This is a genomic window from Nonomuraea salmonea (genome assembly GCF_042428605.1).
Taxonomy (GTDB): Bacteria; Actinomycetota; Actinomycetes; order Streptosporangiales; family Streptosporangiaceae; genus Nonomuraea; species Nonomuraea salmonea.
Genome location: NZ_JBHMCF010000040.1, coordinates 1 through 56,487, shown reverse-complemented (window position 1 = coordinate 56,487; position 56,487 = coordinate 1). Strand labels below are relative to the sequence as shown.

General features: G+C 67.3%; 50 protein-coding genes and 2 pseudogenes (1 of these 52 only partly in view). 29 read left to right on the top strand and 23 right to left on the bottom strand.

Annotated elements, in window-relative coordinates; translation table 11 throughout:
- From ACFFR3_RS35200 to ACFFR3_RS35195, 3 genes and pseudogenes are all read left to right on the top strand, one after another.
- Window positions 1–87 carry the 3' portion of a Shedu anti-phage system protein SduA domain-containing protein gene (locus ACFFR3_RS35200; protein WP_379484557.1) on the top strand. Its footprint begins 852 nt before the window's first position, so 87 of the gene's 939 nt are visible here — the last part of the coding sequence; its start codon lies off the left edge, out of view; the stop codon is at window positions 85–87.
- 96 nt (window positions 88–183) lie between these two features.
- Window positions 184–490, top strand: a pseudogene (locus ACFFR3_RS50275) (IS701 family transposase); the annotation flags it as partial.
- Window positions 491–495: 5 nt separating this feature from the next.
- The gene (locus ACFFR3_RS35195; RefSeq protein WP_345394033.1) at window positions 496–714 is read left to right on the top strand and encodes a hypothetical protein; all 219 of its coding nucleotides are present in this window, start codon (window positions 496–498) and stop codon (window positions 712–714) included.
- A 249-nt stretch (window positions 715–963) separates the two neighbouring features.
- On the opposite strand, the gene ACFFR3_RS35190 is transcribed toward ACFFR3_RS35195, so the two are convergent.
- Entirely contained in the window at window positions 964–4,020 is a 3,057-nt protein-coding gene (locus ACFFR3_RS35190) for a hypothetical protein (RefSeq protein ID WP_345394036.1), read from the bottom strand.
- A 215-nt stretch (window positions 4,021–4,235) separates the two neighbouring features.
- Here ACFFR3_RS35190 and ACFFR3_RS35185 point away from each other — a divergent pair, with 215 nt between their 5' ends.
- The gene (locus tag ACFFR3_RS35185) at window positions 4,236–4,391 is read left to right on the top strand and encodes a hypothetical protein (RefSeq protein WP_379484556.1); all 156 of its coding nucleotides are present in this window, start codon (window positions 4,236–4,238) and stop codon (window positions 4,389–4,391) included.
- Between the two features lie 1,008 nt (window positions 4,392–5,399).
- Here the strand turns inward: ACFFR3_RS35185 and ACFFR3_RS35180 are convergent.
- Window positions 5,400–7,808 (bottom strand): hypothetical protein, encoded by a 2,409-nt coding sequence (locus tag ACFFR3_RS35180; protein ID WP_379484555.1) that lies wholly within the window; start codon window positions 7,806–7,808, stop codon window positions 5,400–5,402.
- Between the two features lie 173 nt (window positions 7,809–7,981).
- Between ACFFR3_RS35180 and ACFFR3_RS35175 the strand changes: the two genes are divergently transcribed.
- The gene (locus ACFFR3_RS35175; protein ID WP_345394045.1) at window positions 7,982–8,167 is read left to right on the top strand and encodes a hypothetical protein; all 186 of its coding nucleotides are present in this window, start codon (window positions 7,982–7,984) and stop codon (window positions 8,165–8,167) included.
- A gap of 495 nt (window positions 8,168–8,662) precedes the next feature.
- Here ACFFR3_RS35175 and ACFFR3_RS35170 read toward each other — a convergent pair whose 3' ends face one another.
- The 3 genes from ACFFR3_RS35170 to ACFFR3_RS35160 all read right to left on the bottom strand — a co-directional run bounded on the left by ACFFR3_RS35170 (window position 8,663) and on the right by ACFFR3_RS35160 (window position 10,804).
- Window positions 8,663–9,136: a hypothetical protein gene (locus tag ACFFR3_RS35170; protein ID WP_379484554.1), complete on the bottom strand. Its 474-nt coding sequence runs from the start codon at window positions 9,134–9,136 to the stop codon at window positions 8,663–8,665.
- A 110-nt stretch (window positions 9,137–9,246) separates the two neighbouring features.
- Entirely contained in the window at window positions 9,247–9,852 is a 606-nt protein-coding gene (locus ACFFR3_RS35165) for a nucleoside/nucleotide kinase family protein (RefSeq protein ID WP_379484553.1), read from the bottom strand.
- Window positions 9,853–9,913: 61 nt separating this feature from the next.
- Entirely contained in the window at window positions 9,914–10,804 is an 891-nt protein-coding gene (locus ACFFR3_RS35160; RefSeq protein WP_379484552.1) for a nucleoside triphosphate pyrophosphohydrolase family protein, read from the bottom strand.
- Window positions 10,805–10,945: 141 nt separating this feature from the next.
- On the opposite strand from ACFFR3_RS35160, the gene ACFFR3_RS35155 reads away from it, so the two are divergent.
- From ACFFR3_RS35155 to ACFFR3_RS35140, 4 genes are all read left to right on the top strand, one after another.
- Complete coding sequence (locus ACFFR3_RS35155; RefSeq protein WP_345394057.1) at window positions 10,946–11,188, top strand: hypothetical protein; 243 nt, start codon at window positions 10,946–10,948, stop codon at window positions 11,186–11,188.
- Window positions 11,185–11,610, top strand: coding sequence for a helix-turn-helix domain-containing protein (locus tag ACFFR3_RS35150; protein ID WP_345394060.1), 426 nt, complete (start codon window positions 11,185–11,187; stop codon window positions 11,608–11,610). Before ACFFR3_RS35155 ends, ACFFR3_RS35150 begins: the two co-directional genes overlap by 4 nt.
- A complete protein-coding gene (locus tag ACFFR3_RS35145) occupies window positions 11,607–12,515 on the top strand; it encodes an ImmA/IrrE family metallo-endopeptidase (RefSeq protein ID WP_379484551.1) in 909 nt (302 codons plus the stop codon). The genes ACFFR3_RS35150 and ACFFR3_RS35145 overlap by 4 nt, the downstream gene beginning before the upstream one ends.
- 61 nt (window positions 12,516–12,576) lie before the next feature.
- Window positions 12,577–13,374, top strand: a complete 798-nt coding sequence (locus ACFFR3_RS35140; protein WP_345394072.1) for a thymidylate synthase family protein — start codon at window positions 12,577–12,579, stop codon at window positions 13,372–13,374.
- Between the two features lie 15 nt (window positions 13,375–13,389).
- On the opposite strand, the gene ACFFR3_RS35135 is transcribed toward ACFFR3_RS35140, so the two are convergent.
- Window positions 13,390–14,427 carry a nucleotide kinase domain-containing protein gene (locus ACFFR3_RS35135; protein ID WP_379484550.1) on the bottom strand — a complete coding sequence of 346 codons (1,038 nt, stop codon included), beginning with the start codon at window positions 14,425–14,427 and terminating at the stop codon, window positions 13,390–13,392.
- Window positions 14,428–14,475: 48 nt separating this feature from the next.
- Between ACFFR3_RS35135 and ACFFR3_RS35130 the strand changes: the two genes are divergently transcribed.
- The 4 genes from ACFFR3_RS35130 to ACFFR3_RS35115 all read left to right on the top strand — a co-directional run bounded on the left by ACFFR3_RS35130 (window position 14,476) and on the right by ACFFR3_RS35115 (window position 20,548).
- Entirely contained in the window at window positions 14,476–14,790 is a 315-nt protein-coding gene (locus ACFFR3_RS35130) for a hypothetical protein (RefSeq protein ID WP_345394076.1), read from the top strand.
- A 101-nt stretch (window positions 14,791–14,891) separates the two neighbouring features.
- Window positions 14,892–15,986, top strand: coding sequence for an IS630 family transposase (locus ACFFR3_RS35125; RefSeq protein ID WP_379484549.1), 1,095 nt, complete (start codon window positions 14,892–14,894; stop codon window positions 15,984–15,986).
- Window positions 15,987–16,478: 492 nt separating this feature from the next.
- Window positions 16,479–18,590, top strand: coding sequence for a hypothetical protein (locus ACFFR3_RS35120; protein WP_379484548.1), 2,112 nt, complete (start codon window positions 16,479–16,481; stop codon window positions 18,588–18,590).
- Window positions 18,591–19,801: 1,211 nt separating this feature from the next.
- Window positions 19,802–20,548 carry a sigma factor-like helix-turn-helix DNA-binding protein gene (locus ACFFR3_RS35115; RefSeq protein ID WP_379484547.1) on the top strand — a complete coding sequence of 249 codons (747 nt, stop codon included), beginning with the start codon at window positions 19,802–19,804 and terminating at the stop codon, window positions 20,546–20,548.
- Between the two features lie 325 nt (window positions 20,549–20,873).
- On the opposite strand, the gene ACFFR3_RS35110 is transcribed toward ACFFR3_RS35115, so the two are convergent.
- From ACFFR3_RS35110 to ACFFR3_RS35100, 3 genes are all read right to left on the bottom strand, one after another.
- Complete coding sequence (locus ACFFR3_RS35110; protein WP_379484546.1) at window positions 20,874–21,575, bottom strand: hypothetical protein; 702 nt, start codon at window positions 21,573–21,575, stop codon at window positions 20,874–20,876.
- A 40-nt stretch (window positions 21,576–21,615) separates the two neighbouring features.
- Window positions 21,616–21,816 carry a hypothetical protein gene (locus ACFFR3_RS35105; RefSeq protein ID WP_379484545.1) on the bottom strand — a complete coding sequence of 67 codons (201 nt, stop codon included), beginning with the start codon at window positions 21,814–21,816 and terminating at the stop codon, window positions 21,616–21,618.
- A gap of 614 nt (window positions 21,817–22,430) precedes the next feature.
- Window positions 22,431–22,787, bottom strand: coding sequence for a hypothetical protein (locus ACFFR3_RS35100; RefSeq protein WP_345394092.1), 357 nt, complete (start codon window positions 22,785–22,787; stop codon window positions 22,431–22,433).
- A 264-nt stretch (window positions 22,788–23,051) separates the two neighbouring features.
- Here ACFFR3_RS35100 and ACFFR3_RS35095 point away from each other — a divergent pair, with 264 nt between their 5' ends.
- Complete coding sequence (locus ACFFR3_RS35095) at window positions 23,052–23,306, top strand: hypothetical protein (protein ID WP_345394095.1); 255 nt, start codon at window positions 23,052–23,054, stop codon at window positions 23,304–23,306.
- 60 nt (window positions 23,307–23,366) lie between these two features.
- On the opposite strand, the gene ACFFR3_RS35090 is transcribed toward ACFFR3_RS35095, so the two are convergent.
- Both ACFFR3_RS35090 and ACFFR3_RS35085 read right to left on the bottom strand, forming a co-directional pair.
- Window positions 23,367–23,900 (bottom strand): DUF6262 family protein, encoded by a 534-nt coding sequence (locus ACFFR3_RS35090; protein WP_345394098.1) that lies wholly within the window; start codon window positions 23,898–23,900, stop codon window positions 23,367–23,369.
- 352 nt (window positions 23,901–24,252) lie between these two features.
- Window positions 24,253–25,656, bottom strand: coding sequence for a hypothetical protein (locus ACFFR3_RS35085; protein WP_379484544.1), 1,404 nt, complete (start codon window positions 25,654–25,656; stop codon window positions 24,253–24,255).
- Window positions 25,657–25,814: 158 nt separating this feature from the next.
- On the opposite strand from ACFFR3_RS35085, the gene ACFFR3_RS35080 reads away from it, so the two are divergent.
- Entirely contained in the window at window positions 25,815–26,069 is a 255-nt protein-coding gene (locus ACFFR3_RS35080; protein ID WP_345394104.1) for a helix-turn-helix transcriptional regulator, read from the top strand.
- A 205-nt stretch (window positions 26,070–26,274) separates the two neighbouring features.
- Here the strand turns inward: ACFFR3_RS35080 and ACFFR3_RS35075 are convergent, their stop codons facing one another.
- Entirely contained in the window at window positions 26,275–26,877 is a 603-nt protein-coding gene (locus ACFFR3_RS35075) for a transposase family protein (RefSeq protein WP_379484543.1), read from the bottom strand.
- A gap of 619 nt (window positions 26,878–27,496) precedes the next feature.
- On the opposite strand from ACFFR3_RS35075, the gene ACFFR3_RS35070 reads away from it, so the two are divergent.
- The 3 genes from ACFFR3_RS35070 to ACFFR3_RS35060 all read left to right on the top strand — a co-directional run bounded on the left by ACFFR3_RS35070 (window position 27,497) and on the right by ACFFR3_RS35060 (window position 29,338).
- On the top strand, window positions 27,497–28,381 hold the full coding sequence (locus ACFFR3_RS35070; protein ID WP_379484542.1) for a hypothetical protein: 885 nt from the start codon (window positions 27,497–27,499) through the stop codon (window positions 28,379–28,381).
- A gap of 301 nt (window positions 28,382–28,682) precedes the next feature.
- Window positions 28,683–28,877, top strand: a complete 195-nt coding sequence (locus ACFFR3_RS35065) for a hypothetical protein (RefSeq protein WP_379484541.1) — start codon at window positions 28,683–28,685, stop codon at window positions 28,875–28,877.
- Between the two features lie 62 nt (window positions 28,878–28,939).
- Window positions 28,940–29,338, top strand: a complete 399-nt coding sequence (locus tag ACFFR3_RS35060) for an STAS domain-containing protein (protein WP_345394113.1) — start codon at window positions 28,940–28,942, stop codon at window positions 29,336–29,338.
- A 733-nt stretch (window positions 29,339–30,071) separates the two neighbouring features.
- Here ACFFR3_RS35060 and ACFFR3_RS35055 read toward each other — a convergent pair.
- Window positions 30,072–30,434 carry a hypothetical protein gene (locus tag ACFFR3_RS35055; protein ID WP_345394116.1) on the bottom strand — a complete coding sequence of 121 codons (363 nt, stop codon included), beginning with the start codon at window positions 30,432–30,434 and terminating at the stop codon, window positions 30,072–30,074.
- Between the two features lie 259 nt (window positions 30,435–30,693).
- Here ACFFR3_RS35055 and ACFFR3_RS35050 point away from each other — a divergent pair, with 259 nt between their 5' ends.
- Window positions 30,694–31,326 carry an HNH endonuclease family protein gene (locus ACFFR3_RS35050; RefSeq protein ID WP_345394119.1) on the top strand — a complete coding sequence of 211 codons (633 nt, stop codon included), beginning with the start codon at window positions 30,694–30,696 and terminating at the stop codon, window positions 31,324–31,326.
- Window positions 31,327–31,469: 143 nt separating this feature from the next.
- On the opposite strand, the gene ACFFR3_RS35045 is transcribed toward ACFFR3_RS35050, so the two are convergent.
- Complete coding sequence (locus ACFFR3_RS35045; RefSeq protein WP_379484540.1) at window positions 31,470–33,272, bottom strand: hypothetical protein; 1,803 nt, start codon at window positions 33,270–33,272, stop codon at window positions 31,470–31,472.
- Window positions 33,273–33,965: 693 nt separating this feature from the next.
- Here ACFFR3_RS35045 and ACFFR3_RS35040 point away from each other — a divergent pair.
- The gene (locus ACFFR3_RS35040; RefSeq protein WP_379484539.1) at window positions 33,966–34,235 is read left to right on the top strand and encodes a transposase; all 270 of its coding nucleotides are present in this window, start codon (window positions 33,966–33,968) and stop codon (window positions 34,233–34,235) included.
- Between the two features lies 1 nt (window position 34,236).
- Here ACFFR3_RS35040 and ACFFR3_RS35035 read toward each other — a convergent pair whose 3' ends face one another.
- Genes ACFFR3_RS35035 through ACFFR3_RS35020 form a run of 4 tightly spaced genes read right to left on the bottom strand, consistent with a single transcriptional unit; the run spans window position 34,237 to window position 40,038 of the window.
- Window positions 34,237–34,674 carry a hypothetical protein gene (locus ACFFR3_RS35035; RefSeq protein ID WP_345394128.1) on the bottom strand — a complete coding sequence of 146 codons (438 nt, stop codon included), beginning with the start codon at window positions 34,672–34,674 and terminating at the stop codon, window positions 34,237–34,239.
- Window positions 34,671–36,893, bottom strand: coding sequence for a hypothetical protein (locus tag ACFFR3_RS35030; protein ID WP_379484538.1), 2,223 nt, complete (start codon window positions 36,891–36,893; stop codon window positions 34,671–34,673). The genes ACFFR3_RS35035 and ACFFR3_RS35030 overlap by 4 nt, the downstream gene beginning before the upstream one ends.
- Complete coding sequence (locus tag ACFFR3_RS35025; protein WP_345394137.1) at window positions 36,878–38,641, bottom strand: hypothetical protein; 1,764 nt, start codon at window positions 38,639–38,641, stop codon at window positions 36,878–36,880. The genes ACFFR3_RS35030 and ACFFR3_RS35025 overlap by 16 nt, the downstream gene beginning before the upstream one ends.
- Window positions 38,641–40,038: a tyrosine-type recombinase/integrase gene (locus ACFFR3_RS35020; RefSeq protein WP_379484537.1), complete on the bottom strand. Its 1,398-nt coding sequence runs from the start codon at window positions 40,036–40,038 to the stop codon at window positions 38,641–38,643. Before ACFFR3_RS35020 ends, ACFFR3_RS35025 begins: the two co-directional genes overlap by 1 nt.
- A gap of 196 nt (window positions 40,039–40,234) precedes the next feature.
- Here ACFFR3_RS35020 and ACFFR3_RS35015 point away from each other — a divergent pair.
- From ACFFR3_RS35015 to ACFFR3_RS35005, 3 genes and pseudogenes are all read left to right on the top strand, one after another.
- A pseudogene (locus ACFFR3_RS35015) lies at window positions 40,235–40,360 on the top strand (DUF4244 domain-containing protein); the annotation flags it as partial.
- 77 nt (window positions 40,361–40,437) lie between these two features.
- Complete coding sequence (locus ACFFR3_RS35010) at window positions 40,438–40,737, top strand: TadE family type IV pilus minor pilin (RefSeq protein ID WP_379484536.1); 300 nt, start codon at window positions 40,438–40,440, stop codon at window positions 40,735–40,737.
- Complete coding sequence (locus tag ACFFR3_RS35005) at window positions 40,734–41,159, top strand: Rv3654c family TadE-like protein (RefSeq protein ID WP_345394149.1); 426 nt, start codon at window positions 40,734–40,736, stop codon at window positions 41,157–41,159. The genes ACFFR3_RS35010 and ACFFR3_RS35005 overlap by 4 nt, the downstream gene beginning before the upstream one ends.
- A 124-nt stretch (window positions 41,160–41,283) precedes the next feature.
- Here the strand turns inward: ACFFR3_RS35005 and ACFFR3_RS35000 are convergent, their stop codons facing one another.
- On the bottom strand, window positions 41,284–42,024 hold the full coding sequence (locus ACFFR3_RS35000; RefSeq protein WP_345394152.1) for a helix-turn-helix domain-containing protein: 741 nt from the start codon (window positions 42,022–42,024) through the stop codon (window positions 41,284–41,286).
- A gap of 61 nt (window positions 42,025–42,085) precedes the next feature.
- Between ACFFR3_RS35000 and ACFFR3_RS34995 the strand changes: the two genes are divergently transcribed.
- Together ACFFR3_RS34995 and ACFFR3_RS34990 are read left to right on the top strand one after the other, a co-directional pair.
- Window positions 42,086–43,204, top strand: coding sequence for an LLM class flavin-dependent oxidoreductase (locus ACFFR3_RS34995; RefSeq protein ID WP_379484535.1), 1,119 nt, complete (start codon window positions 42,086–42,088; stop codon window positions 43,202–43,204).
- A gap of 401 nt (window positions 43,205–43,605) precedes the next feature.
- Window positions 43,606–45,396, top strand: a complete 1,791-nt coding sequence (locus tag ACFFR3_RS34990) for a hypothetical protein (protein WP_379484534.1) — start codon at window positions 43,606–43,608, stop codon at window positions 45,394–45,396.
- Between the two features lie 258 nt (window positions 45,397–45,654).
- Here ACFFR3_RS34990 and ACFFR3_RS34985 read toward each other — a convergent pair whose 3' ends face one another.
- Window positions 45,655–48,258 carry a DEAD/DEAH box helicase gene (locus tag ACFFR3_RS34985; protein ID WP_512699784.1) on the bottom strand — a complete coding sequence of 868 codons (2,604 nt, stop codon included), beginning with the start codon at window positions 48,256–48,258 and terminating at the stop codon, window positions 45,655–45,657.
- A 259-nt stretch (window positions 48,259–48,517) separates the two neighbouring features.
- On the opposite strand from ACFFR3_RS34985, the gene ACFFR3_RS34980 reads away from it, so the two are divergent.
- The 4 genes from ACFFR3_RS34980 to ACFFR3_RS34965 all read left to right on the top strand — a co-directional run bounded on the left by ACFFR3_RS34980 (window position 48,518) and on the right by ACFFR3_RS34965 (window position 53,438).
- Window positions 48,518–48,868, top strand: a complete 351-nt coding sequence (locus tag ACFFR3_RS34980; RefSeq protein WP_043629845.1) for an STAS domain-containing protein — start codon at window positions 48,518–48,520, stop codon at window positions 48,866–48,868.
- A gap of 1 nt (window position 48,869) precedes the next feature.
- Window positions 48,870–49,310, top strand: a complete 441-nt coding sequence (locus ACFFR3_RS34975) for an ATP-binding protein (RefSeq protein WP_364368084.1) — start codon at window positions 48,870–48,872, stop codon at window positions 49,308–49,310.
- Between the two features lie 1,081 nt (window positions 49,311–50,391).
- The gene (locus tag ACFFR3_RS34970; RefSeq protein WP_345394165.1) at window positions 50,392–52,707 is read left to right on the top strand and encodes a sodium-translocating pyrophosphatase; all 2,316 of its coding nucleotides are present in this window, start codon (window positions 50,392–50,394) and stop codon (window positions 52,705–52,707) included.
- Between the two features lie 260 nt (window positions 52,708–52,967).
- On the top strand, window positions 52,968–53,438 hold the full coding sequence (locus ACFFR3_RS34965) for a SixA phosphatase family protein (RefSeq protein WP_379484532.1): 471 nt from the start codon (window positions 52,968–52,970) through the stop codon (window positions 53,436–53,438).
- On the opposite strand, the gene serB is transcribed toward ACFFR3_RS34965, so the two are convergent.
- From serB to ACFFR3_RS34950, 3 genes are all read right to left on the bottom strand, one after another.
- Window positions 53,439–54,659: a phosphoserine phosphatase SerB gene (gene serB / locus ACFFR3_RS34960; protein WP_345394171.1), complete on the bottom strand. Its 1,221-nt coding sequence runs from the start codon at window positions 54,657–54,659 to the stop codon at window positions 53,439–53,441.
- Between the two features lie 79 nt (window positions 54,660–54,738).
- Complete coding sequence (locus ACFFR3_RS34955) at window positions 54,739–55,269, bottom strand: hypothetical protein (RefSeq protein ID WP_364368078.1); 531 nt, start codon at window positions 55,267–55,269, stop codon at window positions 54,739–54,741.
- 97 nt (window positions 55,270–55,366) lie between these two features.
- A complete protein-coding gene (locus ACFFR3_RS34950; protein WP_345394180.1) occupies window positions 55,367–56,377 on the bottom strand; it encodes an S-adenosylmethionine:tRNA ribosyltransferase-isomerase in 1,011 nt (336 codons plus the stop codon).
- Window positions 56,378–56,487 lie beyond the last annotated feature (110 nt).

Genomic DNA, 56,487 nt, shown 5'->3' with positions numbered 1-56,487 from the left:
AATCAGTTGCGTCTGCTCACCGAGAATCCTGCGGCCTATGTGCAGGCTAGAGGCGGACTGCGATTTCGCAGGCCACAGTGGTTATGATTCGACACCTGCGCTACTAGCGGTAGTCCGTTGGGTCAAGCGCGGGGCCGGGTAGGGCGGGAATGCGGGGGCTTCCGGATGAAGGGAGCCGGGCCGATGACCAAGGCCAAGCCGTGTCCGCCTGCACCGGGGCCGTTGGAGGAGTACGCGGCGTGCTTCGATGAGGTCTTCACCCATGTGGGCAGCGGCGCGGGTTTCGGGAGTATGTGACGGGGTTGTGGCCCCGCGCGAGCGCAACAAAACAGCCACGGCGCTGTCCGGGGCCGAGCCGGTGACCGGATCCAAGAGTTCCGCGGCGCAGCGGCTGCAATACTTCCTGTCCGAATTGTGCTGGGATCCCGATCGGGTCAATGCCCGACGCCTGGAGTTGCTGCTGGCCGAGCCGGCGAGCTTGGCGACCGCACCGGCTTGCGCCCACCCACCAGCAAGATCGAGGACTACGACCCCGACGATCCCCAGCTCGGTCAGGCCAGCCGCACCCGCTGCACCTGGGGCGGCAGCGATCGCAACAACCCCTGCCGCAGCCATCCCAAGTACACCGTCACCGATAAGTCCGGCACCCTCTGGGCCTTCTGTGACGATCACTTGCCCCGCTACCTCACTTCCCGGCAGAACGGTCTGGGCTGAGTTGACCAGGTGTGGGGAGATCGGTGGCGGGTCTGGGCGTCGCGCTCATTCCAATGCGGCGCGCTTCCAGTGCGGTGAGTGGTAGCCAAGCAGCCCGGTCGGCGATCACGGAAAGTGGCTACCGCACCCCTCGGAATCGAGAACTCGCGACGGTTGAATAGGCGACTCCACCGGTAAGTATCGAGGCCGGTCTTGAAGGGCAGGTCGGCTGCACGGTGTGCCGGTGCTCGGGCGCGTCCGCGGCTGCGGTTACAGGTCCTGGTCGACGTCGCTCTCCGGCGGCAGACCGAACCGCCTGATGCGTTCCGCCTGTTCATCTTGGCCCTGCTGGTGGAGCAGAGCGATCAGTCGTTCGGCGGAGTACGGGACGCCCACGGCGACCAGGTCGCGCAACTCCTCGGTTTGTCCTTGCTGCGCCAGCAGCGCGGCCAGGTGCTCGGCGGCAACGTTGCAGCCGGTCTCGACCCGCGTGCGGAGATCGTCTGTCCGTCCTTGCTGGGCCAGCAGTTCGGCCAGCCTTCGCGCGGCGGCGTGGTGGTCTGCTTCGGCGAGCGTGCGCAGGTCCTCGATTCGGCCGCGTTCGTACAGCAGTTCGATCAAGGACTCGATGGCGTGGTGGTTGCCCGCTTCGGCCAGGATGCGCAGTTCATCAATGTCGCCCCGCTTGGCCAGCAGCTCGGCCAGCCGCTTGTGGGCCGTGTCGTGGCCGGCCCCGGCCAGGGCACTCAGGGCGTCGATCTGGTCCTGCTGTGCCAGCAGGTCGGCCAGGTACCAGGCGGCGACGTCGTGGCCGGCCTCGGCCAGGGCGCACAGCTCCGCTGCCTGGCCGTGTTTGGCCAGCAGGTCGGCCAGGTGCCAGGCGGCATTGTCGTGGCCGGCCTCGGCCAGGGCACGCAGCTCCTCCACCTGGCCATGTTTGGCCAGCAGGCCAGCCAGCAGCCGGGCGGTGGTGCGAAGGCCGGTGTCTCCGCAAGCGCGCAAGACGGCGATCGCCTGCGCTGTGCGGCCGCGTTTTGCGAGCACTTCGGCCAGGTGCTCGGCGGCGAAGGCGTCGCCCGCCTCGGCCAGAGCACGCAGATCGTCGATGCGGCCTCCCCGGGCCAGCCGTTCAGCCAGCTCGCGGTTGGCTATAGCGCCGCCTGCCTCGGCCAGGGCACGCAGGTCCTGCAGTGGGCTGTGCTCCAGCAGGAGGTCGAACAGCTGCCTGATGGCAGTGTGATAGCCGGTGTCGGCGAGTGGGCGCAGGGCAGTGATCGCCTCGTCGGTCTCACCCCGCTCCAGTAGCAAATCGGCTAGCGTTGTGATGACGATCGGGTGACGGGCCGGCGTAGGGATGGCGCGTAAGGCGGCGATGGCCTGGTCGGCCTCACCGCGCTGGAGCAGCACCTCGGCCAGCCGGCGGGCGGCGTAGCCGGTGCCTGCATGGGCCAGGTCGCGCAGTTCATCGATCTGGCCCTGCTCGACCAGCAGCCTCGTCAGCTGGTCGGCAGCGGTGTCGCCGCCGGCCTCGGCCAACTCGCGCAGTTCGCCGATGCGGCCCTGTTCACCCAGGAGCCAGGCCAGGCAATCGCCGGCGAAGCGGTCTCCGTGGGCGACGGCAGCGCGCAGGACGACGAGGGCTTCCTCGATGCGGCCGTGCTCGGCCAGCAGGTCGGCGACTTGCCAGGAGGCGGGGACGGGGCCGTGGCGCAGGCACACGGCGTAGGCTTCGTCGGCTCGGCCCTGGTGGATCAGTACGTCCACCAGGTGCTTGGCGGCGACGCTATCGCCGGCATCGCAGAGGGCGCGCAGCTCTCCTATCAGGCCGTGGTCGACCAGGAGGTGGACCAGCTGTTCGGATGTTGCTCCCTCGGCCGCGTGGGCTTTGCGCAGCAGCTTCTTGGCCCAGCCGTACAGCCTCCTGAATGTGGCCGTGTCGGCGGCTCGCACCTGGTCGTCAGGGTTGGCCACGAGGTCAATGAGCGCCTGCCAGGTGGCGGCCGGCACCTTCGTCAAGTGGCGTTGGCGCCCGATCTGCTGCAGCAGGTAGTCGGTCACCAGGTAGCCCTGGACTTCCATCGAGTCTGGTGCGGCGATCGCGTTCAGCACCGCGGTGTCAGGGAGCAGCGGCTGCCGCAGGTACGCCATGGCGTTCTCGAACCAATCCGTGGGCGCCGCGCCACGCCGGCGCTTGTCGCAGTAGCCAGGTGCCGCCTGGCGCAGGAAGGCGGCGTTCACCGGCGAGCGCACTCCGAGGCGGGCGGCATCGACTGCGGCGTGGAGAATCGCTGTGGCGTACGGGCCGGCGTTCTCGGCGTGCAGGGCCAGCTCCGGAGCGCCGGCGACTGCGGGGAAGAGCTCATAGGTGGTGATCTCCAGCCCGGCTCGAAGGCGTTTGTCGTGGACGGCGGCGGCTCGTGCCCGCGCCAGTTCGGCGTTGCTCAGCTTGGCGCGGATGACCAATGGCGTGGCCTGCTTCTTGACCACGTCCCATTCCGCGGCGTGGGAGCGGGAGTCGGCGGGTCCGGGTTGTCCCGCATATGCGTGGTAGAACTCCTGGCGCATGGTGGCGATCAGGAGTACGCCGGAACCGGTCAGCGTTCGTACCAGATCCGAGGTGAGTCCCGCCGTTCCACTGAGGTAGGTCTGCAGCTCATCTAGCCACACCACCAGCTCCGCGCACGGGTGGGCAGCGGCCTGACGAATCTGCTCGACGCCGGCCGGATGCAGCAGCCGCCAGTGCGGCAGCAGGAGCCGGATGGCCTCATAGGCGCTGCGGGTCTTACCCGTCGATGACTCGCCCGTAAGCAGCAGCAACCGTCCTCGCCCATCCGTGGCGGCTCGTTGGATCAGCGCGCGCAGGCCTGCTGGGTCGGTGTCGGTGTCGCGCTCCACGTAGACCGGCTGATCACCGGTCGCGCCGGGCACATCGATGGCGGCATGCACCCCAAGAGCGCGCGGGTCGGCATCACCGACTCGCACCAGATCGATGAGCCGGTCAAGGTCCGGCTTCCCGCTCTGGCCCACGGCGCGTTCTCGTGCGGTCAGCCATGCCTGGTGCCGGTCCCGGGGCACCGCGCAGGCGCGCAGGAACACCGCCAGTGTTCTCTGGCTAGGCCGGCCCTGCCGGTACATGTCGCTGATGGTTTGCTTGACCAGCCGCTCAGGTGGTTTCAGACGCCGTGCCGCAGCCTCGATCTCGCTAGGCCGGCGTCCGCCGGCCAGAGCCTTGAGCGCCGGCCCCAGTTGCTCCGGAGTGTGTACCGCGTCCGGGTCTGGCGGCGCGGACGCCGGATCGGAGTCGGCCGCCGGCCGGTTGCCGTTCACTGGCGCACCCCTGCGCATGGCAGCTCAGCTGCGCATAACCCGGCGGCCGTGCCACCCGATGCGATGAGCGCCGCCTGCACGAGCGCGCTCGCGCCGGTCCGGTGTGTCCGTCCGGTCCGAGACGGCTGCCGGACAACACCTGCGCCCCGCCAATGGGAAAAGCCGGCACCGACATCGGTCCGGCTCTTCCACCGAGCGATGGAGCACGAAAGATCATGCATCACCTGCACGAGTTCCTCCCCTTGGCCGTGGCTGCCATCAACCTCATCACCGCACTCATCAACCAGCGTCCTGCCCGACGGCGCGCTGAACAGCCGGGACGCCTGGCCTCTGCCAACCAGGACATTCCGAACAACACGAAGCGGCGATAGTACTCCTGCAGCGGGCACGCCGCGCCCGCTCCGAACCGCGTCCCGGCGCGGCGGACAGCCCGCGAGAGCGTCTCCCCGGGCGGCGCGGCGGCGCTGCTGGGCGGCGCGGTCCACGGTCGGCCGACCGGGCGCGAGCCTGCGACGGCCACGAGGTCTGCGGTCGTGGCCGCCAGGTCTTAAGCCGTGACAGCACGTTCTGGCCAGGGCATGCGCCCGTCAGCAGGTACGGACGACGCGCCAGTCGGTTTCTAGCCGAACGTGTGTTTGCGGGTGGGCCATCCGGGGGCGACCTGCCGGTCGGTGCCCGCCTCCAGTCGGACGTTCGCCCGGGCGAGGAAACCTCCGCTCGCATCACCGCCGATCTCGGCTCCTGCCGCCCCTCGCGACGCCGGCCGAGTACCGGGACGTGCACCATGCCTTCATGGCCGCGAACATGCCTCACGTGAGTGATAAGATCATCGTGCTCTGACCTGCGGGAAGAGGTCAACAACCCCAGATAACGATCGCGCTCCGCGGGAAGCGCGGGGGTGGCAGTCGAGAGCGGACCCCGTCGTCCCGCGTCCCGTATCGGTCCGCGTCGCTCGGGGCCTGACATGCGCTCCTGCAGCGCGCCGACCGCGCCCAGGCTGTCGTCCATTTTGCCGCGTCTCGGTGAACTCATCGACCACCAGGCCGGTGAAGGCGCCGCCAGCATCCGGCGCCGTCCCGGCGAAGATGAGGTCTACCAAGGCCGCCGGGCAGCGCGCCTGTCGGCGGGACGTCGCCGGCCCACGTGCTGGTGGCGTCGGAGCGAAGCTGAGGGGCGACGAGGGCCATCGCGTTGTGCCCGGTGTCGTGCCCGGTGGCGGCTGCGAGCATGCGAAGTCGGCCAGCCGTGCAGTCGGTTCCCGCACGCGGCCCACACCCTCGAGCCAGTCGGCCAGCACCATGCCCGACAAGATCATCAAGCTCTGACCTGCGGGAAGAAGTCAATAACGCCAGATAACAATGGATGCCGCATCGCCTCCATCAAGCGTCCCGGTCATCCGGCAGTGGCAACCCGTAACGGCGGACCCGGTCGGCCTCTTCCACGAGGCCCGCCCGCTTCAGCCCCTCGATCAGCAGGGGGGCGGCCGGAGGGTCACCCCAGTCCACACGGGCGCGCAGTTCTTTGACTTGCCCCTGGTCAGCGAGCAAGCCGACCAGTTCACGGGCGCAATGAGAATCGCCAGCGTCGGCGCCCGCCCGCAATTCGTCCGCCCGCCCCTGCTCACGTAGGAGTTTAGCCAGGTACATGAAGGCGGGCGGATCGCCGCGCAAGCGGAGTTCCGTCTCGTAGCCGCACTTGGCCAGCAACTCGGCGAGCACCATCGCTGGGCCGTACCCATCCGCGTCAGCGAGAGGACGCAGAACCGCAAGAGCGTCGTCCTCCTGGCCCTGTGCGGTCAGCCGCCGAGCCAGGGCAAGGCCAGCGGATCTGCTGCCGGCATCGGCGCGAGCGCGTAGCTCGGCCTCGTGGCCATGGTCAGCGAGAAGATAATCCAGCTCCGTGGCAGCACCAGTGTCGCCGGCGTCGGCCCGGTCGCGCAGGAAAGCGATGGCCTCTTCGGCGCGGTCGGCTTGGACCATCACCGAGATCAGGTGACGCCTGGCTGCGCTATCGCCAGCATCAGCCCGGGGACGTAGAAGGGCGAGGGCCTCGTTCTCCCGTCCGAGATGGGCGAGCCGATCGATGTCGAGCCGGGCCAGCCAGGCGGCGGCAGCGGCGTCACCCGCGTCGATCCGAGCGCGGAGATCATGGTCTCGGCCTTGTCCGGTTAGCCATTCGGCCAGCCACCGCGCGACGGCATGGTTGGCATCGGCTAGGGCGTACAGGTCGGCTTCTCGCCCGTGCCTAGCCAGCAACTGAGCCAGGAGCACCGCGACAGCGTCTTCGGCAGCTGCATAAGGGCGCAGGAAAGCTGCGGCATCGTCGGCACGGTCGTGCGCTTCCAGCAGGGAGGCCAGCCTCGCGGCGACAAACGTGTCGACCACCACGCCGGGGTGCTCGGTCGGCAGGGCGCGAAGCACGTAGTCATGCAGCAACCGGTCCGATGCCGCCGCGCATGTGCGCATCTTGTCATCGGCATTGGTGACGTGCTCCGCCAGGGCGCCCCAGGTGCTGGCGGGGATTACGATGCGGCGGCGCTGCTCGCCCAGGTGCTGCCGGAGATACTCGGCCAGCACGTAGCCCGCCGGACGACCCATGACGCGTGGCGGCGCGGCCGGCGCCAAGACGGCGGCCGCGCCGTCGAGCTTCTCCGTCAGATAAGCCAAGGCCGCCTCGAACCAGTTGTCCGGGGCCTGTGCGCGCTGGCGTGCGTCGCAATAGCCCGGTGCGGCCTGGCGAAGCAGGTGGGGGCTGAGCGGGCTGCGCACGCCCAGCCGGGTGGCGTCGACCGCGGCGTGCAGGATTGCGGCGGCGTAGGCGTCGGCTCCGCGTGCGCGGGCCAGCAGCTGCGGGGCAGCGGCGATCACCTGAAAGAGGTTGTCGCAGCTGGCGCGCAGTGCGAGTGCGATACGCCGGTCGCCGGCCGCGGCTACGGCGCGAGCGCGTTCCTGCTCGGCGGTCGACAATGCGCCATCCAGATGCACCACCTCGGCCAGGCGCATCACGTCCCGGGCGCCCGTCCCCGCGGCGGGCTGCGGCGAGCCGGGCAGCCGCAGGTAGGTGTGGTAGTCAGGGGGCCACATCGTGCCGATCACGATGGCTGCCCGGTCCAGCAGGGTACGGACGGTAGCGGCGGTCAGCGGGTCGGAGTCGTCCAGATAGCAGTGCAGCTCATCCAGCCACACCACCAGGTGCTCAGGTCCGGTCTCGGCGGCCCGCCGGATTTGAGCGGTATCGGCGGGGTGTAGCAGCCACCGGTCCGGCACCACCGCCAGCAGCCCCTCATAGGCGCAGCGGGTCTTGCCCACGCAGGAGCCGCCCACCAGCACGACCAGCCCGCCCCGCTGCGCGGCCCGGCCGATCACGGCCCGCACTCCGCGCGGGCCCTCGTCGGCGTCGCGGTCGACGTAGGACGGCAGGTCGCCGACGGCGCCGGGAGCATCGATCGGGGCGTGCACGCCCAGCCGGCGCGGATCGATCTGCGTTAGCCGGATCAGCCCGCCTGGACCGGCCGCGGGCTGCCCGGCGGCGGTGCGGTCAGTACGGGCCGCCCGGCCGCGCGCCTCTAGCCAGGGGGTGGGGTCTTGATCGCAGGCCTTCACCAGTTCCGTCAGGGTGCCGGGCTGGGGTAGCACGCCGCGGCGCAGGATGCCGTGCACGGTGGCCGTGCTCAGCCCCGCCTGCTCGGCTAGGCGCTGCACACTCCAGCCGCCCCGGTCGAACAGCGCGTTCAGCTGGCTTGTCAGCTCCTGGCGGGTGCCGATCAGTGTGGGATCGATTGCGTTCATCCCTTCGGGACCCTTCGCCGCCGTTCGGTTTCCTTCACCTTCCATGATGACGGTGCCCGGCGCGACCTGGTCTGGGAACTACGGGGCCGATCCTTTCGGAGTTCTGGCTTGGAACCGAACGGCGGCGGCCGGAATGCTTCAGGTCATCACCCACGTCCCGTTGGAGGGTCCTAATGACCGTTCCCGCACGCCGCACAGCGCCCGCCGACTCCGGCAGCTCCGCCCGCTGGAGTCCCTCCTCCCGCCGCCGTCTTCGGCACCTGGCCCGCCTTGCCCTGTTCGCCGCCGTGCGCGGGCTGGGGTACGCGATGGGCACCACCACGGTCTCGGCGATTGTCTGGTGGATTACCCACCGCTGATTCGCCCAGAGCGATATGAAGCCCAGCACACGCAGGCCTGCCCTTGCGGCCCCTGGCATGTCACTGGTCGTCCGCTAAGGTCAACGGGTCTGCGTTTTGGCCTTTCAGCCGGTTAGCCGCTGGCATGCCGCCGCTCCGCCGACCGAAATCTTCCCCGCCGCGAGACCCGCGATCTGCAGCGGGAAGTCGTCGCGGCTGGTTAGTCAGGCTCCTCTGACAGGTGCCCCACATGGCGCGCGCAGCATTCCCGAACGCCTCGTCGTCGTACTCAGCCGGCGCCATATCGGGAGTTGGCCGACGTGCCTTAGAATCGAAGGGCTCACTGACAGATAACAAGTCCGCCAGAAAGTCGTATGCTCCACGAACTAGGGCGCGATCCGTGGAGAAGGTACCAAACTCTAAATGGCCGCTGGAGGAGGCATTGGTCCAGTTAGCGCTGCCGAGCCACACTGACTCAGGCACGAAGACATCGCCCATGAAGAATTCATCGCTGTCTCAAAGGAATCCCAACACGATCATCTTCGCGTGAAGCAGCGGGCCCTGCCTTCGGTGTCCTCCATAGCCAGCAAGTCGTACCGGGCCAACCATCACGCTCATCTTGTCAGATGGGCCGACAATAGCGCGGCGACCGTCGGTTAAGGGCATGAGATCCGCCAGTGCACTGAGCGCGTTGGTCGGCAGTCCATCTCCCTCCGCCTGTAGCTTCTGCACCGTCTCGCTGAAGGGCTCGTCAGGGGCGGGCTTATCCACGATGATGCAGCACTGCATGTCGGCCAGCAGTTGCCCGATGGTAGCGTTGTCGAACCATGGAACACAGCCCAGAGCTGCCGGGATCCGGCGGCCACTGTTAGCGTGGTAATGCCTCTGTGGCTCCTCCACGAGGCCATCCAGGACCCCCCGCCCAAACCAAGCTCGATCGATGGCGCGCGGTCCCCAGGCGACGCCCTTCTTGATATCCCATGGGTTCATGGGGCTCCTCGGTCGTGATTCGTGGTCCGGGACCTGATAGCTCCGATGTAGGTTTCTATCATTGCTCGCCGAGCTTGTGGTCATGTGGAGCACGTCAGATGGCAGCCAGCTCAATCGCGGTTCACGAGCCTCCTCGAGATCAATTGTTCGATGAGGAACGCGCTCGTGGCCTGTTCATCATTTACAGGTACTTCGATCGTCATGGAATCATGCCGGCGAGCAAGTTCCGCGTAGCCGCGAAGAACCTGATCATGATTTTTCTCATCATCTTCAAAAGGAGAGGCGAACAAAAATATCAAGTCCGCCGGCAGATCTACCCAAACAGATTTGATCAGCCCGAAGAACGCCTGCTCGTCCACGCCGAGGTCGCGGAGGTTGGCACCGTACCAGCCATAGGCCACGGTAGACCACCACCATCTGTCAAGTACGATGCCGCGTTCCCGGCGGGCCTCAGAAAGCGCAGTAATGTTCTCCGCGTGACAGGCGAGGTGAAGGAATTGACGCGCTAGGGCTGATGTGATCTCGGTGGTTTCCGTCAGGGCGTAGATTTGTTCCGTGACACCTGTCAGGCCGGAGGGCATGTGGGTGAACAAGGGGGCGGGGGTAGCCCAGTCAAGGTTGGCAAGTTTCTGCTGTTGCGTAGTTTTTCCGGCGCGGTCCAGCCCCTCTAACACCACCAGCGAGCCGGGCCGCAGGTGCAGTTTCCGGTCTGCCACTGTGCACCTTCCACTAGGTCTTGCCCGACAGGACCGAACGATGCGGCTCCAGGGGAGCCGATCACACGGTGCCCTGACCGGATGTCTCGAAGATGAGCGTCTGCTGGTCAAGATCCAGGTGAAGAATGCCTCCCCCGTTCTCGCGGAGCTGCCGCCAGGCCGCGTACCCGGTCAGAATCGCCTGTTCCCAGTCTGCGGCACGCAGGACACTCACCTCAAGGTGGGACGTCATGGCGGCGATGGTCTTGAGCAGTTCGTGGTCGATGTGGTGCACGTTCTCGAGATAGCCATGCCGGGCGGCGTAGGAGAACACGAGCGCGGAGATGCCCTCTTCGATGGCGATGGCGCGGCCGCCGTCCTCGGCCTCGTCGATCACGGGGTTGCTCTTGCGCTTGCAGCCGAGCAGGAAGCGCGTGACGGGGGACCAGCCCAAGACAGCGGCGTGGGCCAGGTGGAAGACGTCGTGGAAGCGGTAGTCGTCGTCGATGTAGGAGGCGTTGGTAAGGGGGTCTCCACAGGAGATGCCGTTGCGGGCCAGCAAGGCGACGATGCGGCCCTGATCTTCGCGCCGCAGTGCGAAGGTCAGGGTGGCCTGGCGCGGCAGTTGCTCGCGCTCGGGGAAGGTGTCGTCGAAGAGGGTGCGGTCGGTCTTCGGGGTGGGGAGCCACCGGTCCTTGATTTTGACGAGGCTGGCGGCGGCGACGTCTTCTAGGTCGAGGTCGAAGCGGTGCGCGAGAGCGGCGACATACCACAGGACGTCCCCGAGTTCTTCGCGCAGATACTGCTTGCCGGAGATCAGCCCGGGCCCGTCGCGCAGGTGCTTCTTGTAGGCGGTGGCCAGAGATCCGACCTCGCCGACCAGGCCGAGAAGGGGAACGAGCACAGGGTCGGTGTCGGGAGTTGCGGGCTGGAGCGTTTTGATCGCTGCTTGTTGATAGCGGGCGAAATCCATGAATCCTCCTGTCGGATGGTCCGGCATAGCGGTCGGCTTAGCCGACGGCCTGTCGTATGCTAGAACAGTGCTGCCGGAAAATCCGACGAACGGGAGAGTCTCCTGAACACGATCGAGCCGTCCCTGGAGGACATCGTTGCCGTGGTCGTGGAGTTCCTGGCGCTTCTTCAGGACCGCGATCCCGGCGAACTGCGCATGGAACTGGAATCAGCCGGTCAGGAGTTGCCCGTCGACTCGATCCTGGTCGTGGAGATCTTGACCCGGGTCGAGGCACGCTACGGCATCGCCATCCGTGCCGACGCAGAGGCTGCCCGCTCCACCCGGTCGGTGTACACATTCGCCGGCACTGTTCTCAAGGCCATCAAGGAGACACACCCATCATGACCCCTGCTTCTCCCGATTCCCGCGGCCGCGACCCCGAGGGGGAACTGCTCGCGGAACGTTTGCGTCACACCCGCGACTATCTGGGCATGTCCCAGCAGTACGTGAGCGACATGACCGGGATCCCGCGCTCTGCCATCAGCGACATCGAGCGTGCTGCCCGGCGCGTGGATAGCCTGGAGCTGAAGAAGCTCGCCCGCCTCTACACCCGCCCGGTGTCCTACTTCCTGGCCAAGGAGGAGGACGCTGATCTCGGCGAGCACGCCCTGGCCGGGCTCCCGCGCGCCCTGGTCGGTCTGACCGACGGTGACTGGGAGGAGGTCCTCAGCTTCGCTGAGTATCTAAAGTACCGGCGCGCCCAGGAGCAGGAAGCAGAGCATGAGCACGACGACGAGGACGCGGTGCCCTCAGGGCGGGCGGAGTGAACTGGGACGTCGCCCACCGGGTCGCCTCGATGGCTGCTGTCCAGGCACACCGCGATCTGGGCGTTGACCGCCTCCAGTACGTCGACGTGTACGCCGCGCTCCGCCGGGCCGGCGTGATCGGCATGGCACGGCCCATGGCGCGCCTGTTCGGGGTGTACGTCTCGCCCCAGGACAATGGGCCCGCGGTCCTGCTCAACGAGAACCTGGACATCATCGCTCAACGTCACACGGCAGCGCATGAGCTGGGCCACCACCGGCTGGGGCACCGCTCCGCATACGACCAGGAACTGGACCGTGCCACCCGCTGGGGAGACGGCACGTGGCCCGACGAAGAGAAGATCGCCGAAGCGTTCGCGGCGTGGTTCCTCATGCCCCCGCCGTCCGTGCGAGCAGCGCTCGACCGGATCGGCGTACCCCGCCCTCAGTTGCCTGTGCACGCCTATCAGGTGGCCCGCTGGCTGGGAACCTCCTATGCGGGCACAGTGCATCACCTCTACCGGCTGCGCATGCTAACCCGTGAGCGGAAGACCCTGTGGTTGAAGGCTAAACCCGCCACGCTCAAGGCCATGCTGGCCGACGGGGCGGTCACCGGCATAGCACACGTCCACGTGATCGGCCCGGGCGCGCACGAGGCCACCATCCGAGTCGACGCAGGAGATCTGATCACGCTGCGCAGCCCTGGTGCCCGTTTCGGCCCCCTGCCTGAAGGTCTGCTCTCCGCGGACAGAGGACAGGGGCAGTTGTTCGCGGAAGAGGCCGCGCTCGCGGCCGCCGCAGAAGTCAATGAAGCCTTCACCGGGACCGCCGAGGTGACCGTTCGGATTCCAGATAGCGATGACCTGCTCCAGGTCACCGTCGAGCGGCAAGCCCCACGAACTGGTGCCCAGAAGCTTTGGCCAGCCTGACTGCCTCCCGCTCCCCAGGCTCTTCGCGTACCGCTTCGACTCACCGATTGCAGGAGCAGCGATGCACACTTTCACCATCGCCGAGAAGAACACCTCCCTGGCCTGGGCCGCCGCCTGCCAGGCCCTGGACGTGGCCACCAACCAGCGCCGGGACGGATTTCACACCGTGGTCCGCATTGCTGACGCCGCCGCCGAGGATCCCCAGGTGCGCGCTCACTTCGATCAGGTGCGCGAGGAGTATGGGTACGACCCGATCGAGACCGTCGCCAACACCATCTTCCCCGCCCGGCTGGCGGCCACCTGCTCCTCCTCCGCCGAGCTCACGCGCCGCTACCGGGACATGTACCCGCGGCTCAAGCGCCTGGATGGGAAGAACAAGGGCGGCACCTACTTCGGCCGCATCGTCGCTTACCCCGGTGAGCGGGGCCAGGTCGACCAGCTGACCACCATCGTCACCCGCATTCGTGTCCAGGCCGCGCTGCCCGGGCCGATGAGCGCCGCCTACGAGATGGACATCGCCCACCCCGACGACCTCCAGTCCGAGGCGCAGACCTGGTCGACGCCCGTGCACGTAGCGGGTACGGACAACAGCTACCGCGGCTTCCCGTGCCTGAGCCACTGCTCCTTCCAGCTCGAACGGGGCCAGACCCTACACGCGGTGGCGCACTACCGCAGCCACTACATGGTGGACCGCGCCTACGGAAACTACCTGGGCCTCGGACGCCTGCTGGCCTACCTGGCCCAGCAGGCACAGGTACGCCCGGGCAGCCTAACGGTCATCGCCGGGCACGCCCAGATCGAGAGACATCTCACCGTCATCCGCCCGGTGATCCAGCACCAGATGCAGATCCCCGTTTGATGAGGACCGGTGGTCTCATGCCAGGCTGGGTTCTGCCGCCGTGTTGACCCCCCACTTGGGCGGGAACCACGCGGTCAGCGGGGCTGGATCTGGCCGATACAGCTGTTTGATACGGCTGCGTCCGCTGATCCCGGCGATATCGGGATGCGCCACCCGGGCGTACTTGTCGACCTCGCAGAACATGTTCTGGCAATCGATCAACTGCAGCGGGCGGCCCCACAGCCCGGCGAAGCGAAGCCCCAGACGGCCGAAGTGTTCCTGCTGCGTGTCGGCCATATAGCGGATCACGTCGGACTCGATGCCATCGGCTGCAGACCCGAAACACTTGCGGATACCGTCGCGGGCCCCGGGTCCGGGAACAACGAAGTCCATCTCGGAGAAGGACAGCTGGGCTGAGTAGTTCAGATCGATCAGGTACTGGTAGGCCAGGAACGGACCGAGAGCCGGGAAGCCCAGCAACACCTCATAGGCCTCGCGCATGGAAGCGGCCTCCTGTACGCGGGCCGGCGCGCTGCGCGTCATCATCATCTCGATGAGCCGCAGGTGGTTGCTGTGCTTGCGCTCCTCACCCAGCGCCGGTGGAGGAGTGATGTAGGCCGCAGAGTACAGCCGCTCTCCTGTCGAGAACGACTCTGACAAGATTCTGTCCCATGCCCTGAAGTCGTATTCGTGCCAGGTCAGCTCGCCAAGGTGCTCTTGGAGCAGTTGCCAGGTCGTGACCTTGTTGAAGACCTTGAACAGCATCGTACGAAAGAACACCTCCCGCCACTCTTGATCTCCCCGATAGGACACCTGGCCGATCAGGTACTGGCTGACCCGGTCCGCGGCACGGAAGCAATTGGTGAAGCGGTGCTGAGCCAAGACGGGATCATGGCGTGCGGGCGGCGCCTGTCCCAACCGTGCGAGATACACCTGTTGCCTGGCGGCGGCGAAGCGCCAGTAGGTATCGAAGACCGGCGTGGGCCGCAGCGTTCGTCCCGCGATCTCGACCACAGGGGGCGGGGCGCAGCCCTCCGACCGAGACGGGGGTGGGGCTTGCAGCGTCGATGCCATGTACCGAATATATATTGAGTATAGGTATCGATCTAGAGAAGGACATGGATGAAACTGCTGTGGCGTACCCAACGCCGCAACACCTTGATCTCTTGGCCTCAATCCATCGATGATCGTTTGGAGCGGCTTGTTGCCGCCGGACTTGCAGCTGGCGAGAACGTGAGTCGTTCCCAGGTGCTCGCGGCCTTGGTGGCCAACGCCGAGGTCTCTCCCGAAGGGGTCGCCACCTTGATCCGTGCGTATCGCCACATGCCCGCAGAGGCCCTGGACGAGATGCCGGATGCCGCCACGTCAGCAGACTGGCCGCAGGTACGGCATCCAGGGCCGCGCCGGAGGGCCGATCGGGATCCCGCTACGGGCTAGTGAGCTGATTATGAGGATGAAGGTCACCTCATGAGGTGTGTTTCGTCCCTGATTTGGAGAGTGGTGGTGACGCTGGCCGGCCGGCGAGGTCTGCTGGAGGGATGGCGGACAGCAGACTTCCACCGCTGGTGTTATCTCAGGAGGAGCGGCGGACGCTGGTGGGCTGGGCCCGGCGGCGCTCGACCGCTCAGGATCTGGCGATGCGGGCGCGGATCGTGCTGGCCTGCGCCGAGGGGGACGGTCGTGGCGGCAATGTCGCGGTGGCGGCCCGGTTGCGGCTGGATCGTAAGACCGTGGCCCGCTGGCGCAGTCGCTTCCTGGCGCGCCGGCTGGACGGGCTGAGCGACGAACCACGGCCGGGTGTGGCGCGCACCATCACCGACGCCCAGGTTGAGGAGGTGGTGGTGCGCACTCTGGAGGAGGTGCCTGAAGGGTCCACGCACTGGTCCACGCGGGAACTGGCCCGCAAGGTAGGCATCTCGCCGACCAGCGTGGGCAACATCTGGCGGGCGTTCGGGCTGCAGCCCTGGCGTGTGGAGACCTTCAAGATCTCCACCGACCCGCTGCTGATCGACAAGATCCGGGACGTGGTCGGGCTGTATCTGGCCCCGCCGGCCCATGCCGCGGTGTTCGCAGTGGATGAGAAACCGCAGATCCAAGCGTTGCAGCGGAGCGCGCCGGTGCTGCCGATGCTGCCCGGCGTGCCCGAGCGGCGCAGCTTCGACTACATCCGGCACGGCATCGTCGATCTGTTCGCCGCGCTCAACACCGCCACCGGCAAGGTGATCGGCAAGCTGTCGGCCCGCCATCGCGCCGTCGACTTCCGCGACTTCCTGGACGAGATCGACCGCCAGGTCGAACCCGGCCTGGCGGTCCACCTCATCTGCGACAACCTGTCCACTCACAAGGCGCCTGTGGTGCACGCCTGGCTACTGGCCCACCCACGCTTCACCCTGCACTTCACCCCGACCTACTCCTCCTGGATCAACCAGGTCGAACGCTGGTTCGCCGAGTTGGAGCGGCGCTGCCTGGAGCGCGGCAACTTCTGCTCCTTGGACGCTCTCAAGACCGCACTGGAGCAATGGATCAAGACCTGGAACGACAACGCCAAACCGTTCCAATGGACCAAGACCGCAGACCAGATCCTCGACCGCATCTGCCGCTACTGCGACCGAATCTCAAAACCGGCTCACTAGTCGAGTCGGGTGCCGCAACCGGCTCAACGCCTGCGACGGTGTTCTTGAACCCTGGTCGATCAGCGCTTTGGTGACCGTGCCCTCGGTGGTGGCGGCACGACCTGGTCCAGCAGGTCGATCCCGGCGGTGTTCTCATGCGCGCTTGCGAACCGCGTTCTGAGGCGGTGAATCCATCGCCATCATGATGGCCTGTCCTGTCCTCGGCGCTCCGAAGGCACTTTGCCCAGCGGCGGCCCTCTGCAGGGCGTACGATCGGCCTCAGAACGACGAGGTGTTTGCGACGGGCGCTAGTGCTTTCCGATAGCACAACGGCTACCAGCAGCGGTCCTGGGACAAGCGAGTGGAATCCGCGACCTTCCTACATGACCGGACTCGCCCGGCTGGCACACATCGCAGGTTTCGCGTGGGCCGTATGCCCATGTCCCCGGTGTTGCCGGGGTAGCCGGTCCGCAACGACAACGGACGGTATTGAGCAGGCAAGGGTGTCCTGCCATGTCTCCCAGAACCGTCGTCACCGAAGACGGCACTGAGATGCAGATCGAGCGCGAGCCTCGGCCGTTACCTCTGCATGACAGTAAAGATCTGAGCGCGCTCAAACGTCAGCTGCGCGCCAACCCCAACATCAAGCTCACCGCCACGGCGATCGATGTTGCCGTTGGGCTGTTCATCGATCTTCCCAAGGTCATTCGCGTTGCCACGCATGAGGGGGGCATCGATGCTCTGAACTCGCAATATGCCGGCAGCACTCACCTGCTCATCCTCGAGGGCGAGGCAGAGGGTGACGCGCTGTCGTACGTCCTGGGCAACCCGCGGCTGGGCGACCTGCTCAAGGGCGCGCCCAAGGGTCCACGGATCACGGGAGTCCGTGACGAGGCCGGGCACCTGCTGGCGCAGCTCGTCGTCGAGTTCGGATCGGTCGCCGAGGCCGAGAGCCTGGTGGAAAGCACAATCCGGGGAACTCTCCTCGACCCGGGCGCCAACTACAGCGACTCGATCCTCGGTCACGGGGTCATGAGCCCGGTCGATGCTGTCCTGGTTGAGGTCCGCTTCACCGACGGCAGTCCGTCGCTGTATGTCGTCGCTTTGTACGACGGCACGTCACGAGCGGCCAGCGCGGCGCTCGTCCGATATCACGACAGCACGCTCGCCCCGGCACAGAACGTGGCCCTGGTCGCACAGAAGTTGCGGGCCGCGTTGACGATGTCCTCGCGCAAGCGTCGAGCGACGTATCTGAAGCAGGCCGAGACGGCCAACCTCTCCTACGAACGAGACGGGCTCACCATGCCGTCGCTCCGTCAGTTCCAGGCCAGGCGAATACCTGTCCGGCTGATCGTAGGAGCGCAGTTCAGCGATGAGAGCAACCTCAACGAGCTCCCGGCCGCGATCACGGCAGCGCAGAGCACTCGGCACATTAGCGTTAACCCCTGGCGAGAGGCGGCCAAGGACAACGTGACGGCGCAGCGCACGGTGCTGCACCTGCGACAGGCCGGCCGAGTTTCAGAGGCTTTCGTCCACCTCACGGAGGATCGACCCCTCAACGATGAGGAGGTCAACGATCTCTTCCCGGGGGCGGATCCCGCTCTGGTGACCGACCTGGTTACCGGTCGCGCTCAACCGTTGTGGCGGGCCGTGGCCATCGTCTACACACTGACCGATTCCAAGGTGTCCAAGGAAGCCAAGCGGTTCATCCGTAGCGACCAGGGTATCGCCGCAGTTCATACGCACCGCTACGCGGGGTTTCTCGGGGTTCTCGTGGACCTGCCGTGGCGATGGTTTAAGCCCCAGACGACCGACACCGCCCGTAACGCTTGGCGCAACGGCGGCGTCTTGTCTGAGGGCATCATCGCTGGCTGGCAACCGGTGTTCGAGCCGGTCGAGGAACTGCTCCGGCTCGCCCATGAGGGCGATGCCCCGGCTCAGCACACGTTGCAGGTGCTGGCGGGCGCGGCGCTACTCGCCGACGGCATCTTGACCCGCGACCGCGGCAGCAAGCTCGGCGAAGACGGGGTGTTCTACCGGGCCACACCCCCGATCCTGCTCTCCACCTGGATCGACACTAGGCATGGCCGGCTCCAAGCCGCACAGGTGATCCGCGACTTCCGCCACGAGAGTGCGGGCGGCTCGGGCACGGGCCGGTCAGTGGACGTGGACTACACCTATCCGCTCGTCGACGAGAAGGGCGTCCCAGTCCCGTCCGGGCAGAGCCACCGGGTGCTGATCGAGGGTGATCTGTTCGATCAGGCCAGTCCACAGAAATCGGCGGAGGGCCGAGACGATCACGAGAAGGCGCGCATTCTGCGTAAGGGCAAGCCCTCGCGAGAGCAGCTCAACGAGCAGCGGCGCTTCACGATCCTGGACATGGTCGGGAGAGCAGCGAGTGCCGTCCGGCAGTTGGAACTCGAGATCGTGGACTTCCCCAGCAAGTTGGCGGAACACCCCATGGGTAAGCGCGCCGATTGGAGGCTGATCCGCAGCAAGATCGGAGATCTTAGTGAGTCCTTGATCACCCTCATTCCGCCGGCCGACCCTGAACCACCCCTCTTTGACGATGACGAGGAATCGGAGGGTCAGCAGACGATGGACGACGGTTCGGTGGAGGCATAAGTACGCGACTACCAGCAATGCCGCGCCGCCTTCACCGGCTTGTGCGCCGCCTGCCCGCTGCGCGAACGCTGCAACCGCCGCCAAGACCGGCCGCGTGGTGACCATCCGCCCGCACCACGACCTGCAGGCCGTCGTCGTCGACCTGCGGTTCGCCGCTCAAGCGCAGGGCCCGGACGTAATCACGTCCGGGCCCTGTCGCGCTACCACTGTCATGTCATTCCGTTTTGGAGGTCTTCGCCGTTCCTTTCCTTGCCCCGGACCGGACGGCGGAGGCCTCCCCGTCGCGGATGCCATCCCGACGGTCAGTAGCTTCCGCTTACTTACGGTGAGCAGAAGCTACCGACTGTCAGTGCGGCGCGCATGTACTTAGTGTGGCGCTAAATGGATGAACATTAAAAGCCGCCTAGCATGGCGGATGTGATGTTTATCACATAGATGATGTATGGACAATTCGGGCGGGAGTTAGGCGACTGAGTGGCCGAAGGACCCAGCGGAGCGGGAGACTCGATCGTGTTTCCGTTTTGGAGGTCTTCGCCGTTCCTTTCCTTGCCCCGGACCGGACGGCGGAGGCCTCCCTGTAAAGGAGGAGAGCCCCATGAGGGTCAAGTCCTGCCCTTGCCATGGGCATCGGTCGGCGCCTCGCCGCGAGCGGCGCCTGTTCCGGCTTCGCGCCGGACACCACACCTGCCAGCCCCGAACCTGCTGCTCCCCGCAGGGGGTCAGCGGGATGCGCGCAAGGCTGTCGCACTGGCGTACCCGTACACCCCACTGTGCGGTGGGCGCGATGCAGCAGCATCGGTGCCAGTGCCGCCTCACCACCGGTGACCCGTGTCGCCGGCGTACCTTCTGGCGGCGCGCTCAGCAGGCGCTCCAGTTCCAGGGGCGCCACGGGCAGTGCGGCACGCGTCAGCCGATCCAGCTGGCAAAACGGCGTAGGGTCGCGCCCTGGGTGCCCTGGGCGGCTGGGATCGTCCTGGCGATCCTCGCGCTGTGGTGGGGATGGGCACCCCACCAGGTGGTTGATCTGCTGCGACTTGTCTTGACGGCCCGCTAAGACCCACATGTCGGTCCACGGCATCGCGAGGGAGGCGGAGTTCAGCTCCGTCTCCCTCCGTGGCCACCACAAGGCGCCCTCCGGCGACTCGTCCACGAGGTTCGGCGACACCTCCCGGAGCGTCGACATCGAGTTGTTGGAGGGCACCCTGATGGCCATGGAGAACGACATGCTCTCCGAGATGTACGAGGTGTACGCACCTCGTCTCCTTCGTGCGGCTCTACTGCGTGGCGCCAATGCCTTCGACGCCCACGACGCCGTGCACGAAACCTTCCTGCTGTTTCTCCACCAGGTCCGTCGAGGAGGCCTCCCCGAGCACCCCTATGGCTGGATGGTGAAGGTATTGAGCCGCACCATCTTCGCGCGCGGGCGCGCCCGAGAACACATGATGGCTCCCGGTGACCTGCTGCCTTTCACGGAGTTCGCCGAAGGGGCGGACACCGCTGCCCTACGGGATCTGGACCGCAAGAACATCATCGTTCTGCTCCAGAGGCTCCCATCCCATATCAGAGCTGTCGCCGCTCTCTACGCAGACGGCTACTCCCCTCAGGCGATCAGCGAACAGTTGGACATGCCGTCGCGAGCGGTCCACGAAGCGCTGCTCCAAGCACGAGACCGACTCCGGACGGAGTTGCTCTCCAGCCACCACCGCAATCCCGCGCCACCAACCACGACTCCGGCCGCCGACAACGTCGGCGACCGCGCCGTCGCGCAACTCCCCCCGCGTCAACGGGAAGTTCTGCAATGGAGCCGTGCTGGCTACAAGCCGGCCCAGATCGCCAAGATCCTTAAAATCGATCCGAACACAGCGCGGGTCAATCTTCACTACGCCCGCAAGCGCATGCGTGAGGCCCTCGCCGCGCAAAGTTCGTTACAGGATGCTGCTGTCCGTAAGCGGCCGTAGGGCGTCGTGCGTGAGAGGGCCCGGCGGAATGCCCGGCTCGCGCGAGCCGGGGGTTCCGCTTCTCAAGGTCCTTTGAGGATTGTACTTGCTGGCCGGTATGGCCTGGGGCGGTGCGGGGATCGCCGCAATGGGTACCATCACGGACGTGACGACTTCACTTCCTTCAAAGCGGCCCGGTCGGCGTGTATGACGTCGTCGCCCTGTTGAACTAGGCCGAGCACTACGCACACGCGCCCATTGCTCCGGGCACGCGCGGGGGTCCGTGAAGGACCGTCCCGAAAACGGGTCGTTCCGGGACGGCTGCGGGCGTCGGCGACCAAACGTTCTACATGGCCAGACTGGCAGGAGGCGGATTGTCCTGCTGAAACCGCTTGAGGCTGATGGCGCGCCAGGCCCCGACCCACTGGTCCAGGTCGGCCTCGCACGCGGCGACGATCGCACGGACGGCGCGCAGGGGCGGCATCCGGGCGAACTTGGCGTTGAGCGTGTCGTGCACGGTGGTGTAGGCGACTTCGCTGTGACGGTCGCCTTCGTGAGATCTGCTCATGCGGCAGATCTCCGGGATGCTCACGCCGGCCCATACCCGCAGCAGGCTCAGCTGGTAGCGGTACTCCTGCGGCGTGTTGGCCTGCCACGGGTCCGGCGGAGCGGGTCCCTGCTGTGCGGCTGTGACCGTGGCCTGGCGTGCGCTGGACCGGCTCTTGGCAGGCGCTGCCCGGCCGGTGCGGCGTGGCGTGACGTCGCCGACCTGGACGGCGGCGGCCTGGGCAAGCCTCCACAAGGCCGGCCACGGCTCCTGGTCGGGCAGGCCGCCGCAGGCGGTGACGAAGTGCGTGACCACCTCCCAGGACGGGCAACGGTAGCCGGCGGCGGCGTCGGCGAGCACTGAGCGCGAGAAGGTTCCACGCTCCGCGAGCTGGGCGTAGGTGGGGATGGGAGGGCCCGCGAGCTCGCGCAGCCGGCGGAGCCCGCGGGCCAGATCCGCGATCGGCCCATCCCAGGTGATCGGCTTTTCCGGCCGTGCCATGTCGGACGATCCCTGTACGGCGGGGGACGTTCGAGGCAGATCAGCGGCCGTACTGGGCGAGGTCGCCGGCGGTGGCGGCCAGCGCAGCCAGCACCACGCCCAGCGCTAGCGCGGGGTCGCTGCCCAGGGCGGTCAGGATGACGACGAAGGCCAGTACCAGCACCCAGACGAGGATGCGAACCGCCTGCCGGGACGGCTGGCAGAGGAGGGGACGGTGCGGCAGGGCGAGCATGAGCGTCATGAGCCTCTCCAAAGGCGTGATGGTCCGGACGAGCAGGTGTGGGGTTGCGACATCGCGCCTGTGATGCCCCTGCGGTTTGCCCTCCGCCGAGGTGAGCATGAACGTCGCTGAGCCCATCATTACCGCATGCGGCATAGACCGGGTACGCGCCCGTACGCGAGGCGGCTGCCGGACAACCCCGTCACCGAGCGCCGGGGCAGCCGCAGCGATGCAGCCAGGTCAGCCAGGTGTGAGCCACGACCAGGTCGGGTCTTGCGGTATCGGAGTGGTCCGGGAAACATCGGCTGCAGACGGTCTGGTCCGGCTGCAAGGTTGGACAACCAACTTGCAGTGCATCATGGACCCCACAGCCGCCGGTCTAGACCCCGCGGCGAGGTCGGCCCAGGTCGGCCACCCCGAGGCGTCAGTTCATTGGTCCGGACGAGCGCTCAGGGAGACACACAACGGCCTTCCCGATTTGCCCCGGGAAGGCCGTTGTCTTCTCACCAGCCCGGACAATCACGCCGGACAACTCGCCCTTGAACGCCGTGGCCGGGGACGTGGGTTGGAAGGAACAGGAACCGCGGAAGGCGTGCTGACGAGCGTCTCGAACGCGGTCATAGCGAAGGCGTGAGCTATTCGGCAGGGCCGGGCTGGACGGTGTAACAGCGCGGACAGACGACCACCTTGGCGCTGCCCGGGACCTTCCAGCGATACCGGCACAGGCGTGTGCGCCGGCAGCCGATGAGCGTGTCGTTCGGCAATAACTCGCCCACCTGGAGCGGGCCGTCGCGGCCGCAGGAGGGGCAGGTCCATTCCGGCGGTGTCTGGTCCCCGTCGACCAGGCGCCCGTCGACGGTGGTGAACCGCATCAAGACCCGCAGCGGGGCCTCGGATTCGCTGGCCGCGGTGCCGCACGTCGCGCAGCGCACATAACGGGGATCGCCGGACAGGTGCCGGTTGAGCGCGATCGAGATCAGCATGCGGATCACCGGCGGTCCTGGCCTTCCTGGCGGCAAACAGCACGGTACTTGGATCGTCCGTCCGCCCATCTGCGGTGACAAGGGGCCACCTGCGTACAGCACCGGCCGCGATGGGGAAGCGATTCCGCCCACGCCGTCAGAACCGAGGAGCACGGATATCACCGCGACGCCGAGGGATCGATCCCAACGATTCCGCTACATTATGTAGTCAATTATTGCTCTGTGTGCTAATCGCGAGAGGATCGGCATGTCTCACCCCCACGGCGCAACGCCTTGATCGGCATCGCCCTCATGGCCGGCATGACCCAAATGGCTGCCCTCCTTCCCGCCGCGGCGATGGCCACGCACGCCGTGCAGCACGCGCCTCTGGCGGTGGCGCAGCGTGCGGAGGGGCCGCTGCTGGCCGACGCGGTCGCCGCCCTGCCGGTGTCCACGGAGCGGCGCGAGGGCTACCAGCGCACTTCCTTCCGCAACTGGGTCGACGCCGACCGCGTTATCTGGAGTCAAGAAGATCAAATGGCTGCCTGACCTGTGGTTTGATATATGGACATGTCCACGGACATGGTGTTGGTGGGCCGATGCTTGGGCTCAGCCGTAGTTCGATGGTTGGCCGAGTTCGCGCAGCCGACCCAGCGCCCGCTCCAGGGCATCTCTCAGGGCTGTGCTCTCCTTGCGCATCTCTTTGAGACGTTGGCGTAGGGCTTCGTTCTGGGCGCGCAGTGATGCCTCGGAAGAGGTTTGTTTCGCGGGTGGCCGACGTGAGGATGTGCCTACGTGCCGTTCTCTTAGCCGTTCGATCTCGGCCCGGACGGGACTGTCGTAGAGCCACTGCCGTGACACGCCGGCGGCGGCAGCGACGCGGCTGATGTTGATCGGCTGGCCGGACTTGTCCAACTCCCGCATCGCTCGGGTGACGGCCTGGAACTCCTGCGCGTAGTTGATCACCCGGGTGTTGTACTGGTTGGCGTGGACGGATGCGGAGACGAAGCCCGGCTGGTGGCACACCACCTCGTCGGAGAAGGTGCGGATCGCCTCGACCCGCGCGCTTTGCTGGTCGGGCTCCAGAGTGAAGGACACGATGGCGGTGTAGACGCGGGCAGCCGGGTCGATGGTGGCAGTCACGTGCTTCCCTCTCGTCAAGTGCTGTTCCGCATCGAGCTAAAGGTCAGCCCGAGGGGTGCGATGCTTTCGTCGAGGTCCAAGTCGAACGGGTTACCCGCCGGGGGAGACCAGCCGAGGGAGAAGGTCTGCTGGGTCCGGTTGGGCTCCTCAGATGAGGGATCATTGAGGGTCACCTCCAAAGCCCTAAGGCTCATGTCCAAGCTAGCGGTGGACTGCGATTTCGCAGGCCACAGTGGTTATGACCTGAGCTGCGTGTGCCGTGCGCAAGTCAGTAGGCCGTCTCAGGCAGGTGCCGGCACCGCGGCCATGATGCGTGCCATGGTCATGGCCGCGGGGGAGCGTTATGACCTAATCATGATGCCGTCTGGGCGGGAGCGATGCTGCCCTCAGGGTTCGGCGGCTTGGCCGAGGTGAGAAGCACGTTGAAGACCTCGGATGGCGAGATGTCAGGATCCTGGGGGGTTTCACCCTCCAGGAGCCAGTCCAGGGCCGTCCCCAAAACGTGGGACGGGACAAACCGGCCGCGAGCGTATATCACTCGCCAGGCAGAGGGCGGCAGCGCTGCGAGCCGCCAGATCGTGGCATCGGCTTCGTGTCCGTCCGGGACCAGAATGCCGAGGTCTTGCCAGAAGGCGAGCAGATCGGCCATGGTGTCAATGGCAGGATCGTCGCAAGCCTCGACCAGGGACTTGAAGCCGGTCTGCCATACCTCGTACCTGCCCTGGCTTGCGTTCATATGGCGGCGCAGTTCCTGCACGGCCGGGTGCTCGTCCAGCTCGGGTGCTTGGCCAAGGCGTGGCAAAGCAAGATCGGGGGGGCGGATGCCGTCCCAGATGTCCGATTGAAGCCACTGCTCGCCACGAGACCAGCGCTCTGGTGCCTGAGCTGCGGCGAGTTCGGCCAGCCGGCCGATCGTGGCACGAGGGCAATCGAGCAGAGCCCTGATGATCTCCGCTGAGCGAGGGCAGAGTGAAGGCCAGCCACTGTCGTACAAGGCGAGCATCGCTTGCTCGTCCTCACCCAGCGTCAGCCCGGAACAGCCGTCAAACGGCGCGACCTGGCGGGAACGGCTTGGTGCGGCGGGCTGTTCGAGACGATGCGGGCGCGTGCCGTAGCGGGCGATCCAGGCTGCGGCCAACTCCACTTGATGCTCATCTCGCGCGTCCGTAATGGTTTGCGCCCGCCGGTCTTCGGCGGCGCGCAGTTCGTCGCGCCGCTGCCGTTCAGCAGGAGCGAGGTGCACGGCGCAGTGCGCTGAGCCAATTCCCTTGACGATGGTCTTGGCACAGCGTTCCTTCTTCACCGTAGCGCCAGCGCACTGGGCATGTGGGTCAGGATCCTCGCGATAGGTGGCCTCCACCTCCCGCGCAATCTGCGGGTCGATGCGCGGCTGGAATAGGTCCACATCCGGGCGGACCTCAGCGGGGTCGGTCCCCGCCTCACGGGCTTGGGCGAAGATGGAGCGGACCCGAGGCGGGCCACTACCCCAGGCCGGAGCCAGCGGCAGCCGCGCCTCCATGATGGCAGTGGCATGCGCGGCGTTGAGCAGCATGTCGCAGGCTTCGCGATAGACGTGCAGCTCTTCGCTGAGGTTGAGCCGCATGCCGTTGATCAGCTGCAGGATGTTGCGGATCTCCCAGGACAGCTGAGCGGCCTGCATGAGCAGCCAGGCCGGGGAGGAGCCGCCATGGTGGTCGCGGCGGGGCGGGCTGACGGTGCGGGCCAGGGTAGAGCGACCGTATCGGGAAGGGGACATGCCTCTCTCCAAGGGCGGCGGGAACTGCTGCGGGAATGGCTGCGTGCGAGCACGCGGCTGCATGCTTGCACGGCTCCGCCCTGCAACCTCTCACCTCTGCCGTCATTTGTACCAACGTTGGTACAGACCTTGAAGATCATGGCCGACACGGTTGGTGAGTGCCCAACCCGATCACGCCACGCCTCGCTGAGCTGCGCAGACAGTTCGGTGCGCGGCTACGCGAGCTTCGCGAAGGGCATGGACTCACACAAGAGCAACTCGGCGAGCTGGCCGACGTGGACCGCAAGACGATCAACCGCATGGAGAACGGCATGTACAGCCCGCACCTGGACAAGGTCTTCCAGATCGCCGACGCACTCGACCTGCCAGCAAGGGAACTGTTCGACTGGAGCAACCCGTCTGGCCGCGCCTGATCGACGATCTCGCAAGGCTGCGCTACGGCGCTACCCGGCTGCGTGCGGCATTACGTCTATGTCGTGGCCGCAACGGCTCGATGGCGTGCCTCCTGCGCTCGCTTGCAGGCAGCGACTACATCACAGACCTGCTGCTGGTGGCCATCGCAGATGACGGCTCCTTCGAGTTCACCGACACCCCCGACAGACAAGGCCAGTACACCTATTACGTCGTATGGCGTGGCACACCACGTAGGGGTCGGCACAGCCCAGTCACGACGTTACGCCGAAGCAACATCCCCGTAGGCCCTGCGCCCCGTGCGCGCCCGCCGTCGAGCGACCGACGCCAGCGGCGGCCGTAGCGGACGGTCAACCCCGGCACCTGCTCGGCAAAGGTCACCTTCACACACGTGGCAGCACGGCAGAAGAAGCGACGCACCCCCAGGTGGATGAGCACTTCCTGGCCACCGACCGCTGTATCGGACAATCGTCGTTCATAGCGGCTGTGCACCTGCTGCGACCGGGTTCCACAGGACGGACAGGCGGCCTCCACGGTGCCGGTCCTGGCCCGGATCCTCACCGTGGCTCCCGATCGGACAACCTGCTCACCGCACACGCCGACCAGATGAGGGAACAGGACGGCGACCAGCTCCTTAACCAACACCCTGCAGATGCTCGTGATCAGAAGGACAGCTACCGGCCGGAACGTCCGAACCGTGATCCACTCAGCGAGTCCGATCACGGAAAGTGTGCCTGATCCAGTATTCACGCGCCGTCGACAGCGTGCGGCCCCAGCATCGCCAGCACGGGCTTGAGGCTGACCGGACATTGCGGAAGGGCCCACTGTTGGCGCAGTGGGCCCTGGAACACTCAGGTCTTCCGCGGTCGAACGGAGATCCCCTCGATCACCTGAGCAGGTGACCCTTCCCCCATTAGAGCGGCACGCGGTGGAGATCAACTAGGCACATGGAACATCCGTACGATCCACTACGCCAGTGCACGCGATTAAACGCTGTGGAACAGACAGAAACACACGTGGATCCAGCGTCGTTGATGGCGCTTCTCGGAGTTAGCCGTAAAGTTCTATGGACGCGTCTTTGTGCGCCATCATTGGACTATCGCGCCCTTGGTTCTCCGAAGGTTGGCGCCGACGGGGTTCCGGGTCTCCCCAGAGGGTGCGCATTACGCGTATTACGCGGTCGATTGGTTGATTGCTACATGACCCTCGTTCACGCTCAATAAGAGGTGATTCCCCCGAATGGTCACCATTCGCCTCCACAATCCTGGCGCCAGCACGGTTGTTCCCATCCCGGCGATCACGGCTGCCCGATATCTCACCGCCTGCCGGCCAGCGCATGTCTAGCCAGGTCCCGGTCTCGAACGGCCAGGCCAGCCAACATCTGGCGGGGGCAGGGCAGCAGGACGCGGCCCTCCTTCCGTCTCCGGCCGTGGTGGCGGACCTCACTCCTTTGGAGGAAGCGGTCCAGGCAGCCGAGCAAGCCGTCGTTGTCGCCGAACACAACCGCACAAATGCGACACGCCAGCTTGTTGTTGCTTCAGACGAACTCCGATCCGCGACAACCGTGCTGACAATCGCCCAGGCTAGCCTGATACAAGAACAAGCTCGCTCCGCGTACACCGTGGAAGAAGAAGCGGCAAAGCGGGCAAAAGCAGAGCTATCCATGGCGAATAAGGCATACATGGCGGCGGTTTCCGCAGTAGATCGAGCACAGGCGATTCACGTACGCATGGCGAACGATTTGACGAGAGCCGATACCCGATGCCGGCGTGCGAAAAGCCGGTTGAGCGCTGCGCAGAAGCAGGTGGCAGAGGCGGACGCGGTCCGCTCCGCTCTCGCCGGTGTCGCCGGCGGTGAAACTCCTCGAACCGCGCCAGCCGACAACGTGGCCGCCGCCATCAGGGGTTTCGCCCAATCCCACCAGCCGAGCCGTGCCGCGACGACGAGCAATCCGCCCGAACTGCCCTTTGGGCCTCCACGGGACCTGCCGGGCCATGACCTGAAGCCGGACCCGCTGTCCGCACGAACCCCGGCCGAGTTCGTTGGCCTGATGAAGCGTTACCGGATCTGGGCCGGGGAGCCGAGCTTTCGAGAACTGGTCAAACGCTCGCGGAAGGCATTCGGTGCCAGCACGTTGTGCAAGGCTCTGAAGTCCGATCAACTGCCGCCCGAGAAGTTGGTCCGCGCGTTCATCTGGGCCTGCTCCGGTTCCGAAAATGACCTACAGGAGTGGGCCACCACCTGGCGGCTTTTGCGTATGAGGCATCATCCATCCCCCGGCAGAGGCGTTGGCTCCGATCTTGACATCGCCTGACAGTTGGCCAGCCGGCGCCGCTGGCTGAGGAGGTCTTTAAGCCCCCGTATCGGGGCATCGGCCGCTGAACGGACAGCCTTTCCTCCGCGATGAGCGGTCTGATGCCGCGACGCTGGGCCTCCACACCAGGCGATGCCTAGCCACATCGGCCAACCTCATGAGCTGAGCAGGTGAAATCCCGTCGGCCTGGACGTGATACCGCCCGGCCTCGGCTCGCTGCTGGGCGATCCCGGTCAGCGGTCAACTCGAGTCCTGTGCGCTCGCACGATTTCACTCCCTTCACAACGACGTGAGGAACACCATGAACAACATCCGAGGACTGTGGGTAGCCATGGTCGTCACCGCCGGTCTCTTCGTCGCCCTCGCCGGCGGCGTTCTTGCCTGGCTGGGCGGCACCTCCGTGCCCCTGTCTATTTTGGCCGGAGCGGCCGGGTTCGCCGGGTTCGTCGGCCTTGCCCTGGCCGTCATGACGTTCCTGACCCGCGCACAGGACTGAGCCAGACCGCCCTCACCCGTTCCCGTCCTGCCGGAAGGTCCGCCCGCCGCAGGGGAGCCGCGATGACCTCACCCACGTTCGCCTGCCAGCACATGCCCGGCATCACTGCCATCTCGGTAGCCGGCGACCTGGAAGCCGCCAACGCCGACCAGTTGGACGCCTTCACTCGCACGCGCCGACGTCCGGGCGACCACGTGGTGCTCGACCTGAGCGAAGTACCGTTCCTGGACCACTCCGGCCTGCGTGTGCTGCTCAACGTCCGCGCCCTGATCCGCCGCCACGGTGGCGACCTCTACCTGGCCTGCCTGCAGCAGTCACCCGTCCGTCTGCTGACCACCGCCGGAGCCTTGCCCACCCTGACCATGCACCACAGCTTCGAGCAGGCCATCCGCGCGGCACTGCAAGCCAGCCAAACGCCCCAGGCTAAGCGGGAACAGTTCCGCGGTGGCGACGCCGAATGACCACGCGGGAAGACGGGGCACCCGTGCTCCCGTCTTTCGCGGCCTGCATGGAGCGAATCTGTAGGATCCGCGTTCCGCTGTCGAAATCCGCGCCTTCGTGTCAGTTGATTGTCGGATTCGACAGTCCGCGCGGACCGGCGAGGCCGCAGGGTGATGTTCCGGGCGGTCACCTGTGATGAGGCCGACATCGCTAGAGGACCCAACACATGCACCCGGACGAGTACGGCTGGCAGGTCACATGGGTCATCCACCAACCGCACGTTGCCGTCCGACCCGGAACCGCGCCGATGATTACGCCATACGGCCCAGCTTCAACATCGATGATCGTCTGCGTGAAAACCCTCGCGCAACGCATAACGCTGCCGCAGGAACTGCCGCTCCCGGGCGGACAACCCGGATACGGCCAGGAACTCCTCCGGACTCGTGCATACCCGACCCGGGCTGTGCCGCCAGGCGTACACCAGCGCATCGGGATGCCAGGCGGGCTTCAGCCAGCCTCCTGCGGACTCCACGCACTCGGTCACCAGGACACCGCAGCGGACGGACCAGCACGGATCGGCAGCGAGGAGCCTGAAAGCACAGTGGCGCCTCGGCAAGCGTGAAGCCACCGCGGAGCTTACGCCGTCCACGCTGGCAGACTCGGCCTGCGGAAGACCGAAGACCGGTGTCACAAATGTGTGCCCGTGTTGGCGTCTTAGATTCGCACTGCTGTGGATCTTGCGGCCAGGGCCAGTTACTCCTGGTCCGGCTTAGAGGCCAGACGGGCGGCGCGCGCGTGTGCGATCTCTTCGGTCCGTGCGGTGATCCGTTCCATGCTCCGGCGAACACGTGCCTCGGCTTCGGCGGCCCCTTCTGGATCGTCGCGGTAGCGCTCATGCCAGAGCCGTTGCACCATTCGGTGTGCTTCGTCCGCCTGACGACGGCGTTCGGCCAGCACGGCATCCGCCGTCCCCGGACCGCACAGAACATCGACGACCTCCCACAGCTTCTGCAGAGGCATCACCCGCAACGCTTCGGAGAGGTGGCCGAGCAGAGCCTCCTTCTGCGTATCCGAATGCAGCTCTCGTGCCTGGTCACCATGCAGGTCCATCGTCATCGGACGAGCCTACGCCCGCCTGGCCGCAGTCCGTGGAGCCTGGACGGGGCTGTCCCGGAGGCGGTGCTTTTCCTGTCGTCTGTCCTGGTTCTGCTTGACCTGCTGCCGGCGTTACCGGCGACACGCCCAAAACCGCAGGTCACATGCTATGCGGAAGCGCCATCGCGGACACCGCCGCAAGCTTGAGATCTTCAGTTCTGTCTCCGCCTCGCCCATGACCCGGCAAAACGCTCGCCCGAGACGGGACAGAAGGGCTCACATGCGCCGCATAGCCGTACCCGCCCTCAGCGCCGTCACTCTGCTGCTGCTCCCGCCGGCCGCCGCCCACGCGTCCCCCGCCGGTCCACCCGGTGTTCCCACCGTCGTCGAAGCCCACACCGAACTCGGCGCGATCACCGTGGCCGAGGAGTCCCACGCCGACACCTACAACCGGAGGAAGTCGTTCATCCACTGGGCCCGGGTCGAGGGCCAGTGCGACGCCCGTGAACTCGTCCTCATCCGCGACGGTGAGAACGTCGAGACCGACGCCTCCTGTAAGCCGGTCTCCGGCCGGTGGGTGAGCCCCTACGACGGCGGCGAGTGGACCGACCCTCAAGACCTGGACATCGATCACATGGTGCCGCTGAAGCAGGCATGGGTGTCCGGCGCGTGGGCGTGGACCCAGGACAAGCGCGAGGCGTTCGCCAATTCGCTGGATGACTCCCAGCTGTGGGCGGTGACCGACAACGTCAACCAGTCCAAGGCCGACAAGGACCCGGCCCGGTGGAAGCCGCCGCTGGAGGCCTTCTACTGCGAGTACGCCCGATCCTGGATCGACGTCAAGCACGACTGGGGCCTGAGCATGCAGCCGAGCGAGAAGGAAGCGCTCACCGAGATGCTCGCCACCTGCTGAGCTCCACAGCAGAGGTGTGATGCTCAACCGCGGCAGGAGACTCCTCGATGTTTCCGCGGGGTGTACTGACGCTGGCAACTCGCGCTTGCAGTTACTTCGCCGGAGCGGGCGCGTGAAGCATCGCCCACGAGCCTATGCGCTGGTCAGGTCACCTCGGGAAATATGGTTGGGAGTACGTCAGGCGCCGTACGCAGCCCGTTGCGCCACGTATCTGCCTCCTGCCGGAACTGCTCGTGGGGATCGGCCAGTTGCCCGCCGACGTGGTCACCGTCCAGCAGCAACGACAGCGACCACGCCGACAGATACCGGCTGAGATGGTCAAGAGTGGCGGTGCTGTCGCTGGTGACCGGCCCACCGTGAGCGATGGCGTTGCGGGTCCGGCGCAGCCGTGCTCGTGCCATCGCCCAACGGGTGGCGATCTCATCGGCCCAGTCGGCCAGGGCCGCTGGCGTAGCCAGGCGGGCCTGCAGTTGTCTCAGCCTGCGGCCCACGCGGCTGTGCAGAGGATAGATCACGATGAGTCGCGGTAGAGCCTTGACGGCGGCCACGCCATCGAAGCCGGTCTGGCCCGGTGCGATGGTGGCTTGGATGTCCTTGCGGAGCAGGTGCAACTCGGTGTGGTGGCCGGCTGCTTTGCCTTCCGGGTCTACCAAGGCCTCACCCACCACCTCGAACACATGGTCAACGATGATGGCGCGTATCCAGGCCGAGGAGAGGTAGGCGTCGAGGTAGCTCGTCCACGACAGGGTGCTGACGCGCGTGGCCGTGACTTCGATGACGCGGACGTTCAACACCAGCGCCGACAGCGGCTGCTGCTGCTGGGCTGCCTGCCACCAGTGCACCGCTCCCACCGTCTCCCGCAGTTCCTTGTCGGCGCCGGCCAGCTTGTCCCACACCTTAGGGATGAGCTCGTCCAGCATTCGGCCTACAGGGTCGGCCAGCGGCCGGCGCCGTCCAGAGCCAGGAAGGCGAAACGTCTGCCAGCCGCCGATTACACCGTCGACGGCGTGCAGATGCCCCTCAAGGGGGGTCCATTCGGTGCGGCCCGCCCGGAATCCGGCTAGGCCTACCAGGGCGTGCACACGCTCCCGGGCGGTCTCAACGGGGTCGGCGAAGGCGCCTTCGCCGAGTTCGACCCGCGCGAGGACGACATCGTCCCCCTCCTGCACATGCCGGTAGTCCGCGTCACTGTCGGGATGACGTAACTCGGCAGGCAGAGCTTCCATCAGCCGCGGAGAGCCGTCCTTTAGCCGCGCACGCAGCCACGGCCCGTCGAACAGCGTGACCGGGCCGATCTGCTTCATGACCCGGGGCGAGGCGGCGTTGGTGAAGGCCAGCCAGATCACGTGGTGAGCCGGCTGCGGAAGTCGCAGGAGCAGCCGGCGGGCCAGCTCCAGAATGTCCTCATCCGGCAGATCGGAGCGTTGATGCCGCTCGCCCCACTGCTCGTGCGGCGGAGGCTCGATGTCGCCCAGTCGTACTCGTGCGTAGGTCACGTCGAAGACGGACCCGTCCAGCAGCGAGCACAGCACGGCGCTCAGGTCGCCCGGAGGCCAGTCGGTGAGTCGCGCCAACCGCCAGAACACATCGCGGCGTGCGGCGATGATGTCGCTGGCGGCATCATCGTCATGGCATGCGGCGAGCAGGTCCTGCCATGCCGCCTCCAGAACCGGTGGCTCTGCCCAGCGCTGGCGGAGCGCATTCAGCGCGGCCTTTACGGGCTCGCGGTCAGGACGATCCGACGTGCCCGGGAAACCGGCGAGGGCAACTTGTGCATCCTGCAGGTGAGGTTGTAGCACGGTACGGACTGCTGGGCCGAGGCGGGGAATCGCATCGACGAGTTCTGTGATCGATTCCGTCCATGGGCCCTTGTGGTAGCGCTTGTCGTAAGGGCGGGGGTCAGCCAGCCAACCGGCGACCTCCTCGCTGGCCACGACGGCGTCCACGAGGTCTCGATCGCTCCACCACGGTGTGCTTGCGTTCCATCCCAGAGCCTCGCGCAGCTCGTCAAGTGGCGCATGCGAAGCGAATCGGGCGGAGTTTGGATCACGCATGCGATCCAGTGTGCCGGGCCAGAGCATGCCGAAAGCGGAGAAACGCTCATTTCATCTTCGAAGGGCTGACCTCGATGAACCGTCGGCCGCCGCGACCGTGCCAACGCCCGTGCAAGGGCCGGCCTGCCTGAGCACCAGCTACGTGTTGGTCACTCACGGCCGACGCTTCTGCGCGAGAAACAACGCGACGACGGCTACCGCGAGTGCGATACTTGTGAGCGCAGCATCAATAGTTGAGTGGATGCCGGGGTCGCGTGCCACCGCGTACGTGACGGGTAAGGGGTGCGGCGCCGAAAAGGCCCAGAGCGATGTACCAGGCGACGTGCGAAACGCTCTCTGGAGCGTCATCTGATGCACTCTGAACGGCTTCCTCAAGCGCCTCGCGGACGCGAGGCGCGGCCAGGAGGTTCTGCGCGGCCTCTTCGACCGCTTCTTCTCCCACGGCGCGCGCTATGTCCACGAGTGGCTTGGCTACTTCTGGCCCGTGGGTAGTGTCTACGAACACCCGATAGGCGGGCTGAGGTGCCTAGAAGATTCCGGACAGCCAGCTACATAGGCTGACAGCAGTCTGGAAGAGGTAGGTACGTGACGAGGCGTCGCAGGCAGTTCTCGCCGGAGTTCAAGGAAGAAGCCGTCCACATGGTGCTGGAGGGCGATCGGACGGTCGCGTCGGTGGCGCGGGCCGTCTTCCGTTTCGAGAGGGAGGCGGAAGGCCCGGGGCCATGCCTCAAGTTGTCCGGGCCGCCCCAGCGACCGACGTCCGCCGTGGGCACCGCCTTGACGTCAGTGCCGATCGACGGGACGTCGCAGGACTTCATGAGCCGCAGACCAGGTGATGGCCAGCCCACAAGCTAGGCTATTCGGCGTGATCCTGCCGTAGCTGGTGCACCTTGGCGGGCCGGGCGAGCTGACGGCGCAGCCGCTCTAGCTCCTCATGCTGAGCGGCGATTCGTGACACCGCCACGATCTTGAACTCGCGCAGCTTCGCCAGCTCGGCGTCCCGGTCCTGGACGCGGTCCTTCAGCTCGGCGACCTGCTGCTTGAGTCGCTCGATCTGCGCCTCGCGCGGGTCGGAGATCTCCCCGGCCTCGCGCAGCCGGTCCCGACGCTGCTCGAACTCCTCCCTCAGCGCCCCGTAGGTGGTGTAGAGCGCGCTGCGGGAAATGCCCGCCTCGGCGGCCAGCGTCTTGACGTCGCACTTGCCGCCCGGCGGCAGCTCACCGCGCAGCAGCCGGTCCATCGCCGCCCTGATCCGCTGCTCAGTGGTGCGCCGCTGATCTTCGGTGATCCTCACGCCGACGCCTCCTGACCCGCCCCGAAGGCCGCGTCGATCTGCCCCAGCACTGTCAGCGTCCGCTCGACCTCGGGCTTCAACCGACGCTTCTCCCCGGCAGGAAAGCGCGGGCTGGCCTGGAACTCCTGCATCGCCTCGGCGCGGTCCTGCCACACCGGCCGGTGGCAGGGGTGGTGCGTGGCCTGCGGACAGCGAGCCGAGTCACACATCCCCGCCAGCGGCTTCTTGGCGTCCGGCGTACCCGCCAGGCGCAGACACAGCGCCTTGGCCGGATCGCGGAACCAGCAGTAGTTCGCCGTCCCGATGTGCAGGGTCTTGGCCGTCTTGCGCAGCAGGTTCTCGATGCGCCGCTCGTTGTCCAGCACGTTCGGCTCCCCGGCGGGCTGGTCCTTGAGTGCCGCGTCGACGTGGGCGAAGGTGTCGATGAGGTGGCGGGCGCCGGGGCCGGCGGGCATCTGGCCCTGCTGGTAGTCGCTGAACATCTGCGCGATCAGCTCGATCTTGTGGGCTTCCTCCTCCTGCTGGGCCTCGGCCAGGAACAGCGCCTGTGAGCCTCCCGGCCGCGCGACGTAGCCCTCGGAGGTGGCCACCGAGACGTGCTTGAGCGCCACCTTGGCCGCCAGCACCCCTCCGGGCCGGCGACCCAGCTCCAGCGCTAGCGTGCGGCGCAGCATGCGCAGGCTGAGCGGGCCATCCGGAATCGGCTCCAGCCCCAGGCGCTGTCCGGCCGGGCCGTTCACCCATTCACACAGCCGCCGGTAGCGCCCGGGGAAGTCGATCACACCGAAGATGGGTTCTCCCTCCGTAGTCGAGGCCAGCCGCTCGGCCAGGGCGATGGCTCGGTCCACCTCTGGTAGCACCACCCACTCGTCGGGTTCCCCGCCGAAGGTGCGTCCCTTGATGACCTTGCTGGCCAGCCGGAACCGGCGCCCTCCGCCAGGGATGTTCACCGGCTCTCGTCGCGATCCGGGGACGATCTCCATCAGCTCACTGGCGCGCATCCCGCTGATCGCCGCCGTGACCGTGATTGCCGCGGTCATGACGAGGGAGGCCATCGACTGCGCTTGCATGCTGCCCAGCGGCTCGGTCCAGGCGATCAGCTGGGGATCAGTGGCATGCTGGCAGTCGGCGCGTGGCACCAGCGGCGCCTGCCGGGCATATTGCCCCACCAGTCCCAGCTCGGCAGCCGCCCGCTCCAGTTCGGGTCGCATGTCGCGCTTGAGCTCCTGGCCGAAGTTTTGGCGGCCGATCTGGCAGGCCAGCGACGCCAGATGCAGATGCAGCAACGGATCTTCCGGCGACCAGCCCCCCTGCAGCCGCCTGGCGATCAGCGCGGGTTCGGCCCGCACCAGCGGCTCGCCTCGGCGAAGGTGAGCGTGGATCACCTTCCTCACCTTGGATCGATCCTCTAGCGTCGCCCAAAGCTTCAGCTTTTCCGTTCGCCTGATGTTGCTCCTCACCTCGGCGAACAGTTCCGCGACGTGCGGGCCGAGGACATCGATCAGGTAGAAGCAGGCGGCCAGCAACCGTTGAATATGCTCATCGGGGACAGGCGGTGTGCTGTTTATGTACTGGTGCTTGACCCCCGCCACCTGCTGAGCGGTCTTGCCTTTCCACGGTACGAACCCTGGCCGATAGCCGTCGCCCTCAAACAGCTCTTCGTAGAAGGCCAGCGCCTGTACCACGGTCACCTTGACGACCACCGACCCAGGCTTCAGCATCCGTTGCGGCTGGCCAGGGGTGGGCTTGCTCAGACGGGCCTCGGCCAGCCAGGCGTCACAGTGATCCTGCCTGACCTGCGACAGTGCCGTAATGCCCTGTTCTCGCAGCCAAGCGAACCAGCCGGCAAGCTCGCGCAAGTGCTGATGGGCGCTGCGCGGCCCCTTGCGGACCCGTGACGCGAACGGCGAGATCGCCACCAGCTCGTGGTCCGGCGCCAGCCTGGCCAGCACATACTCCTTGGCCACCAGCCGCCAACACGGGTCAGAGATAGCCGTGAAGTCCAGCCGCTTCTCATGCTCCTGCATCTGCTGGGGGGCGTCCGCCAGCCCCGTCAGATCCCACACCTCATCCTCGAACACCGGCCGGACGGCCTCTGGACGCAGGCGCAGCCGCGCCAGCTCGCAGATGTGGGCTCCGTCAAACACCGACCCCCTCACCGAGGGTGGGACCGGTTGAGCAGACGCGGGAACAGGTAGAAAGATCACACGGTCGGCCATGTCGTCTCCTCCGGGCGCAGGGGAAGCTCACTGTCGTCATCGGCGACATGGCGGGCTGCCTCGGCCAGGATCGTCTGGCTGAAACGGGGCAGGATCTCGCTGTCGAGTCGGTGGGCATACGGGCCGAACACCCTTATGAAGTGCGCGGTGGGCATCTGCGCGAACTGGCGGGCGAAGAACGCCTTCAACCGCAGCAGGTTGGCGGCATGTCGAGGCATGAACAGCGCCAGCGGACACATCAGACACACCCAAGGCCGGGCCGGACACGGCGTGCCGACGGGCGCGAACGGACTGGCCAGCTGATCGACACAAGTAGCGGTGAACACATCACGTTCACCGCCAACCAGTTCGGTGATGGCGCCGCCATCCAGTTTGAGCCCGTCGATCGCCTCAGGCAGCGCGGCGACGACCTCGGCCATCTGCTCATCGGTGACCACGAAGGGCGGCTGCGCCTTGCGCAGCACGTCGCTCTGAGCCTCGGTGATAATGGTCTCGATCGCCTCCTGCTGGGCCGAGGTGGCAGCCGACAGGTAGTGATCTCCTTCCACCGCCGCGGTGTGGTTCGGATCGATCATGGTCCGGCCTGTCCAGCCACGCCGACTCAGCAGCGACAGATACGTGGTCCGAATGCGCGACCGATGCAGCGACAGGTCAGCGCCAGTGTCGGCCTTCAGACCGTGTCTGCGCGCCCACTCGGCCGGATATCCCAGCCTTGGCACCATCCGGCCGAACGGGGTCCTGTCGTGCTGGCCCGGCAGCCGCAGTGCCAACCACAACTCGTTGCGCAACTCATCGCCGGCGAACGAGCGCATCAAAGCCGAATACTCCAGCCAGCGCTCCAGCAGCCGCACCGCCTTCTTAGGCAGGTGCACACCCTCAGGCCCGGTGCGCCCCTTCACATACTCCAGCAGCACGCTGCCGTCCCCGGCCCAGTCGATGCCGGTCAGGTCCAGATCGGCGATGCCGTCCGGGACAATGCCGGAATAGCAGCCGAACAGCAGTTGATGGGCGAAGGCCACATCCCGGGTGGGAAACAACTGTGCGCGGATCTCGGTCAGCTGACGGCCAGTCCTCGTATGGTCCACGGTAGCGGTGGCCCAGCCCAGATGGGCCGCCAGCCGTCCGCGATCCAACGGTCCATGCTGGACCAGCAGATAAGCCAGGTCCGCGGTGGAGACACTCGTCTCCGAATATCGTGGGACGACCCCTTGAGGATCGCTGCCCGACTCAGCCCAATCCAAGGCTTTCCGCTGTCGGCGCCGGGCATCGGTGACCTGCGACTCGCAGTACTCGATCAGCTGTGCCCACTCGGCGTCGCTGTAGGGCTGAAAGGGCGTCGTGCGCTTTCGCGTCTTGAACGGGCGGCCCTCCAGCAAAAGCCGCACCTGCTCATCCAGACGCCCGGTCACCGCATCGAAGCCCCTGAGTATCATCCGGCTCTGCAGCTCGTGCTGGTGCGACATTTCCATCCAGAACCGGACCAGGTGTGAGCGACGTAGATCTGCCGCCTCTCCTGTGAACCCGGCTGCGGTCAGACGCCGGACGGTCTGGCGCAGCGTCACTGTGTAGTGCCGCGCGGTCATGATGGCGGAGATCGGGCCGTGTGGATGGGCGCACTGCACCAAGCCCACGGCCAGATCAGCCGCCAGACGCGGATTGGGCAGCCCGGCCAGACGCCCTGTCCACCGCTTGCCGTCAGGCAGGGTGAACTCCGCGGCCAGCGGATCTTTGATCACCGCTGCGGGCATCAGCTGCCCTCCTGCTCCAACTCGGGGGCCGCCTCGTCCGGCATCCCCGCCTCGGCGTCGTCGGCATCGTAGTCGTCGGCGATCAACCCGACTGCCAAGCCCACCTGCTCATACGCCTGCTTGAAGATCTGCGTGGCGTCCAAGCGGCGGATGTAGACCTGCGTGGTGGTCACAGAGGAGTGCCCCAGCAGGTCACGCAGCACCTGCCACGGATCACTCTTGGTCAAATAGAGCGCCAGCCCCGCGTTGGCGTCGGTGTCGGCCACCAGCCCGGCGGCCTGCTGGTAGTAGCCCCGCGTCAGCAACTCCAGCGTGCGCATAGCGAAGGTGTGCCGAAGTCGATGGCTGGACACGATCGGAAACCGCGGCTCATCACGCGCCCGGATCCGCCGCGACGTGCGGCGAAAGACCGTGTCCCAATCCACAAACGGCGCCCCGCTGGTCTGCAACGCCAGCAGGCAGGACCCGCCGCCTGGCGCGAGGAGCCGCAGCCGCTCGGCGGGCTTGAGCGAGCGCCAGGGCAGCCGCGTGCCGTTGATCGTGCCGCCCTCCCAGTCCGGCTTCGTCACCTGCAGCGGCTCGCCGGATGGCCGCCACGGCGACCCGTCGGCGGCCAGCGGACGCTCCAGCTCGATGTAGTCATGCACCTTCGCCAACGCGTCGTAGCTGATCCAGGTCATGCGCTGCTTGCTGCCCTTGGTCACCCCATGGCCGGCCGCAAACGGAATCGGCACCACCGACCGCTCGCGCGGCAAAGGCGGCACCTCATAGACCAGCAGATGCGTGAACTCCTGGCGACGCAGCCCCGTGGCCAGCACCAGTTCACCCATCGCGGCGTTGCGCCCGAGCTCCCGGCCCCGGTAGCCATCATCCGATGTGCCGTCCGGCCGCAGGCCAGCCAGCGCCTTGACGAACAGTTCGGCGAAGTCGGGCTCCAGGTACTTGATGGTGGTGTGCGGCTTGGGCTGGCGCACCTTGGCCAGGTTGTACTCGTACTCGCGCGGCACGCCGTTCAGCAGCCGCAGGCCCTGCTTGTAGCTGAACGGCACCGCCGATGCGTGTCCCTCATCCACCAGCCACCGGTAGAACGACGACAGCGCCCTCATGTGCAGGTTCCACGTCGAGGGGGCCAGCCGCTTCTCCAGCGGCCCCGACAGCCGATGTCCGGCGTACGAACTGAGCGCGTCGCGCAGCTCGGCCCGCTCTCCGAACGGGTCGACCACGCGATCTGCCAGGAACTCCAGCCACTGGCGTAGGGCATCGGCGTACACCCGCCACGTACGCGCCGCTGGCGCGCCGCTGACGGGCAGCTCACGCAGCCAGCGGTTCGCCACGGCCGCGGGCCGTAGCTGACCGTTCTCTTCCAGCACCAGGTCCTCATCGATCAGGACCGGCATGCCTTCCCGGATGAGCGGGGCTCGTTCCAGATCCCAGCTCTCCCATCCCTCACAGGTGAAGGGGACTAATAACATCAGTAGAACTCCCATTCGGTACAAGGACGAGTGCAGCTGACTATAGCCATCAAGATGCAGACGTGAATCAGGTCCAGAACGGGAATCGGGACACGTCAACTAAGCAGAGACAACAGCCGAATACGCGGTAGGCACGATCGCGGCCTGCGCCTTCGCCGCACTCCTCTACAAGGTCGTGAGCAGCACAGAAGTCCAGGAGATGCTGACAGCCCTGATCAACCGAGCACTCAACGTAGCCAAGGAATGAGCCTGCGCCTCTCGCGGACACGCAGGGGCGCCGGAGGGCCGGCATCGCGGGGTTCGGTCACCGCCGAAACCGCCGCGATGCTGCCCGCCCTCATGATCGTCCTGGCCGCCGCCCTGTGGGCGATCCAAGCGGTCGCCGTACAGCTCGAATGCGTCGACGCTGCCCGCGCCGCAGCCCGGGCAGCCGCCAGGGGCGAACCACTCGACCAGGTCCGCGACTACGTCCGAGCAGCCACAACTCCGAACGCCGAGATAGCCCTCACACGAGATCCCGACCTCACCAGGGTGCACATCACCGTCGAGGTACGCCCCTCGTGGGCGGCCTCCCTCCCCGCGGTCCAGGTGTCAGCCGCAGCCACCGCGGTCACCGAGCCATGACGACGAAGAACCGGAGGAACCACGTGACCACCTCCCATAGGAGATCGCTGCCCAAAGCCAGGGAACGCGGCTCAGCCACCCTCTGGGGCGTGGCCTTGATGGGCCTGCTGATGGCGGTGGCCATGGCATTCGCCACGATCGGCTCCGTACGAGTGGCCCAGCATCGCGTCAACAGCGCCGCAGACCTGAGCGCCCTGGCAGCGGCCAAGCTCGTCCTGATCGACCCGGAAAGCGCCTGCCTTCGAGCCGCCGAACTGGCCGCTGCGAACGGCGCCAAGCTGACGAAATGCGAAATCACCACCGACAGAGCCGACATCTGGACCGCCGTGCCCCTGTCACTCCCATTATTAGGCGCAACAACTCTGACCGGCAGATCCCGAGCCGGCCCAGCACCCCCCACCCCACCCAACAACCCTCACTGACCAGAGGAAGGAATGACTCAGGTTCATGAGCGACGCGGACCAAGTTGTGCACGTGACCGTGAGCCCGAGGGACCGGCGGGGCCGCCAGGTGCAGAGGACGCTCCGCAGCGGCCAGGAGCCGAGCTCAGCCGGCCAGCAGTGTCGCCGTGGCCGCGTCGGCGGGCAGGAAGGCTTCCAGCTTCAGTTCGGCGACCGTGACGTCCGTGGCGGTCGCGAACGTCGTGATGGTCGTCGTCAACCGCAGTTCGCCGCGGGCCGAGCGCAGCCGTACGGGCACGGCGAAGCCGACGTGGTCGGGGCCCGGTTCGACGGGCGGCACGTACGCGGACAGTTCGTCGTGCAGCTCGCCAGGAGGAAGGCGGTCGAGCACGTGCCGTGCCCACTGGTCGAGGTTGGCGATCCGCGGTGCCAGGCCCTCGGGGTGCAGGCACAGGCGCGGCACGTTCACCGGCGGGCGGAGCAGATGGCCGGCGACGCCTTCGGTGAGCAGCCCGACCGCGTCGTTGGCGAGCACCAGCTCATGCTGGGCGTCCACGACGATCGCCGGGTACGGCAGGTGACCCTCCAAGACATGCCGCAGCGCGGTGCGTACGTGCTCCAAGGCCGGGTCGTCCAACGGAGTCTGCGGATAGACCGGGGCGTAGCCGGCGGCGAGCAGGAGTTCGTTGCGCTCCCTGAGCGTCAGCTCCATGGCCTCGCCGAGCCGTACCACCAGCGATCGGCCGGGCCGGGAGCGGCCGCTTTCGAGGAAGCTGAGATGGCGTTGCGTCGTGCCCGCCCGCAGCGCCAGTTCGAGCTGGCTGAGACGGTGGCGCTGCCTGACCGAGCGCAATGCCTGCGGGAAGTCCACCACGTCAGTGTGCATGACGTGTCCATTCCTTCGCGGGAATTGCCGCCATTCCCGGCACCGGCGCACGATCCCTCCCATGAACGTGCACATGGGGGTCCTTCTCCCGACGAACCAGGGCCAGTGGGACGACGCCCAGCAGTTGATCGACATGGGCGTACGCGCCGAACGGCTGGGCTACGACTCGGTGTGGGCCAACGACACCCTGCTCGGCCCGCGCCTCGAGCCGCTGGCCACGCTAGCCGCACTCGCGACGGCGACGGACCGCGTCACGCTCGGCACGGCGACCCTGCTGCCCGCCTTCCGGCGCCCGGTCACGACGGCACAGGAGCTCGCCTCCATCGACCACCTGTCGGCAGGCCGGCTCACGATCGCGGTGGGCGCGGGTTTCCCCGGCAGGTCGGAGCCCGAGTACGCGATGTCGGAGGTGCCGTGGCAGCGCCGTTTCGCCCGGCTGGACGACACGGTGGCGCTGTGGCGGGCCTTGTGGGCGGGCGAGCGTTCGTTCTCGGGCCAGGTGCTGTGCTTCGACGAGCTGCCCGCGTCCACGCCCTGCCTTCAGGAGGGCGGGCCGCCGATCTGGCTGGGCGGGGCCAGCCCATCGGCACTGCACCGCACCGGGACGCTCTACGACGGCTGGCTGCCTTACCCGCCCGACCCCGCGGACTACCGAACGGGCCTGACCACCGTACGTCAAGCCGCGGCTTCAGCGGGCCGTGCCGCGGACGCAGTCACTCCAGCACTGTTCATCACGGTGCTGATCACCGACGACATGGCAGACGGCGAACGCCAACTCGACGCGTACTGCCGGAAGACGTACGGGCTACCGTACGAGACGGTCCGCACCATCCAGGCAATCGTCGCGGGCCCGACCGAGCATGTGGCCGCCACGCTGACCCGTTACGTAGAAGCCGGCGCAGAACACCTCGTCTGCCGCCTCGCGACCCAGTCCATGAAATCCCAGATCGAGCAACTGGAACTCCTCGCCACCCTCAACCTCCCCACCACGGATCGGCCCATCCTCGACCGGCCCGCTACGGACCAGCCCGCCACGGATAGGCCCACCACGGATCGGCCCGCCACGGATCGGCCCGCCACGGATCGGCCCGCCACGGATCGGCCCGCCTCCGATCGGCCTGCCGTGGATCGACCAGCCTCCGACCGGCCTGCCGTGGATCGGCCCACCCTTGACCAGTAAACCCTCGCCTAGCTGGCCGACCGCTGACCTCCGCTCGCCGCCTGAGACAGGGGCAACCGGTGTGCGGAGTGCGGTCACACGGCGTCTGGCGTGCGGCGTGCGAGCTTTGCGGAGCAGCTACCGCTGGTGGGACCGTTGTGGTCGAAGGGGTCAGGTCGCAATCGAATCACGACTTCTTAGACATTGTGTCCAAGAGTTGACTGTCTCCCGTAAGGTTCCGCTTACCCTCGGTCCATGCCAGTTGCGACAAGGAGTGTGGGAGAGCAGGAACACGGTCGCTAGGGTGCGGCCCGAGGTCGGTCGGTGACCGTTATCGGCCGGGCGGACTGCACTTCCGGTCGTCGCATGGGCGCCCCGAGGGTGCTCAAAGCGACGCGAGGCTCTCGACGGAGGGAAGCGTCGTGACGGTAGTCGGCAAAGTCGTGGTCACAGGAGCGATCGCGGCCGGTTCCATCGCACTCGGCAACCCCGCTCAAGCGGCCATGACGACCCAGCACGCCGGCTCATCCATCCTGACCGCGTCGGCAAGCTCAGCCTGGCCGGCGGCCACGTCACAGATCGCGCCCGGGGAGATCACTTCGCCCTCTGACGGTGAGGTGGTGACGAGCTCGTCCGTGCCGGTCTCCGCGCGAGCCGGGCTGTTGCAGCTGAAGGTGGGGCTGTACGTCGAGGGGCCTTCCACACCCAGCCAGACGATCGGCACAGGCAGCGGGAATCAGACCATCTCCGGGACGTTCAACGCCGGCGACGCCCCCAACGGCACATTCACCGTGACCCTCAAGGGTGAGATCACCGGCACGACCTACGCGAGCAGCACGTTCACCCTGCGCAGGCCCGCGCAAGCGCCGGCGGATGTGCGGGCCGGCAGGCGGGGCGCCAAGAAGCTCCTCGTGACCTGGAGAAAGGGGCCCGAGCCGGACCTGCGGTCGTACGAGGTGTCCAGCACGCAGTCCGGTCTCGGCGGGCGGATGCCCGTTGACAGCGCGTGCTCCGGCTCCTCGTGCCGGGCGGAGCTGGCGGTCCCGGCGCAGGTGGCGGGAAAGAAGGTGGGGTTCGCGGTCACGGCGTTCAGGGGGGACGGGAGCGGCGGATCGATCGGCTCGGAGGAGTCGGCGATGGCGTACGTGAGCTTCCCGGCCGCGCCGTCCGCCAAGCCGACGAAGAAGAAGCCCGCCGACACCGGCCAGACAGCGAAGAACAAGGGACCCACGAGGGTCGACGCGCTGCCCATCCTGCCCGGAAAGACGCAGACGCGGCCGTCCAGCAAGCCGAGCAACCGCAAGGCGGCGACGTCACCCGAATCATCCGAAGCCGACCCGAACGCCAACCTTCTGGTTCCCTCCGGGGAGGAAGGGCCTGAGAAGGGCGGTGGCCCGGCTACGTCGCATGGCAAGGACGGCGCCGGCTCGGCCCCAGGGCAGACCGGCGGGGTGACGACCGCATCAGGCGAGTCGCCGCTAGGGAACATCGGCCAGTACGGGTGGTACGCGACGGCCGGCATCCTGTTGCTGCTGCTCGGTGTGCAGGTGGGCGGTTGGGCCCGGCGGCGTTCGCTGGCTGCGGCCGAGGGCGGGGTTGCCGCCTCGCCATCCTCAGCGGGCCGAACGCCAGGGCCGGCGGGTGGTGCGTACACGCTCTCGACCGCGCAGGGCACCAAGCTCAGGCGAGCGGATGGCACGGTCACGCCGGTCACGTCGGCGTCGCGACGACCCGCAGTGATCGTGTCCGTCGCCAAGACCCGTGTATCAGAGCAAGAGCCGCATACGGGGACGGATGGCGCGGCATCAGCCTCTGGCTCTTCCGAGGGTTCGCCGCCCCGAGGTGTCTCCTCTCCCGAGGGTTCGCCGCCCCAAGGGGTCCCCTCCTCCGAGGGTTCGCCGCCCCACGGGGTCTCCTCCTCCGAGGGTTCGTCTTCCCCCTATGTCTCCTCCTCCGAGGGGGCCGCGTCGCCATCTCCTTCAGGCGGGGCGGCGGACGGTTCTGCGTCGCTTGTTCTGCCTTCGGTGCCGATCGACGAGCGGTGGAATGACTTTCTGCCGCCGACGCCCAGGTCCATGGAGGACAGTGCGTTCTGGACGCGTTCTCAGGCGGGGGATGGCGATTTCTGGGAAGCGGATGGCGACGGCGATGGGGCATATGCCAGTCGTGCGCGGAGGAACGGGAAGCATTTAGGTAAGTCGGATAGGGAGTAATTGCTCTTCGGCTAAACGGGGCTTGGTGATGGCCTCGCTTGGGTGCATGGCTAGTCCGTGGCGGGGTTCGGGGTCCCGCTGGGTGCGGGATGCCGAGGGGATGGGTGGTTCAGCGGTGCGCTGAAAATGCCGGTCTCGGTGCAGGTGGAAAGAGTGTTCGGGGTAGGGTTTCAGGCGGCGGGCATCAGGTGTTGGGCCGGTAACTCTTGTCTGTTACGGCGGTGGTTTGACTGACGTTATGTCGCAAGCGCGTGAGTTTTATTGCGGGGATAGCAATGTGTTGAGGAGGCGGATGGCGCCTCTTTTGTGTAGGGGTTCGTTGCCGTTGCCGCATTTCGGGGATTGGATGCAGGACGGGCAGCCGCGTTCGCATTCGCAGGACATGATGGCTTCGCGGGTGGCGGTGAGCCAGTCGGTGGCGCGGGCGTAGCCACGTTCGGCGAAGCCGGCGCCGCCCTCATGGCCGTCGTACACGAAGACGGTGAGCAGGCCCGTGTCGGCGTGCAGTTCTGTGGAGACGCCGCCGATGTCCCAGCGGTCGCAGGTCGCGAACAACGGGAGGAGGCCGATGGCGGCGTGCTCGGCGGCGTGGGCGGCGCCGCCCAGGTCGATGTCGGCTTCGGCCAGCAGGGCCACGGCCGAGGCGGGCAGCGTCCACCAGACGGCGCGGGTGCGGAGGGTTCGGGGCGGCAGCTCCAGAGGTTCGTCGCCGAGCGATTCGCCTGATTGGAGGCGCCTCTTCAGGTACGAGACGACTTGGCGGGTCACCTCCACCTCGCCGAAGTGGAGGGTGCCGGGGCCCAGAGGTTGGGAGCGTTCAGTGGAAAGGATGGAGATGTCGGTGATGTCGCGGGCGAAGGTCGTGTAGTCCGGGTTGGCGCTGGAGACCAGGGCCACTCCGGCGTCCAGGTCCAGGAGCTCCACGAGGAAGGTCTCGCCCTGGTGCAGGTAGATCGCCCCCGTGTGCACGGTGGTGTGCGCGGAGGGCTCGTCCACGCTGCCCAGCAGGCGGCCTGTGGACGACTCCACGACCTGGATCGGGGCTCCTCCGCCACCTCGGATGTCGGCGAGGTCCGTGGCCCGCTCGCGCCTGGTCCAGAACCAGCCGGCCGGCCGCCTCCTGAGCATGCCGTCCGCCACCAGGTCGTCGAGGACCTTGGCGGTGGTGGGGCCGAAGATGGGCAGGTCGTCCTCGCTCAGCGGGATCTCGGCGGCGGCGGCGCAGAGGTGGGGGCCCAGGACGTACGGGTTGTCCGGGTCGAGGACGATCGCCTCCACCGGGCGGCCGAACAGGGCCTCGGGGTGGTGCACGAGGTAGGTGTCCAACGGGTCGTCCCTGGCGATCAGTACGGCCAGTGCGTCCCTGCCGTCGCGGCCCGCCCTGCCCGCCTGCTGCCAGAGCGAGGCGCGGGTGCCCGGCCAGCCGGCGATCAGCACGGCGTCGAGGCCGGAGACGTCCACGCCGAGTTCGAGGGCGTTGGTGGTGGCCAAGCCCATGATCGTGCCTGCGCGGAGGGCCTTCTCCAGGAGGCGGCGGTCTTCGGCGAGGTAGCCCGCCCGGTACGCGGCGATCTTGTTGGGGAGCTCGGCGAGGTCGGCTTCGGCCGACTCCGGGATCGCCCAGGCGAGGGAGGACGGTGATTCGAGGGGGGGCGATGATCCGAAGGGGGACGCTGTCTCCAGGGAGGACGGTGAATCCCCGGAGAGGGCGGCGGACGGGACCGGCCCCCGAGAGGTTCCGGTGTGGGCGGCCGGTGTGTGGTCCCGGGCTTGTTCGGATGATTCGGCGGTGTGGGGGGCCCGTGTGTGTTCCGGGGCTGGAGCAGCGTGTTCCGAGCTGGGGGATGAGTGGTCCGTGCCCAGGGGGGTTCGGCTCGGGTGCTGGGTGGCCTGGTTCTCGTCTGGAGACGGCGTGTCCGGGTGCTCGGTGTCCCCGGTCGAAGGGAGAGGGGTCGGGGGTGGGGTGTAGGGGAGGGAGAAGGCTACGTCGGCCAGTTTGGCGCGGGCTGAGAGGGCTACTGTTTCTGCGCCTCTCCTTGAGCGGATGAAGGCGAGGGTGCGTACGTCGGCCAGGACGAGGTCGGCCAGCAGGTCGGCGGCCTCCGCCGTGGCCGTGCGGCGTACGGGGGCCCCGCCTTCGCCCCGCAGCTCCGTCAGGGGCGGCTCCCACAGCGCGATGGTGGTCGCGCCCTTGGGCGAGGTGTCCACCGTCACCTCGTCCATCTCGAGCCCCGTCAGCCTCCGCCCGAACAGCCCGGGCTCGCTGGCCGTCGCCGAGGCGAGCATGAAGGTGGGGGTGGAGTTGTAGCGGGCGCAGGCGCGGCGGAGGCGGCGCAGGATCTGGGCGACGTGCGAGCCGAAGACGCCGCGGTAGCCGTGGCACTCGTCCACCACGACCAGGCGCAGGCGGCGGAAGAACGACGACCACTGCGCGTGGCGGGGAAGGATGCTGCGGTGCAGCATGTCGGGATTTGTCAGTACGTAGTTGGCGTGCTGGCGTACCCAGGTGCGTTCCTCGAAGGGGGTGTCACCGTCGAAGCAGGCCGCGCGGAGCTGGGTGATGCGCAGCGCGCGCAAGCTGCGGAGCTGGTCGGCGGCCAATGCCTTGGTAGGGGTCAGGTAAAGAACCGTGCCGCCGTCGAGGGAGGCGGCGACCGCCGGGGTGAGGTACGCGAGGGACTTGCCCGACGCCGTACCGGTCGAAATGATCACGTTTCGGCCACGGAATGCCAGGTCGGCGGCCTCGTACTGGTGAGGCCAGAGTCCTGTCACCCCGCGGTTCGCCAAGCGCGTAACGAGGACTTCCGGCGTCCACTCCGGCCAGCGCACTTGACCCGCCTGACGTGCGGGAACATGCTCCACATGGGTGACACGCGCGCGACGTGAGGGTACGCCGAGCAGGTGGCGGAGGAGTGATGCCGTCTGTTCTGGGGAGGATCCGGTGGAAGTCACTGTTTCCAGTCTTGCATCCGTGGGCAGAGTCGCCGGGAATCGTGATTTCGTATAGACACAAGCCAGGCGCGTGGTTGAATGCCGCGCGTCAGGGTCGGACAGTCTGGGGCCACGCTCCAGATTGCCAGGCCGGCAAGACTACTTTCGCAGGCGAGGCGCTGGAGGATCTGTGGATCTGAAGTTGGATCACCGCACCGAAGACCGACTCACCATCGTGGAGGTCGAGGGTGAGATCGATGTCTACACGGCGCCGAGATTGCGTGAGCTCCTCATCGATCTGGTCAACAAGGGCAACTTCCACCTTCTTGTGAACATGGAGAAGGTCGACTTCCTCGACTCCACGGGCCTCGGGGTCCTGGTCGGGGGGCTCAAGCGAGTTCGCGCGCACGACGGCTCGCTGGAGCTGGTCTGCACGCAGGAGCGCATCCTCAAGATCTTCCGGATCACCGGGCTGACCAAGGTCTTCGGGATCTACGCTTCGGTCGACGAGGCCAAGGAAGCTCACGGCAAAGACAAGTAGCATGGCTACCGTCGAGCTCACGTTCAGCGCCCTCCCCGCACACGTGCGCACCGCACGGCTGGTCGCGACGGCTATCGCGCGCCGCACCGGTGTGGAGGAGTCCCTGCTGGACGAAGTCAGGCTCGCCGTGGGTGAGGCATGTTCCCGGGCAGTCGAGGCGCATCGAGTGCACTGTCCGGGCGAGCCCATCCGCATCGAGCTACGTGACGATTCGGGGCGTTTCGAGGTCACGGTCAGTGACCTGGCTCCCAGCGAGGAGATCAAGCAAGAAAAGCCGCTGGACCTGGGCATGCTCTCTGACTCGTTCATGTCCAACTTCGGGATCGCGGTCATCGAAGGGTTGGCCGATGATGTCGAGGTGTTTCCCAGCCCCAAAGGCACGAATATCCGGATGAGTTGGCCGGCTGCCGTCGGCAGCAACACCAACACCGGGACCATCTGAGCCGAGCCGCCCTGGTCAGCCCAACCCCATCCCAGGCGGGGTGAGGCGGGCGGGCTTTGGGGGCGTTGCGGAGGCCTTCGGGTGGCCTTCGGGCGGCTTTCCGGGTGGTTCTGGAGGCCGGGGCACGGGCTGATGTCAGCGGTTCTGCAGTATGGACTGAGGGCCGCCTGCGGCATTCGAAGTTGAGGTAGCTGCGGGCTGAGGTCGAGGTGGTTCGGCCAAGGTCCGCGGCTTTGTGCTGTCGGCAGGGCGGTCTCCGGCTTCCGCGATGGCGGTCGAAGCTGATGGCGGTCGAGGGCTGATGGCGGTCATGCGCTGACGGCGGTCAAGCGCCTATGGCGGTCAAGTGCCTATGGCGGTCAAGAGCCGATGTCGGACAAAGGCTGATGTGGTCTGCCCAGTGCTGCCTGCGGTCGGAGCCTGAGGAGGAGGCCGTTCGCGCCGAGGGTTGCGTGGGTGAGAGTTCGGGCGTCAAGGCTGCTGCTCTGAGGTCGGTGGAAGGCCCCTGAGGGCCTCTCTGTGCCCCCAAGGAGCGATTTGTGCGTATTGGGTGGTAGTGGGGGTGGGTTAGTGCGTGGGGCGGGACGGCATGCGTGTCAGGGAGGCCGTCTGAGGATCGAACGGCGGGTTGTCGTCGTGCGTATCCCGGAGGGGTGGGTTTGGGTCGGCGGGACGTGCGGGGTCAAGCCAAGGGGGTGCAGGAGGGTGCGGTACGTACGGGGAGGCCCGAAGGCGGTGGGGATGGAGGGGTGCGGTCAAGGGGCGGGAACGCCGCAAGAATCGGGGTTTCGGGCGGCCCGAAATGGTGCCTTGCTGTGACCGTAAAGGCTTGGAAATTTCTGGTGTCAGATCCCAAACCAGGGCACTGTCAGGGGATTACTAGACACTCGCACAATTAGCGACCGCCAGAGCCTTCATATCCACGGACTGCCTGCGTAGACTCCCGGCACCGGCCAAGGTGATCCGGCGGAACGCGGATTCAACCGGAAGCGGCACCCACAACCCGGATGGTGCCGCACCACCCGCCGAGGAAAACTGCAGCACCGCCCGGGCAGGACGACCGGTCTTGCCGAGGAGAACGATGAGCAGGCACATGCTGGCAGCGGAGCCAGCGTCCAATCTGGTTCTGAGCGGAAACAATCTCACTATTGTGATCGTGGTCGCCGCGGTCGCACTGATCGCGCTAGCCGTCGCCGGCGGCCTGGTGCGCGAAGTGCTGTCCGCCGGCCAGGGCACCGAACGAATGCAGAACATCGCGCGCGCCGTACAAGAAGGCGCCGCGGCCTATCTCACGCGTCAGTTCCGCACGTTGGCGATCTTCGTCATCGTGATTCCCTTCCTGCTGCTCCTGCTACCGGGAGAGACGGACGTACGCATCGGACGTTCGATCTTCTTCGTGGTCGGGGCGGTGTTCTCCGCGCTGACCGGGTTCATGGGCATGTGGCTCGCGGTGCGCGGAAACGTGCGCGTCGCCGCCGCCGCCAATGACGCCGGTGAGAAGCGGGCGATGCGCATCGCGTTCCGTACCGGCGGTGTGGCCGGCATGTTCACGGTGGGCCTCGGCCTGCTGGGCGCGGCGGTCGTGGTCTTCATCTACCAGGGCAACGCGCCGGGCGTGCTCGAAGGCTTCGGCTTCGGCGCGGCGCTGCTGGCGATGTTCATGCGAGTCGGCGGCGGCATCTTCACCAAGGCCGCCGACGTGGGCGCCGACCTGGTCGGCAAGGTCGAGCAGGGCATTCCCGAGGACGACCCGCGCAACGCCGCGACCATCGCCGACAACGTGGGCGACAACGTCGGCGACTGCGCCGGCATGGCGGCCGACCTGTTCGAGTCGTACGCGGTCATGCTGGTCGCGAGCCTCATCCTGGGCCGGGTGGCGTTCGGCGAGGAGGGGCTGATCTTCCCCCTCATCGTCCCGATGATCGGTGTGATCACCGCGATCATCGGCATCTTCGTCACCGGCATGCGCGACCGCGACCGCAACGGCATGGCGGCGATCAACCGCAGCTTCTTCATCTCCGCCGGCATCTCGGCGGTGCTCGTGGCGGCGGCCGCGTTCTGGTACCTGCCGAGCAGCTTCTCCGGTCTGACCGGCTCCACCGTGCAGTCCGACGCCGACCCGCGGCTCATCGCCATCGGCGCGGTGCTGATCGGTCTCGTGCTGGCCAGCGCGATCCAGCTGCTCACCGGCTACTTCACCGAGACCAACCGCCGCCCGGTCAGGGAGATCGGCGAGAGCTCGGCCACCGGCCCTGCGACCGTCATCCTGGCGGGCATCAGCGTCGGCCTCGAGTCGGCGGTGTACTCCGCGCTGATCATCGGCGGCGCCGTCTACGGCGCGTTCCTGCTCGGGTTCGGGAACGTGACGATCGCGCTGTTCGCGGTGGCGCTCGCCGGCACCGGTCTGCTGACCACGGTCGGCGTCATCGTCTCCATGGACACCTTCGGCCCGGTCTCCGACAACGCGCAGGGCATCGCGGAGATGTCCGGCGACGTCGAGGGCGAGGGCGCGCGGGTGCTGACCAGCCTCGACGCGGTCGGCAACACCACGAAGGCGATCACCAAGGGCATCGCCATCGCGACGGCGGTGCTGGCGGCGACGGCGCTGTTCGGCGCGTTCCGTACGGCGGTGGAGAACGAGCTGGCCACCGCCACGGCGTCGGTCAAGGACGCGCTCGGCACGTTCGCGTCCTTCAGCCTCAGCATCGATCAGCCGAACGTGCTGGTCGGTCTGATCATCGGCGCCGCGGTGGTGTTCCTGTTCTCTGGGCTCGCCATCATGGCGGTCGGGCGGGCCGCGATGCGGGTGGTCTTCGAGGTACGCGACCAGTTCCGCAACAAGCCCGGCATCATGGACGGCACCGAGAAGCCCGAGTACGGCCGCGTCGTGGACATCTGCACCCGCGACTCGCTGCGCGAGCTGGCCACGCCCGGTCTGCTGGCGGTCATGACGCCGATCGCGGTCGGGTTCGCGCTGGGGTACGCGTCGCTCGGCGCCTTCCTCGCCGGTGCCATCGCCTGCGGCACGCTGATGGCCGTCTTCCTCGCCAACTCCGGTGGTGCCTGGGACAACGCCAAGAAGCTCGTCGAGGACGGTCACCACGGCGGCAAGGGCTCCGAGGCGCACGCCGCCACGGTCATCGGTGACACCGTCGGTGACCCGTTCAAGGACACCGCCGGTCCTGCCATCAACCCGCTGATCAAGGTGATGAACCTGGTGGCGCTGCTGGTGGCGCCGGCCGTGGTGCTGTACGCGGGCAACCCGGCCCTGCGGATCGGCATCACCGTGGTCGCGGTGGCGGTCGTGGTGGGCGCGATCATCGTGTCCAAGCGGCGGTCGGTGGCCATCGAGCCGGCGAACAACAACAACCGCGAGCACGAGCCTGTGGCCTCGTAGTTCGTTGAGCGTGTGAGGCGCCCGTCCCCGTAGGTGGGGGCGGGCGTCCTTTTGTTGGAAGGGGAAGGTGGGGGCGGGCGGTTTGTGTGGAGGGGAAGGTGGGGGTGGGGGCTGGGGGGTCGGGTGGGAAACTGGGCGCGTGAACGATGACAAGCAGCAGCCCAGCGGCGGCAAGACCCTGGGCATGATCCTGCTGGCCATGGTCGCCATCCTGGCCGTGATCGTGGGCCTCGCGGTCTGGGCGTCGAGGGGATGAGCGCGTGCGTACGTTGATCGTGCTGCGGCACGCCAAGGCCGCCTCCGTGCCGGGCCTGGTCGACTGGGAGCGCCCGCTGACGGATCAGGGCGAGCAGGACGCCAAGCGGGCGGGCGAGGAGATCAGGGCGGCGGGGCTGGCCCCCGACGTGGTTCTGTGCTCACCTGCGGCCAGGACGCGGCGCACCGCGGAGCTGGCCTTCCCCGGCGTGGAGGTCAGCTACGAGCGGGACATCTACGAGGCGTACCCGGACGAGCTGCTGGAGCTCCTGCGCCGCGCCGACCCCGAGGCGGGCACGGTGGCGCTGTGCGGGCACAATCCGGGCGTCCATGAGCTGGCCCTGGGGCTGGCGGGCGGCGACTACGGGTTCAGGCCGGGGTCGTTCGCGGCGATCGCGGTGGAGCCGCCCTGGGAGCAGCTGTCACCGGGCGAGGGCCGCCTGATCAGCCGCTGGGCCCCGGACAAAGGGCACTGATCAGAGGGCGGGCAGGACGGCGTCCTCGGCGTCGGCGGCCTCCACCTCGTCGCGGGAGATGCCCAGCAGGTAGAGGATCGAGTCGAGGTACGGCGTGTTGACGGCCGTGTCGGCGGCCTGGCGGACGACCGGCTTGGCGTTGAACGCGATGCCGAGCCCGGCCGCCGCGATCATGTCGAGGTCGTTGGCGCCGTCGCCGATGGCCACGGTCTGGGAGATCGGCAGGCCGGCCTCGTGGGCGAAGCGTTCGAGCGCCCGCGCCTTGCCCGGCCGGTCGACGATCTCGCCGACGACGCGCCCGGTGAGCCTGCCGTCGAAGACCTCCAGGACGTTCGCGGCGGAGTAGTCGATGCCGAGCTCGTCGACCAGCGCGTCGGTGATCTGGGTGAAGCCGCCGCTGACGATGGCGAAGCGGTAGTCGAGCCGCTTGAGTGTGCGGACCAGCGTGCGGGCGCCTGGGGTCAGCACGACCTCCTTGCGCACCTGCTCGAACACCTCGGCGGGCAGCCCTTCGAGCAGCGCGACGCGCCGCTTGAGCGATTCGGCGAAGTCGAGCTCGCCGCGCATGGCCTCCTCGGTGACGCGGGCGACCTCGTCGAGGCAGCCGGCGTGGGCGGCCAGCAGCTCGATGACCTCGCCCTGGATGAGGGTGGAGTCGACGTCCATGACGATGAGCCGCTTGGCCCTGCGGGACAGGCCGGTGCGCTGGACGGCGACGTCGACCTCCTGCTGCGCGGCCTCGGCGGCGAGCTCGACGCGCAGGGCGGCCGGGTCGGCGCCGGAGACCGACAGCTCGATGCAGGTGACGGGCCACTGGGCGAGGCGTTCGATGCGGTCGATGTTGGCGCCGGCGGCGGCGATGCGGCCGGCGATGCCCGCCATGGCGGCCGGCGAGAGGGTGGCGCCGAGCACGCTGACCGACAGGCGGCCGCGGCGGCGCTGCTCCTTGGCCTGGGAGCCGGTGGACAGCTCCACCTCCATGCCGAGGTCTTCGGCGACGCGCTCGACGGCGGTCCACATGGCGCCGAGCGTGGTGCCGGTGCCGGTGGACGGGCCGCCCGCGTACGCGACGAGCACGCCGAGCGTCAGGCGGCCTCGGATGACGACCTGCTCGATGTCGGCCACTGTCACGGGGAACTTCGACAGGACGGAGAAGAGCCGGGAGGTGACGCCGGGGCGGTCGGGGCCGGTGAGTGTGATCAGGAGGGTGCGCTGGTCCACATTCAGTCACGGTACTGCGCCCGATCCGGTGCTCGCGCAGCAGGTCGCGCATTCGGGCTCGGGCGCAGCAGGGACGGGGTCAGCGAACGATCTTGGTTTTGACCGTCTTCGCGTAGCCGTGGACGGGGATGCCGAGCCGGTCGAGCTCCTCCTTGCTCATGTTCTCCATGCCCGTCTGGACGTCGTAGGAGACGATGCCGAGCTTGGCGGTCTGGGTGCCCTTGGCCTTCTTGGTGAGCTTGACGTCGAAGATCATGGCGATGCTCTCGCCCTTCTCGACGACCTTGGGCACGAAGCAGTACAGCGCCCGGCCGTCGAGCCCGCACTCCGTGCCCTTGACGCTGGAGCGGTAGTAGACCTTCTTCAGGTCGATGCCCTTGGGGAACTCGCCGCCCAGGAAGTAGTAGTCGGCGTAGTGGGGGCCCTTGTTGCGGGCGACGACGGTGTAGGAGATCTTTCCGCCGCGCTTGACCTTCTTCGGCGCCTTGACCTGCACGTCGAAGACGGAGAACGGGTCGTCCTGGGCGGTGGCGGAAGCGGGGGCGGCGGAAAGCAGCAGGGCGCCCGCCGCTAATGCGACCGTCGCGACCTTGGGCAGAGAGTTACGCATACAAACGTCTCCGTCGTGGATGGAAAACGGGGACGCGACACACTAAGCCCCCGTAAATGTCGGCTTTTCCTATCACGTGGGCAAACCGGGGTAAAGCTCATTTCTGCAGAATCAGGTGCGTGTCCCCGAACTCGTGCCACAGATAACTCTCCCGCAACGCCTCCTCGTACGCCCGCGCCAGCGCCCCCTCGCCCGCGATCGCCGTCAGCATCATCAGGTGGCTCGACCGCGGCTCGTGCAGCCCGGTGATCAACCCGGAAACGGCCCGTACGCCACCCTCCGGCGTCACCACGTGCCCGGTCCACCCCCGGGAGGCGGAGACCACTCCCGCGGCGTCGACGGCGGTCTCCAGCGCCCGTACGACGGTCGTGCCCGCCGCCACCACCCGGCTGCCGTTCCGCCTGGTCAGGTTCACCAGGTCGGCCGTGGACGCGGGCACCTCGTACCGCTCGGCGTAGGGCGGCTCGTCCTTCTCCGGCGAGGCCACTCCCGTGTGCAGCGTGATCGGCGCGATGCCGACGCCCCGCGACACCAGCGCCGTCACCAGCGCCTCGGTGAACGGCCGCGCCGCGCTCGGCATCTCCGCGCTGCCCGGCACGGTCGCGAACACCGTCTGGTACGCCTCGATCGGCCAGTCGCGCTCCACGTACGAGTAGCGGATCGGCACCCCGTGCACCCGCAGGTACGCCTCCACGTCCCGGTCGAGCACGGCCCGCCACAGCCGCGGCGTCTCGCGCCCGAGCAGCCGCAGCGTGGCGCCTCCCGGCATGGGCAGCCACTCGCCCGGCTCGCCCCCCGCGTAAGGCTCGCTCGCCTTGGAGGTGCGCCGGCGCAGCTCGACCAGCCACGTGCCGTCCTGCCGCGCGGTGGAGAAATGCACGGCGAGCCGGTCGAGCCGGACGGCGGCGGGCAGCGTCGCGGAGTTGTTGACCACGATGAGGTCGCCGGGGTCCAGCAGGGAGGGCAGGTCGTGGAAGCGGTGATGTGACGGGTCGCGGTCGCCGCGCGAGACGAGCAGGCGCACCCCGTCCCTGGCCGTGCCGCGCGCCTCGGGCGGTTCGTGGGCGGACAGTCCTGGCGGCAGCGAGAAGTCCAGTGCGGCGGTCATCGAATACCTCCGAGGAAACTCCCGCCTTCAGGCGGGAGAGGAATCGGACTCCTGCGGAGCAGGACAGGGGCAGCCGGTTCGCCGTCAGGCGAACCGGCGTCAAAACGCCG

What these genes read in the sequence shown, in the direction of transcription:
- ACFFR3_RS35075 (WP_379484543.1), bottom strand. Translation starts at nt 26,877, where the DNA reads ATGTCCGGTCAGCCTCAAGCCCGTGCTGGCGATGCTGGGGCCGCACGC.
- ACFFR3_RS35085 (WP_379484544.1), bottom strand. Translation starts at nt 25,656, where the DNA reads ATGTCCCCTTCCCGATACGGTCGCTCTACCCTGGCCCGCACCGTCAGC.
- ACFFR3_RS34970 (WP_345394165.1), top strand. Translation starts at nt 50,392, where the DNA reads ATGAGCAGGCACATGCTGGCAGCGGAGCCAGCGTCCAATCTGGTTCTG.
- ACFFR3_RS35065 (WP_379484541.1), top strand. Translation starts at nt 28,683, where the DNA reads ATGAACAACATCCGAGGACTGTGGGTAGCCATGGTCGTCACCGCCGGT.
- ACFFR3_RS35105 (WP_379484545.1), bottom strand. Translation starts at nt 21,816, where the DNA reads ATGACGCTCATGCTCGCCCTGCCGCACCGTCCCCTCCTCTGCCAGCCG.
- ACFFR3_RS35020 (WP_379484537.1), bottom strand. Translation starts at nt 40,038, where the DNA reads ATGCCGGTCCTGATCGATGAGGACCTGGTGCTGGAAGAGAACGGTCAG.
- ACFFR3_RS35000 (WP_345394152.1), bottom strand. Translation starts at nt 42,024, where the DNA reads ATGCACACTGACGTGGTGGACTTCCCGCAGGCATTGCGCTCGGTCAGG.
- ACFFR3_RS35055 (WP_345394116.1), bottom strand. Translation starts at nt 30,434, where the DNA reads ATGACGATGGACCTGCATGGTGACCAGGCACGAGAGCTGCATTCGGAT.
- ACFFR3_RS35180 (WP_379484555.1), bottom strand. Translation starts at nt 7,808, where the DNA reads ATGAACGCAATCGATCCCACACTGATCGGCACCCGCCAGGAGCTGACA.
- ACFFR3_RS34955 (WP_364368078.1), bottom strand. Translation starts at nt 55,269, where the DNA reads ATGCGTAACTCTCTGCCCAAGGTCGCGACGGTCGCATTAGCGGCGGGC.
- ACFFR3_RS35005 (WP_345394149.1), top strand. Translation starts at nt 40,734, where the DNA reads ATGACGACGAAGAACCGGAGGAACCACGTGACCACCTCCCATAGGAGA.
- ACFFR3_RS35115 (WP_379484547.1), top strand. Translation starts at nt 19,802, where the DNA reads ATGGAGAACGACATGCTCTCCGAGATGTACGAGGTGTACGCACCTCGT.
- ACFFR3_RS35175 (WP_345394045.1), top strand. Translation starts at nt 7,982, where the DNA reads ATGACCGTTCCCGCACGCCGCACAGCGCCCGCCGACTCCGGCAGCTCC.
- ACFFR3_RS35130 (WP_345394076.1), top strand. Translation starts at nt 14,476, where the DNA reads ATGAAACTGCTGTGGCGTACCCAACGCCGCAACACCTTGATCTCTTGG.
- ACFFR3_RS34950 (WP_345394180.1), bottom strand. Translation starts at nt 56,377, where the DNA reads ATGACCGCCGCACTGGACTTCTCGCTGCCGCCAGGACTGTCCGCCCAC.
- ACFFR3_RS35110 (WP_379484546.1), bottom strand. Translation starts at nt 21,575, where the DNA reads ATGGCACGGCCGGAAAAGCCGATCACCTGGGATGGGCCGATCGCGGAT.
- ACFFR3_RS35150 (WP_345394060.1), top strand. Translation starts at nt 11,185, where the DNA reads ATGACCCCTGCTTCTCCCGATTCCCGCGGCCGCGACCCCGAGGGGGAA.
- ACFFR3_RS35160 (WP_379484552.1), bottom strand. Translation starts at nt 10,804, where the DNA reads ATGGATTTCGCCCGCTATCAACAAGCAGCGATCAAAACGCTCCAGCCC.
- ACFFR3_RS35060 (WP_345394113.1), top strand. Translation starts at nt 28,940, where the DNA reads ATGACCTCACCCACGTTCGCCTGCCAGCACATGCCCGGCATCACTGCC.
- ACFFR3_RS35030 (WP_379484538.1), bottom strand. Translation starts at nt 36,893, where the DNA reads ATGGCCGACCGTGTGATCTTTCTACCTGTTCCCGCGTCTGCTCAACCG.
- ACFFR3_RS35135 (WP_379484550.1), bottom strand. Translation starts at nt 14,427, where the DNA reads ATGGCATCGACGCTGCAAGCCCCACCCCCGTCTCGGTCGGAGGGCTGC.
- ACFFR3_RS35120 (WP_379484548.1), top strand. Translation starts at nt 16,479, where the DNA reads ATGTCTCCCAGAACCGTCGTCACCGAAGACGGCACTGAGATGCAGATC.
- ACFFR3_RS35170 (WP_379484554.1), bottom strand. Translation starts at nt 9,136, where the DNA reads ATGAACCCATGGGATATCAAGAAGGGCGTCGCCTGGGGACCGCGCGCC.
- ACFFR3_RS35125 (WP_379484549.1), top strand. Translation starts at nt 14,892, where the DNA reads ATGGCGGACAGCAGACTTCCACCGCTGGTGTTATCTCAGGAGGAGCGG.
- ACFFR3_RS35010 (WP_379484536.1), top strand. Translation starts at nt 40,438, where the DNA reads ATGCTGCCCGCCCTCATGATCGTCCTGGCCGCCGCCCTGTGGGCGATC.
- ACFFR3_RS34975 (WP_364368084.1), top strand. Translation starts at nt 48,870, where the DNA reads ATGGCTACCGTCGAGCTCACGTTCAGCGCCCTCCCCGCACACGTGCGC.
- ACFFR3_RS34995 (WP_379484535.1), top strand. Translation starts at nt 42,086, where the DNA reads ATGAACGTGCACATGGGGGTCCTTCTCCCGACGAACCAGGGCCAGTGG.
- ACFFR3_RS35140 (WP_345394072.1), top strand. Translation starts at nt 12,577, where the DNA reads ATGCACACTTTCACCATCGCCGAGAAGAACACCTCCCTGGCCTGGGCC.
- ACFFR3_RS35025 (WP_345394137.1), bottom strand. Translation starts at nt 38,641, where the DNA reads ATGCCCGCAGCGGTGATCAAAGATCCGCTGGCCGCGGAGTTCACCCTG.
- ACFFR3_RS35185 (WP_379484556.1), top strand. Translation starts at nt 4,236, where the DNA reads ATGCATCACCTGCACGAGTTCCTCCCCTTGGCCGTGGCTGCCATCAAC.
- ACFFR3_RS35050 (WP_345394119.1), top strand. Translation starts at nt 30,694, where the DNA reads ATGCGCCGCATAGCCGTACCCGCCCTCAGCGCCGTCACTCTGCTGCTG.